We start from the raw sequence: 53,395 nt of genomic DNA, 5'->3' as shown, positions 1-53,395 counted from the left end.
GCCGCCCACGGCGACGACTACGGCAAGCGTCTCCGCGCTGGTCGTGGCGGGAGCGGCGACGGCGGCGCTGATCCTCGGCGCTCGCCGGGCGGCCCGTCGTTTCAACACCGCCGCGGCCGACGTGGCGGGGGTCGAAACCCTGCTGGCCGGCCAGCCCGGCTTGACCTTGGCGTTGAACGAGGATCTGCGCGCCCTGGCCGCCTATGGCGCGGCGCCCGCCGCCCTCCCGGTCGAGCCTCTGTTCAAGGACGGCCTGCTGTCCGCCGTCGACGCCGCCGACCGTCCCGCCGTCCTCGTCGCCCTGGCCCGCGCGCGCAGCGTTGGCGAAGCCCAGGTCCGCTTCACCCCGCGTCTGGCGCTGGACCGACGCATCCTTCTGGCTGCACGGCGAATGGGCGAAGGACCACGCCTGATCGTTCAAGCGCTGGACGCCACCCTGCAGTACGCCCGCGAGGTCGAACTGGACGCCGCCCGCGTCGAGGCCGAGGCTCAGAGCGCAGGCAAGTCGCGGTTCCTTGCCCACATGAGCCACGAGTTGCGCACCCCTTTGAACGCCGTCATCGGCTTCTCCGACGCCATGCGGCAGGAATTGTTCGGCCCGGTCCCGCCACGATACGCCGACTACGCCCGCTCCATCCATGAGGCGGGCGGCCACCTGCTGGACCTGATCAACGACGTTCTGGACGTCAGCCGGATCGAGGCCGACCGCTACGAACTGTCGCTGGAGCGGTTCGACGTGCGTGAGACGGTCGCCGCCGCCCTCGCCCTGGTCCGCCTCCAGGCCGAGGACAAGGGGGTCGAGCTGACCTCCGTCCTTCCGTCCGAACCGTTGATGATCCAGGCCGACCGTCGGGCGCTGAAGCAGATGACGCTGAACCTGCTGTCGAACGCAGTGAAGTTCACCCCCGCCGGAGGAACGGTCACTGCCACAGCCCAGACGGCAGGGACCATGCTGGAACTAACCATCGCCGACACCGGCGTCGGCATCGCCAAGGCTGATCTGGCGCGACTGGGGCGCCCCTACGAACAGGCGGGCGAGGCAGCGCAAAAGGCGAAGGGCACGGGACTGGGCCTCGCCCTGGTCCACGCCCTGGCTCAATTGCATGACGGGACGATGAGCCTCGACAGCACCCTGGGCGAAGGCACGGCGGCCGCCCTGCGCCTGCCGGTCCTGGCCGACGTCTGATCCGTCAGATCCGCGACGCGGCCAGCTTCAGGCCGAAGCCGATGAAGACGACGCCGACTACCCGGTCCATGCCCCGCACTACGGCCGGTCGGCGCAGGAACCGGCCCAGCGGCGCCGTCGCCAAAATCAGCCCGGCGAACCAGACGATGGTCAGCGCAACATGCACCCCGACCAGGAAGAAGGTGAAGGCCGCCACATTGGCCCCCTGCGGCACAAACTGGGGCAGGAAGGTCACGTAGAAGACGCCGATCTTGGGGTTCAGTAGATTGGTCAGCAGACCGCGTCGAAAGGCGACCGGACCGCTGGGCGGCGGGGCGGCGCCCGGCTCGCCCAGACTCCTGCGCGGCTTGAACAGCATCTGCGCGCCCAGCCAGACCAGATAGGCCGCGCCCGCCCACTTCACCACCGTATAGGCCAGTTCCGACACCCGCAGCAGCGCCCCGAACCCCAACGACACCGCCGCGCCCCAGATCAGACAGCCCAGCAGGATGCCCGCCCCGGCGAAAACGGCCGAACGCCCGCCCTCGGCCGCCGCCGAGCGCAGCACCATGGCCGTATCGACCCCCGGCGTGATTGTCAGAATGGTGATGGCGACCAGGAAGGCGGCGAACAGGGCGGGATCGAACATGGACGCACTAGATCATGCGCTAAGCGAGAGTGACAACGTAGAACCTCAGCCCTTCATGTGATCGCGATAGCTGCGTGCGCCCGGCATGCTCAACGCCGTGGCAGGCGCAGCAGCAGAGTTCCAAGACTTGACGAACGTTCGGCCATGGCTCCATGAATATATAAGGACTGTTATAAATTAATTCATGCGAGGCTGCATGTTTTCCGCCCTTGTCCATCCTTTCCTAGCCGTCGCCCTTGCCGCCTGTCCGCAGCAGACCGAGGTTCTGAACGCCGCCGCCGACCGCATAGAGGCCGGCTACATAACCCAGGCCGAAGGCCGGACTATCGCACAGCGCGTGCGCAGTTGGGCGGCGGAGGGTCGATACGTCGAGCAATGCGGCGATCCGGCCGCCTTCGCCGAAGCGGCGACGCGCGACCTGCGCGCGCTGGACGGCCACTTCCGCCTTGTCCCGCCGCCCTCAGAACAATCATCCGGCCCAGCCCCTTTCTCCATGCAGGCCTGGCGAGACGAAGCCCGCGCCTCCGCCGGCGGCGTGCGCGAAGTGCGAGTGCTGGAAGGCAACATCGGCTATCTGCGGCTCAGCGCCTTCTATCCTTGGGATTTGACCGAAACACGCCTCACCGCCGCCCTGACCCTGCTAGGCGATGTCGAGGGCCTCATCATTGATCTGCGCCGCAACGGCGGCGGCGATGGTCGCACGGCCGATCAACTGACCGCCAGCCTGCTGCCGGAGGGGACCGTGTTCGGCTGGATCGAGCGCCGCGACGGCCGGTCGCCCCACGCAGCGCCGCCTCGCGCCCTGCCTGCAGTCAAAGCCGAGATTCCGATCGTCGTGCTGATCGACCGTCGCTCAGGTTCGGCGGCCGAGTTCACGGCCTATACGCTTCAGGCGGCCGGGCGGGCCGAGGTGATCGGCGATCGATCCGGCGGCGCCGCTCACATGCTGGGACCGCCACAACTCCTGCCCCACGGCTACGCCGTCGGCGTGCCGGACGCTCGCCCCGTCAATACGATCACCGGAAAGAACTGGGAGGGCGGCGGAGTCCGGCCGGACGCGCCCGGCGGCGACGATCCCCTGCTGACCGCCCGCGACCGCATCCTGTCCAAGCTGGGCCGCGCGCCAAAGAGCTGAGCAACCGCCTAGACCGGCCCCATGGCCAGAAAGGCGCGGGCGGCGGCGAAGTCGCCCGCCTCGAACCGGGCCGTCGCCACGCTGTCGTCGCGGAACAGGAACTCGATCAGGAAGGGCTCGCGCGGGTCCAGCGCCGCCAGAGCCTCGGCCGCGCTGTCGGGAAAGCGCCAGACCTCGCCAGCCCCCGCCCCGGACGCCAGCAGGTCGCGCGGCGCCAGATCGGACCCGGAGGCGAAGACGGCGCGGCGCGCGGCCTCGGGCGGCAGACCATCCCCCGCCAGCCACGGCCGGGGCGAGCGCGCCGCATCGCGCATGACGATGCGCGCGGCATAGGGTCGGGGCTTGCCGACGAAGGAGACGACCGCCGCCGGGCGCGCGTCCTGCGGCGCCTTGCCGGTCAGGCCGAACCGCACGGGCGATGCGCCGGTCGCCCCGTCCTGAAACAGGCGCCAGCCGTCGCGGGCGCTTTCGAAACGGTCGGCGCTCCAGTCGGCCTTGTCGCCGGGGAAGTTGATCCGCGCCGCGCGCGACCATCCGGCGAAGGCGTGGCGCACCCGCGTCTTGACCTGGTTCAGCTCGACGTCGTTACAGGGGGTGGCCTCGGCCCGCGCCCTGGCCCGCCCGGCCGTGGCGGCCAGTTCGGTCGCCGGACGCCCGGCGCGCAGGGCCGCCCCTCGCGCCTGCAGGGTCGCCGCCTCCAGCGCCTGGGTCAGGCGCGGTTCGAACAGGCGGCACTTGTCCTGCGCCGCCCGCACGAAGGCGCGCTCATAGTAGACGTCGCCCCCAAGGTTCTGGCCAGCCGTCGCCGTCCCCGCCGCTAGGGTCAGGGCGATGATCGCGGCCAGCGTTCTGCTGACTATGCGGGGCGACGGCGCTATCTTCATGCAGCCACCCTAGCCGCCGCCGGTTCCGGGTCCGTGTCCAAACAGGGTGAACCAATTGCTTCTTTCCACTGACGTCTGGGTCGGCGCCCTGATCCGCCGCGCCGAGCTGGAGGGCGCCCACGCCGTGGTGGTGAAGAAGGGCGACGCCCGCGCCGGGGCCGTCATCGTCAAGGCCTATGACACCGCCACCCGCACCGCCCGCCTGTGGACCGAGGCGAGCGGCCAGGACGGCGAGCCCCTGTGGATCCAACCCGTCGCCAGCGAGTTCGAAAGCGAACTGGACGCCTATCTGGACCGCCAGCGCCGCTATGACCCCGACCTCTGGATCGTCGAGATCGAGGACCGTCAGGGGCGGCATTTTCTGACCGAAAAGACGCAGGGCTAAACGTCTGATCCCTCTCCCGATGGGAGAGGGCTTGAGTGCACGAGAGCGTCAGCGATCGTTCTGGCGCGAAAGGGTGAGGGTTCGCGGATGAAGTCGGCCGCAGGCCGCGGCGCGGCGGCTTACGCCGACTGACAGGACAAGCCCCTCACCCTTTCGCCTATTCCAATCGCCTGCGGCTCTTGGAGGCTCAAGCCCTCTCCCGCCGGGAGAGGGTTTTACCGCCAAGCCGCCCTCAAGCAGCACAAAGCGCGTTGGGGCCCTAAAAATAGTAACCGGCCTGTTCACCGCGTTCGTGAACCGGACCGCAAGCGCGGTCGCCCTACAACCCGTCGCATGGGGGCCAGAACGGTCCTGCGAGCGGACGCGGTCCATGCTGTTTCTCTTGAACGATGTCGTCTTCGATCTGTACGAGGCCTGCCCGGCCCCGAGCCATGACGTGCGCCGGTTCGAGAGCCTGTCCTTCGACTATGTGCTGGAGATGGGCTGCGAACTGTTCGCCGAAGACCCGCTGCTGCACCGCAACGATCCGGCGAGGGCGCGTCGCCTCGCGTGGCTGATCGCCCACCGGACCGAAGGGGTCAACGCCGCCCTGTTTGCGGCGCCCGAAGCCGATTGCGCGCCCGAACTGGTCGAACCGCGCTTCTGCGCCCTTCCTGAGGCCGTCATGCGTCAGCTCCAGTCGCGCGCCTCCCACGGCCGCCTGTCCGCCGTCGCCGCCGACAAGGCGGTTTGGGGGCGTTTGGCGGCCTGACCACTTCCCTAAAACACCGCCGTTCTTTATGCCTTGAACGGTGACATGGGGCAGAGCATGACCAAGAGAAGCGAACGCACGCAGGCCAAGCCTTTGCGCATCCTGACAACTGGGATCATGTTGAGCGCATTCATCGCGCTTCCTGCCCAAGCTGAATGGCTAAAAGCGGAAACCCAGCATTTCGTCGTTTACGGCGACACATCGGAAGCGAGCCTGAGACGCTACGCACGCAAGGTCGAGCGCTTCGACGCCCTGTTGCGAACCTACTACCCGATTCAGACTGATCATGAGATTCCCAAGTTGGAGATCTTCATGGCCGAAGGACGACGGGACATGAATCGCATTTCTCCCGGCATAAGCGAAGGCGTGGCGGGTTATTATTCGCCTAACAGCGGCCGAATCTATACAGTCGTCGACACACGCAGTTCCATGGGCGATGTCGTCGTCTTCCATGAATACGCTCACCACTTCATGTTCCAGATGAAGGCTAATGCCTATCCGTCATGGTTTGTTGAAGGCTTCGCAGAATACTATTCCACCGCCAATCTTACAGACGAGCGCATCCAATTCGGGCGACACAACCCAGGCCGGGTAAATTCGCTGAACATGGGTTTCAACACCTGGGCCAGGATGGAAGACGTTCTGAAGTGGCGCATTTCAGATTCCGGGCGCTTCCCCGCGCATCTCTACTACGCCCAATCCTGGGCGATGACTCACTACTTCATGAGCACGCCTGAACGCACCCAGATGCTGAGACGTTATCTGACGGCTGTGGCCAGCGGAGAGGACTCCGTCGTCGCCATGCAGGCGGCGACAGGCCGGACTGCGGCTCAGCTTCAGGATGACGTTTGGCGCTATACTTCCGGCTCCATCAATGTGACCTCGCCACAGATCCCGGTCACACATCCCGAGGTGACGGTCAGCCAAATGTCCAAGGCCGAAGCTGACGCCATCTGGCTGGATGTTCGCCTTGATAATGCACCGATCAAGCTTCCCGCAGAGGAAGAGGCGGAGGGCGACACGCAATCCGACGCTCAAAAGGCGCGCCGGGCTCGGGATCGACGACAGGCCAATGAGAACCGGGCCGAACTCATCCGCTCAGCCTTCGCCCTGGGTGAACGCTATGCGGACTCCGATGTCGGTCGACTGCTCACGGCTCGAGCACACCGGCTGTCACAGCGCCCAGACTTGGCGCTGGCAGTGCTGGAACCCAGTCTTGGCGACCACGCAACCAACGCCAAGGTTTTGCGGGTCGCCGCCCTGGCCCTGCTGGATCAGACCGAGTCAGCGTCCTCGATCGACGACGCCAACGAGCTTCGCCGTCAGGCCGCCGCCTATCTTGCGCGCGCCATGGACGCCGAACCGCTGGATTTCCGCATCTATCTGGGTCTGAACGACGTGCGGCGCGGGCAGCCCCGCTACCCCACGGACAACGACATCTCCACGCTGGAGGTCGCCTGCACCTTGGCTCCGCAATCGTTCGACTGCCGCACCCGTCTGGGGCATGCCTATATGGCGCGCGACATGAATGCTGAAGCGATCACGATTCTCACGCCTGTTTCCAACAGCCCTCACCAAAGCGCTTACAAACGTCGAGCGCGACAGATGATCGACCAGGCGCGACAAGCATTGGGTCAGGCCCCGCTGGAAGAGGCCTCCGAGCCCGAAGAACCGCAGGATGACATAGGCGCGCCAGACACGACGTCCGATGCGAGGCCGCTCCCTGCCTCCTAGAGCAGCAACCCGAACACTGTGTGCACCACGATCGCCGCCAGGACGATCAGGGCGAACCCCGCCAGAAAGCAGACCAACGGGTGAATCTTGCGCTCGTTCTGTACGGGCGCGGCCTTGCCTGGGTGAACCAGAGCCATGACGTTTCCCTTCCCTTGTACGACGGACTCATGGTCCGCCGTCTCCCGAAAACGAGCATGCCTCGAATAACCATCATACGCGAAGGGTTTTTCACGACATCGTGAACGTCGACAATTGAGCCCCGGCGCGGTAGGTCGCGCGTCCTAAAGGAAGCTCTATGTCCAAACTGACCCTCGCCCAGGAGGCTGACCGCCGTCGGACCTTCGCCATCATCGCCCACCCGGACGCCGGTAAGACGACTCTGACCGAGCATATCCTGCTGGCGGGCGGCGCCGTGCGCGCGGCCGGGGCGGTCAAGGCGCGCGGCGAGAACCGCCGCGCCCGCTCGGACTGGATGAAGATCGAGAAGGAACGGGGCATCTCGGTCACCGCCTCGGTCATGACGTTCGAGCACGACGGCAAGATGTTCAACCTGCTGGACACGCCGGGCCACGAAGACTTTTCCGAAGACACCTATCGCACCCTGACCGCCGCCGACTGCGCCATCATGGTGCTGGACGCCGCCAAGGGCATCGAGCCGCAGACGCTGAAGCTGTTCGAGGTCTGCCGCCTGCGCGACATTCCGATCATCACCTTCATCAACAAGCTGGACCGTGAGGCGCAGGATCCGATGGCCCTGCTGGACGAGATCGCGTCCCGCCTGCAACTGGACCCCGCCCCCATCTGGTGGCCGGCCGAGAGCGGCAACCGCCTGCGCGGCCTGGCCGAGGTCGGCGGCCAGGGCCGGTTCCAGCCCTATACCCGCAAGACCTCCGACAACGACGGCGAACACCCCGCCCCCCTGCCCTTTGAAGACGCCGCCGCCTTCTTCGAAGGCGCGGAGCAGGCCGACATGGTCGATGCGCTGGAACTGGTCGAGGCCGGCTACAAGCCCTTCGATCATCAGGCGTTTCTGGAAGGGCATATGACGCCCGTGCTGTGGGGCTCGGCCCTGCGCCACTTCGGCATCGAGGAATTGCTGAAAGCCATCGGCGAATGGGCCCCGCCGCCCAAGACCATGAAGGCCCGCAAGGAGGCCCCGCCCGAAACCCGCAACGCCCCGGCGCCCGAGGACATCGCGGTCGAACCGAGCAAGGATGAAGTCACCGGCTTCGTCTTCAAGGTCCAGGCCAATATGGACCCCAACCACCGCGACCGCATCGCCATGTTCCGCATGGCCTCGGGCAGCTTCAAGCGCGGCATGAAGCTGAAGGTCCAGAACACCGGCAAGCAGTTGTCGGTCAACGCCCCCATCATGTTCTTCGCCTCGGACCGCGAACTGGCCGAGGACGCCTTCGCCGGCGACGTCATCGGCATTCCCAACCACGGCGTGTTGCGCGTCGGCGACAGCCTGTCGGAGAGCGGCCTGGTGCGTTTCGCCGGCCTGCCCAACTTCGCCCCGGAAATCCTGCAGCGCGTCCGCGTCAAGGATCCGCTGAAGGCCAAGCACCTGAAGAAGGCGCTGGAGGGCCTGGCCGAGGAAGGCGTGACCCAGCTGTTCCGCCCCGAACTGGGCGCGGACTTCATCGTCGGCGCCGTCGGCCAGCTGCAGTTCGAGGTCATGGCCGACCGCCTGGGCGAGGAATACGGCCTGGACGTCGTCTTCGAACCGTCGCCTTACGCCGAGGCGCGTTGGGTGGCGGGCGAGAAGGCCAACCTGGAAGACTTCTCCGGCAAATACCGCCCCCAGATGGCGGTCGACATCGACCAGAACCCGGTCTTCCTGGCCAAGTCGAGCTGGGAGACGGGCTACGTCTCCGAACGCTTCCCCAAGATCGCCTTCACCAAGACCAAGGAACGGGGCTGACCCCTCAGGTCTTGCTGATCGACACCCCGCCGTCGACCAGCATGGCCGTTCCGGTCATGAAGCTGGAGGCGTCCGACGCCAGGAACAGGGCGGCGCGGGCGATCTCCTCCGGGTTCGCCATCCGCTTCAGCGCGTGCATTCCCTCGACGAAGGCGATGATCTCGGGCGTGTGGGCGAACTCGCGTCCCGCCTCGGTGTCGGTGCCGCCGGGCAGCAGGCAGTTGCTGCGCACGCCCTTGGCCCCGAACTCGGCGGCGATGACGCGCGACAAGCCGATCAGCCCCGCCTTGGCCGCGCCGTAGGCCGCCATGCCGGGCATGCCGATGGCGTGGCCCACAAAGGTCGAGGTGAAGATCAGCGAGCCGCCGCCGCGCGCCAACAGGGCCGGGATCTGGTGCTTGGCCCCCAGGAAGGCGGCGGTCAGGTTGATGTCCAGCGCGTCCCGCCAACGCTCCAGCGCGATCTCCGGCGTCGGTTCATTGGCGCCGATGGCTCCGGCGTTGTTCAGAGCGATATCCAGACCGCCGAAGCGCTCGACCGCCGTGCGCACCAGCCGCTCGGCCAGGGCCTCGTCGCGGATGTCGCCCGGCACGGCGACGGCGCGGCCGCCCTCGGCCTCGATCGCCGCAACCAGGGCCAGAAGCTCGGCTTCGCGCCGGGCGGTGACGACCACCGCCGCGCCTTCGCGGGCGAACAGACGGGCGGCGGCGGCGCCGATGCCGGAGCTGGCTCCGGTGATGACGGCGACCTTGTCGATGAGTGCAGGCATGACGACCTCGTGCGTGAAAGAGGCCGTCTTCCTTTCATGCCTTCACGGCGTGGTCTGGCGGGGTTCGGACGCGGCGTTCAGGTCGAAGGCGCCACGCGGGGCTCCCGCCCCAGCGCCTGAAACCACGGCAGGAAGATCTGGATCAGCGGGCCGATGCCCACGGCGAAGACCACCGTGCCCAGGCCGACCGAGCCGCCCAGCAGCCAGCCTCCGGCCAGGACGCTGACCTCGATCAGCATCCGCGACACCCGGATCGACCAGCCCAGCCGCTGGTTCAGGCCGATCATCAGACCGTCGCGCGGCCCCGTGCCCATGCCGGCGCCGATGTAGGCGGCCCCGCCCATGGCGGTCAGCAGCACGCCCATCGTCATGAAGGCCAGCCGCAGCGGCAGGCCCGTGATCTCGGGCAGGACGGCCAGGGCCGCATCCATCGACAGGCCGATGACGAAGATGTTGAACAGCGTGCCCAGGCCCGGCTTCTGACGCAGCGGAATCCAGGTCAGCATCACCAGGACGCCCATGATGATCGAGGCGGTCCCCAGGCTGATGCCCGTCCGCAGGGACAGGCCCTGGTGAAAGACGTTCCACGGGTCCAGCCCGAGGTTGGAGCGCACCATCAGGGCGGCGGCCACGCCGTACAGGCACAGGCCCAGTTGAAGCTGGATGAAACGACGCATGAACATACGCCATAAGCCCCCAGATCGGCCTTGCTTTACAGGGCCAATTTCGAGACGGTGGCCTTATGCGCGACACCCTGGTCAACGCCGCCTCCCTGTCGCGTCAGTTGAACGGCTGGCGCGGGCCGGACGGCGAGCCCGCCTATCGCCGCCTGGCCGAGGCGCTGAAGCTCATCATCCTGGACGGGCGGCTGTCGCTGAACGCGCGCCTGCCCGGCGAGCGCCGCCTGGCCGAAACCCTGGGCGTCAGCCGCATCACCGTCAGCGCCGCCCTGGACCGGCTGAGGGCCGACGGCTTCATCGTCAGTCGGACCGGGTCGGGCAGCTTCACCGCCCTGCCCGCCAGCCCGGCGTCGCCGCCCGTGACCTATCTGGACGGGCCGATGCAGAGGGTCGATGCGCCGGGCGTCATCGACATGGCCTCGGCCGCCATGGCCGCCGACGAACAGGTGCACGCCGCCTACGCCCGCGCGCTGGAGGCCCTGCCCGCCCACCTGCCGGGACCGGGCTATGAGCCGATCGGCGTCGAGGCCCTGCGCCGCGTCGTCGCCGACCGCTACAGCGACGAGGGCATGGCCACCACGGCGCAGCAGGTGGTGGTCACGGCGGGCGCGCTGGGCGGGCTGGCGCTGCTGCTGCGGGCCGCGACGCGGCCCGGCGACCGGGCGGTGGTCGAACACCCCGGCTATCCCCACGCGCTGGACGCCCTGACCCAGGCCGGGCTGGCGCTCAGCCCCGTCGCCATGACGCCCCAGGGCTGGGACATGGACGGGATGCTGGCCGCCATCGCCCGCGTCCGCCCGCGACTGATCTATCTGATCGGCGCGCACCACAATCCGACCGGCCATGTCCTGTCGGCCCAGGACGAGGCCGACATCGCCGCCGCCGCCGCCCGCGTCGGCGCGATGCTGGTGCTGGACGACAGCCTGCGCGAGCTGTGGTTCGACCGCCCGCCGCCGCCGCCCGTCGATCACGGCCCCCATGTCGCGCGGCTGGGCTCGACCAGCAAACCCTATTGGGGCGGATTGCGCGTGGGCTGGCTGCGCGCCCATGTCGAGGTCATCGATGCGGTCGTGCGCCATCGGCCGTCTCTGGATCTGGGCGTGCCCGTGATGGAGCAGCTGGCGGCCGCCATGCTGCTGACAGGCGACCCGACGCCGCTGCATGCACGGCGGCGACTGCTGGCGCGCCGCGAGGCCCATCTGCGGACGCGGCTAGCCGAGCATCTGCCGCAATGGCGGACGCGCCGGCCCGACGGCGGCCTGTCTTTATGGGTCGAGCTGCCCCGGCCGGACGGCGTGCGCCTGGCCATCGCCGCGCCCGATCATGGGGTGCGGATCGCGCCCGGCATGCGGTTCGGGATCAACGGCGCCTTCGACCGTTTCATCCGCCTGCCCTTCAGCCGCGAAGAGGCGGAGTTGGACCTGGCGGTGGTCGGGCTGGCGGCGGCCTGGGGCGGACTGGACCGCAAGACGCCGCGGCGGACGGCGCTCGATCCGCTCCTGCCCGCCGTGTTCTAGGACGCGCCATGCCGCCTTTCGCGGATGCAACCTGAAGCTTTTCTGAACACCGCTTTCATCCGTCACCCGGACGTGGTTCTTTAGTAGAGCCTGATCGGCGCTCCCCGCGCCCGTGGAGTTCTGATGTTCATCGTCGCCGTCACCGCCGCCATGGCGCTGGCCCAGGCCTCGGCGCCCGCCCAGGCCCCGGCTCAAGCACCTAGAGCCCGGCTCGTCTCCTATGACGAGGCGGTCAGATGCGCCGGTTTGACACAGGCGGCGTCCGAACTTGAGGGCGGAGAAAGCCGATACGGCCGCGCGCTCTATGACGCCGCCCTCTACTGGTCGCTCGCGGCCATGCAGGCCGCGACCGTCGCCGGCCGCAACCCGGCGGTGGCGGAAGCCGAACAGACACGCGCCCGCCTGGACGCCGTGCGTCGCCTTTCCGCCGGAGAATCCGAGGCTCGCGCCGCTCTGCAGCGCTGCCGTCAGAAGGCGCCGCAACTGGGCTGACCTCTCCAGCAGTTTTCCTCCGCGAGGCTGTCAGTCGACTTCGAGTTCACAATTTGTCGGTATGGTTAAGGCGAACCCTTCCTACGGCGCTGCGTTTGCTTGGTCGGCAGCGGGATCCCCCCCGTAATCCCGAAGCGGGACGACACAGGCGAATGTTCGAATTCGGCAGAGACCTTAGACGGCTGTTCGAGAAGGCGCGCGACAGCGACGACCTCGGCTGGCTCGAGCTGATCGGCGTCGGCCTGGTCGAGATCGAAGCGCGTCAGCAATCAACCGACGCGGGTCGCGTCTCCTGCCCCCGCCCCTTCGACGCCTCCCTGCGCGCCGCCGCCCTGTGGCGTGAACACGCCCGCCGCTGTGGCGTCGCCTCCAGCCTGGAACGCGCCGAGAGCGCCGGGCGCGACGCCGCTAAGCACGCCGCCAACGGCGATCAGGCTGTTCGAGCCGCCCTGGACCTGGCTCAGACCGCCATGCTGGCCTTTGACTTGCGCGGCGGTCCCGATCGGCTGACGGCCGCCCTGGACCTTCTCAGCGAGCTGCCGCCGGCGCGCCGACTGGATACGGTCGCCGCAGCAGCAGCCCTGCATGCCCGCCTGCGCGCGCGACTGGCCCTGCTGTCCGGCCGGCTGTCGGAACTGAGCGAGGCGGCGAAGCTCCTGGACGCCGCCCTGGCGAACCTGAAGGGCGCGCGCACGCTGGAGGACGAACTGCGCCTCGATCGCGCCGCCCTGGCGCTGGAAACCGGGCTCAATACGCGCGACGCTAGGATGCTGGACAAGGCCGGGCGCGACCTGCGCGCCTTGGTCGAGGCCGCCGCTCCCGAACAGAGACCGCTGAGCCGCGCCCGCGCCCTGGCGCTTTGTGCGGCTGGCATGGCCGCCCTGGCCGCCATAGCCGAAGCTCCAGCGGCCCGGGATCAGGCCAAGGCCATGTTCGACGCCGCCGCCCAGATGTTCACCCCCGACCACAGCCCGCTGGACTGGTCCGCCATCCAGGTCTTGCGCGCCGAGCGCGAGGCCTTGTCGCCGGTCGTACTGATTCAGGCGGAAACCCTGACCGAAGGCGGCGGCCTGATCCTAGGCGCGCTGGCCCATGAACAGCGCGTGGCCCAGGACACGGCCCGCGCCGGGGCGGCAGGCGACCTGACGGCCCTGATGAACATTGAAACCAGCCTGCGGCGACGTCTGGTGCGCCCTTCAGTCACGGCCACGCCGCTGGACTGGGCGGCCGAACAGATCGGCCTGGCGCGCGTGGCGCTGGCGCGTGCGCGCTGGACGGGCGAAATACCGCGCGGCGTGGGTCTGATGCTGACTGAAGCGGCGCAAACCGCGCGCGAACATGGCGCCCAGGTGCTGGCGGAACGGGCCGAGCGTCTGACCTTGCGGACGCAATCGGCCTGAGACTGAACGTCCGCCCGGCCTTGACCCCGCCCCAAAGGGCGCCTAGCTCACGGGCTCCTCAAGAAGGGTTTCGACACAGTGACCGAACAAACCGCCGCCGATCCCGTCCACGCCTTCATCGCCCAGACGGTGGCCGAGCATGACGTGGTGCTCTTCATGAAGGGCACGCCGGATTCGCCGCGCTGCGGCTTCTCCTCGGTCACGGTCCAGATCCTCGACCACGTGGGCGCGGCCTTCGTCGGCGTCGACGTGCTGCAGGACGAAGCCCTGCGCGAAGGCATCAAGGCCTTCACCGACTGGCCGACCATCCCCCAGCTCTATGTGAAGGGCGAGTTCGTCGGCGGCTCGGACATCGTGCGCGAGATGTTCCAGTCGGGCGAACTGGCCGCCCTGATGTCCGAAAAGGGCGTCGCCCTCGGCGAAGCCTGAGCCAGATGGCCCGGCCGCAGCTGCAACCGCGTGAGGACCGCGAGGTCTTCGTCGTCCCGCTGGACGTGCGGCCGGAACACATCGACGAGAACAACCACGTCAACAACGTCGTCTACGTCGGCTGGCTGCAGGACGTCGGCACGGCCCACTGGAACGCGCGCTTCGACGACGAGACGCGCGCCCGCTGGTCGTGGATCGCCCTGAGACACGAGATCGACTACCTGCGCGCCATCGCGCCCGACGCGACCGGCGTCGTCGCCCGCACCTGGGTCGGCGATCCGCAAGGGCCGCGCTTCAACCGCTATGTCCGCATCGAGGACGCCGAAGGCCGCCTGTGCGCGCAAGGCCTGTCCGAATGGTGCCTGGTCGACGCCCAAACCCTGCGCCCCGCCCGCATTCCGGCAGAGATGCTGGGGCCGTTCAAGGCATAGGCGACCCTTCTCCCCTTGCGGGAGAAGTTCCTCTTACAGGCTGATGGGGTTCAGCACGCGTACAGGCTGGCCGCGCTCCAGGCCCAGTTCCTCATAAGCCCAGCTAACCGTCTTGCCTTCGGGGACCAGGGCCTTGCACATATCAGGCGAGCGGCGCACCAGCGTCAGCTCCGCCGGATCGGCGTCCTTGATACGCACCTCAAAGCTGGACGCCTCGGTGCAACCGTTGGAGCCGACCACGACGTTCAGGCGCTGGCCGTCGAAGTCGACCTTGCGGACAGCTTCGAGCGCCTCGGTGCGGGCTGCATTCTGGTCAGTGACGACCGAAACCTTTTCACCGCCCTCGTTGGAATAGATGACGCAACCGCCCAGCAGCGGCAGCAGGGCGGCGACGGCGGCAGCAGCGAGGCGCATCAGTTCGCCTCGGCGGGGGACGAGTGGATGACGCGCGTCGTCGGCTTTTCGGTGGCGATGATGATGCAGCCCGACAGCACGGGCGCGGCGAGCGCGGCGACGGCGAGAGCGATAACGAGACGACGCATGAGGTGTTCCCCTTGTTGGTTGGCGGCAAACTGCCAGCGTCGCGGTTCGGGATCACGTGAATAATCGGAAAGGGTGGGCTTGAACCCAACCGTCACAGTCATAGCTACTGTGACCCGCCCCCCCGGGGACCATCGAAAGAGTCATGCATGAGCCTGCTGTTCACCCCGCGCGCCATTGGGCCGTTGACGCTTAAGAACCGCATCGTCATCGCCCCCATGTGCCAGTATTCGGCCGTGGACGGCGTGCCTCAGCCCTGGCACGCCCAGCACATCGCCCGACTGGCCCTGTCGGGCGCCGGCCTGGTGATCGTCGAGGCCACGGGCGTCGAGGCGGCGGGCCGCATCTCCTGGGCCGACACCGGCCTGTGGAACGACGAACAGGAAGCCGCCTTCGCCCGGATCATCCGCGACATCCGCACCTATTCGGACACGCCGATCGGGGTGCAGTTGGGTCACGCCGGCCGCAAAGCCTCGACCAATCCGCCGTGGGTCAATCATGGCGGCCCCGCCCCGTCAGATAAGGCGTGGGAGACGTTTTCAGCTTCTCCCCAACCCTATCGCGACGACTGGCATATGCCGACGGCGCTGGATCCGGCGGGCATGGATCGCGTGGTCGCGGCCTTCGTCGATGCAGCCGCGCGCGCCGACCGCGCCGGCTTCGACCTGGTCGAGTTACACGCCGCCCACGGCTATCTGCTGACACAGTTCCTCTCGCCGCTATCGAACGAACGAACCGACGAATTCGGCGGCTCATTGGAGAACCGGATGCGCTTCCCGTTGCGCGTCGCCCAGGCTCTGCGCGACGCCTGGCCACGGACCAAGGCCCTAGGCGCCCGTTTCAACGGCTCGGACTGGGCCGACGACGGCATCACGCCGGTCGAGGCGGCCGTCTTCGGCCGCGCCCTGCACGACATGGGCTATGAGTACCTGCACCTGACCAGCGGCGGCAACGTCGCGACCGCCCGCATCCCTGGAGACCAGCCAGGCTATCAGCTTCCCTTCGCTGAGGCGGTGAAGGCGGCGATTCCCGAAGCGAACGTCATGGCCGTGGGACTCATCGTCACCCCGCAACAGGCGGAGGCGCTATTGGTCCAGGGCAAGGCTGATCTGGTCGCGGTCGCGCGCGCCGTGCTAGACGACCCCAACTGGGGCCATCACGCCGCCGTCGCCCTCGGAGCCGCCGAAGCCCTGCCCGTTCAGTATGAACGAGCAGCCGCCGAACACTGGCCCGGCTACGCGGCTGCGCGCTCGGCCTGATCCTCGACGGACGGAATCGTCGCGATCACGGCGGCGCCGTTCGACAGGGCGTCGGCTTCCGGCTGAGGACGACCCAGAAGATAGCCCTGAACCTCATTGCAGCCCTGGGCGCGCAGGAAGGCCAGCTGTTCGGCCGTCTCCACGCCCTCGGCCAGCACCGGGATCGACAGGCTTTCGCCGATGGTCAGAACAGCGCGGATGATGGCTCGCGACTGCGGCGCCTCGCCTTCCAGCTCCAGCATGAAGGAGCGGTCCAGCTTGATCTTGTCGAACGGGAAGGCCTTTAGCGTCGAAAGCGAGGAATAGCCGGTGCCGAAGTCGTCCATGGCGATGGTCACGCCCAGAGCCTTCAGTTGACGCAGGACGTGGGTCGTCCGCTCCATATCGGTGATCATCGCCGTCTCGGTGATCTCCAGCTCCAGACGCGACGGCGCAAGGCCCGTCTCCATCAGAATCTGATGCACCAGGCGCGGCAGGTCGACATGGCTCAGCTGGACCGGCGACAGATTGACCGCGATGCGACGCGGTTCGGCCCAGGCGGCGGCCTGGCGGCAGGCCTGGCGCAGCACCCACTCGCCGATCGGCAGGATCAGCCCCGTCTCCTCGGCGACAGGAATGAAGTCTGCTGGCGAAATGTAGCGGCCTTCGTCGTTCTTCCAGCGCAACAGCACTTCATAGCCGGTCGCCTTGCCCGTCTCGACCGACGCCTGGACCTGATAGTGCAGTTCGAACTGTTCGCGCTCCAGCGCTTCGCGCAGCGCTTGGGTGACGCGGCGACGGGCGCGGACGGCCTGATCCATGTCCGCCTCATAGAAGCAGACATCCTGCGTCAGCGACGCCTTGGCCCGGTACATGGCCAGGTCGGCGTTGTTGATCAGGGTCGACACGTCCTGGGCGTCTTCCGGCCACAGCGACACGCCGATACTGGCGCCGCACGACACGTCGGCATGGTCCAGGGTCACGGTCTGGATCACGGCCTGGCGCAGACGCTCGGCCACCGCGCGGGCTTCGTCGCGGGTGGAGACCGAGGCCAGGGCCAGGAATTCGTCCCCGCCCTGACGCGCAATGAATTCGCCCTCGCGCAGAACGCCCTTCATGCGCTCGGCGATGATGCACAGCAGCTGGTCGCCGACCGCGTGGCCGTACAGGTCGTTGACCTCCTTGAAGCGGTCCAGGTCCACGGCGAACAGGGCCAGCGCCTCGCCTTCGGCGGCTGTCTGCTTCTGGCGGGTCAGGCGCTCCAAAAAGGAGGCGCGGTTCGGCAGGCCGGTCAGGCTGTCGTTGCGGGCCAGTTGGGCGATGCGGCGCTCCTGGGCCATGCGGGCACGCAGGTCGCGCACCGCATAGATCATGGTGCGGCTGCCCGTGGTCTGATCGCGACGCGCCGACAATTCGACCGGGATTTCCTCGTCGCCGGACCGCAGGACGGTCTGCGCCACCGAGCCGTCGCCCAGACGGTGCGCGTCCTCGACCCACTGCTCCAGGCTGGCGCCGATCAGGGCTTCGCGCGAGACGCCCAGCAGGGCGGCCAGAACCTCATTGGCGGCGATGACGACGCCGTCGCGCTCGATGGCCATGCCGTCGACGCCGCTCTCGATCAGATACTGCTGCCGTTCACTGTGCAGGGCGCGCGACTGACGATCCAGCACGTGGCTGGCCGCGCCCGCGCCCAGCACCAGCAGGCCAACGCCCGCGACGCCCAGCACCAGCACGTTCTGCGCGTCCTGGCCAGTCAGCACGCCGTCGGCCGCCGCAAAGGGAATGATGGTCATGGCGCCCATGGCCGTGAAGTGCAGGCAGACGATGCCCAGGACCATGGCGGCCGCGCCCTTCAGGCGGGCGAAGCGATCCTGCACGTCGGAGGCCATCTGGAACGCGATCGCGCCGAACGCCACCGAACCGAACACGGAGGCGGCGACATAGCCGTTCGACCAGTGGACCACGCCCTCCACCGCCATGGCGGCCATGCCGACAAAGTGCATGGCGGCGACGGCCAGGCCGAACAAGGCGCCGCCGGCAGCGGGCGCGAAGCGACCCCCCGTCGTCGCCCCGCCCAGCGCCAGCCCCACGCCCAGGATGGCGATAGCCAGGGAGACGCCTGTCAGCAGCGGCTCGTAAGCCACGCCGACGCCCGGCCGGTAAGCGATCATAGCGACGAAATGGGTGCACCAGATGGTAGCCCCGCCAGCCAGGGCGCCCAGGAACATCCAGGACGCCTGGGCGACGCCCCGCTCCTCTCGCACCCTGCGCAACAGGCCTGTGGTGATCCAGCTGCCCAAGAGGCAGATAAGGGCGGCTAAGGCGACAAGACCGAAATGATGGTCTTCAGTCAGACACGAAAGAACGCGCATAGTGACGATGCCCAGCAGACATGAACGGGTGTACCGTTCTATCGTCCAGGTCTTAAACGCCGCTGTTTGAGCATGGCTAACGAAGCCTGAAGACAGTCCCCTTACTGCGCTACGCCCTGATCGCCGTTCATCAGATAAGGGTTATTGACCACGACATTGGCGCCGGCCGGCAGGCCCAACTCTTCAAAGGTCCACTGGATCTGGACCCCGTCCTTGACCGGGCGGGTGCAGACGTCCTCGCCCATGCGGCGCAAGGTGATCACCGCCGTGTCCTTCAACTGGGTGATGAAGGGCTTCACGTCGCTCTTGTCGGTGCAGCCGTTGGAGCTGACTCGGAATACGGCGAGGTCGCGGGTGAAGGCGGCGGCGTGGATCGGTTCCAACTGGCCCGGCATGCCTTCGGTTCGCACCAATTCGCCCGGCGCATGAGCGCAGGCGGCGAGCCCCGCCGCAAGAACGAAGCCGAAGAAGACGCCTCTCATGTTCGGCCTCCCTCGGCGCGATGCTGGCAACAATTCATATTGCGCCCGTTCGGTCCGAAAGTGAACCGGAAAGGCCTCAATCCAGACAAAGAAAGGCCCCGACGATGTCGAGGCCTTTCCATGAACCAGAAAGGTCCGTCGAATTTACGAGGCGTAGTATTCGACGACCAGGTTCGGCTCCATCTTCACCGGATAGGGCACGTCGGACAGTTCCGGCACGCGGCCGTAACGGACCGAGAAACCACGATCGCCCAGTTCCAGATAGTCAGGCAGGTCGCGCTCGCTCGACTGCTGGGCTTCGAGCACCAGCGCCATGTTGCGCGACTTTTCCTTGACCTCGATGACCTGGCCCGGCTTGACGCGGTACGAACCGATGTCGACCTTCTTGCCATCGACGGTCACGTGGCCGTGCGAGACGAACTGGCGAGCAGCCCAGACGGTCGGCACGAACTTGGCGCGGTAGACGATGGCGTCCAGGCGCGATTCCAGCAGGCCGATCAGGTTTTCCGAGGTGTTGCCCTTACGACGAGCGGCTTCGGCGTAGGTGGCAGCGAATTGCTTCTCGGTGATGTTGCCGTAGTAGCCCTTCAGCTTCTGCTTGGCCTTCAGCTGCAGACCAAAGTCAGAGACCTTGGACTTGCGGCGTTGGCCGTGCTGACCGGGGCCGTAGGAACGCTTGTTGACGGGAGACTTGGCGCGACCCCACAGGTTTTCACCCATGGCCCGGTCGAGTTTGTACTTGGCGCTATGGCGCTTGGACATGTGTCACTCTTCATCATGATGCGGCCCGGCTGCTCCCCGATTGGAGCGGCGATCTCAACGGCGGTTCACGCATCGTCCGTAGTCAGTTCGCGCCTCGGGCGGAACCCGATGCGAGAAGGCCGGGCTTATGAAGGCGACGCGGCCGGGAGTCAATGTCGGCGGCCCTTCCGGTCTTGGCGGATTCCGGTTCTGGATCATTCTTCGCCGAACGGACGCCAAACGGTGATGAAAGCCCCATCGGACTGAAACCGTTTCGTCGCCGCTAAAGCCTAGCTCGCCCCCCGACATCAGTATCGCTTTCGGGGATTCCCAACATGACCTCTGTTCGCCGCGCCGCCGCCTGGCTGCTCGCCACCTCGGCCCTGTGCGCGCCCGCCCTCGCCCAGGCCCAGACTTCGGCCCCAATTTCGGCCCAGGCCGAAGGCCAGGACGCCGCCGTCGAGGTCAGCGAGATCGTCGTCACCGGCCAGCGCGAGGCCCAGCGCGCCGCCATCGCCGTCAAGCGCCGCCAGTTCGAGGTTATGGACGCCGTGTCGTCGGACGACATCGGCAAGCTGCCCGACCACAACACCGCCGCCGCCCTGCGCCGCATTCCCGGCGTGTCGATCATGGAGGACCAGGGCGAGCCGCGCTGGCCGATCCTGCGCGGCCTGGCCTCGACCTATAACCGCACCACCATCGACGGCGCCTTCGTCGGCTCGGTCGACGAGAGCGCCCGCACCGTGCCGATGGACATCGTCCCCTCGGTCATGGCCGGCCGCCTGGAGGTCATCAAGACGGTGACGCCCGAGAACGACGGCAACGCCATCGGCGGCGTCATCAATGTGCGCACCCGCAGCGCCTTTGACCGCAACGGCCCCTTCTTCGACGGCATGGCCTCCTACGGCGTCTATGAGCGCAGCGGCGACGTGCGCAACGACGATCCGTCCTATCGCCTGAGCTTCGCCACCGGCCGTCGCTTCGGCGCCAATGACGAATGGGGCGTGGTGGTCGGCGCCTCGCACGAACAGCTCGACTACGACATCCCGCAGGTCGAGGTCGCCGCGCCTTCGGTGCGCGAGTACGACGCCGACGGCAAGCCGGTGGATTCCGGCTCGGCGAGCGGCAACGGCATCCAGGTGCCGACCCAGAACCGCCTGTTCTGGTACAACAACACCAAGCAGCGCTCGGGCCTGAACGGCAAGCTGGAATGGCGTCCGTCCAACACCTTCCGCTGGGAGGCCTCGGCCCTGTGGGCCAGCATGGAGGACGACGAGGAGCGCATCGAGTTCCGCACCGAGCCGAACGGCAACGTCTCGAACCAGACGCAGACTTCGGGCGTCTTCGCGACCGGACGCAACATCGTCGGCCTGAACCAGCCGATCACCCAGCGTGAGATCGGCCTGGTCCGCAGCGGATTCCAGTGGGACGCCACGAGCCAGTGGACGCTGGACGGCGACCTCTCCTACTCCAAGGCCTCGCTGGAGACGCCGAACACCTCGTATGAGTTCCGCACGGCGGCCCATTCCGACTTCGGCTTCAGCTACGATACTTCGGACTTCTTCCCGGTCTTCACGCCGACCGATCCGGCCGCCTTCCGCGACGCCTCGCTCTACAACCTGCAACAGCGCCGCGTGTCCCTGACCACCAGCGATGAAGACACGGTGCAGGCCCGCTTCAACGCCGCCTTCGACGACGGCGGCCATGAGCGGAACCTGAAGATGAAGTTCGGCGGCCTGATCCGCTCCAGCGACCGCTCCTACGCCAGCAGCCGCACCGACTATAAGACCGCGCCCGGCTTCGCCTTCACCTTCGACGAGGTGGACGTGGCCGGCCCCAGCGAGCTGATCCAGGGCCGCTATGACCTGGGCGCCCGCATCGACGCCGGTCTGGCCGAGCGCTTCTTCGAGGCCAACCGCGACCGCTTCGTCGCCACAACCGCCCTGCCGACCGGCGACTATGACGTGACCGAAGACGTCTATGCCGCCTATGGCCAGGCCAGCTATCGCATCGGCGACGTCACCGTCCTGGGCGGGGTGCGCTATGAGAAGACCGAGGTGGAATCGCAGGCCGCCCGCAACACCGGCGGCGTCCTGACGCCCGCGCACAACCAGGGCGGCTATGAGAACTGGCTGCCCAGCGTCCACCTGCGCTGGGACGTGCGCGAGGACATGGTGGTGCGCGCCGCCTGGACCAACACCATCGGCCGCCCGGACTTCGGCTCCCTGGCCGCCAGCGAGAGCCTGAGCTTCGACGGCTCCCAGCCGACCCTGTCGCGGGGCAACCCCAATCTGGAGCCGCGCGAGAGCGAGGGCTTCGACCTGTCGTTCGAATATTATCCGACGGACGGCCTGATCTCGGTCGCGGTCTTCGCCAAGTCGATCGACAATGAGATCTTCACCCTCAGCTCCGTCCAGCGCATGGACGTGGGCCGGGGCATGGAGGACGTCCAGGTCTCCACCCCGACGAACGCCCAGTCGGCCGAAATCCGCGGGATCGAACTGGGCTTCCAGCAGGCCCTGACCATGCTGCCCGCGCCCTTCGACGGCTTCGGCGTCAGCGCCAACGCCACCTTCCTGGACACGGAGTTCACCTTCCTGACCTCGAAGGGCGAGCGCCACACCGGCCTGTTCCAGCAGCCGGACACCACCACCAACGCCTCGATCTACTATCAGCGCGGGCCGCTGGAGGCGCGGATCTCGCACAACTACGTCGGCGGCTTCCTAGAGACGATCAACGACACCATCCCCAACGCCGATCAGTACTGGAAGGGCCGTCACCTGTATGACGCCTCGATCAGCTGGCGCTTCGACAACGGGGTGACGATCTTCGCCGAAGGTCAGAACCTGAACGATGCGGGCCGCCGCGAAGTGACCGGCCCGAACCAGGGCTATCTGCAGGAGTCCGCCGAATACGGCCGCACCTTCTGGTTCGGCGTCTCCGCCAGCTTCTGATCCCTTCAGGCCGCCTTCCAGACCGGAGGGCGGCCTTCCTGCTTCCAAAGGCCCCGCCATGCTGATTTCCACTCTCGCCCTTCTGGCCCTGAGCGCGCCCGACGCCGCGCCTCAAGCCGCCGCCCCGATCACCAGCCGTCTGGAGACCGTCCGGCGCTACGCCTCGGACGCGCGTCAGGGCGTGGCTGTCGGCCCGAACGACGTCTACGCCGTCTCCAACTGGTCCCTGACCCGGTACGACAAGGCCACCGGCGAAAAGCGCGCCGCATGGGCCGGAGAGCCCGCGCGCTTTCCCCACATCAACTCCTGCACCCTGATCGAGGCCGAGCTGGTCTGCGCCGCCTCCAACTTTCCCGCCACGCCCCACGTCAGCACGGTCGAGGTGTTCGACCCCGTCGACCTGCATCACAAGCGCACCGTCGCCCTGGGCCTGGGAACCGGTTCCCTGACCTGGATCGAGCGACGCGACGGCGCCTGGTGGGGCATGTTCGCCAACTATGACGGCCGCGGCGGCGAGGCCCCGCGCGATCACCGCCACACTACCCTGGTCCGCTTCGACGACCAGTGGCGGCGCACCGAAAGCTGGGCCGTCCCGGCCTCCATCTTGGAGCGAGTGGCGCCCATGAGCATCTCCGGCGGCGGCTGGGGACCGGACGGGCGGCTCTACCTCAGCGGCCACGACCATCCCGAGCTCTATGTCGTCGCCTTCCCCCAGGGCGGCGGAACGCTGGATCACGTCGAGACCCTGGGCATGGAGGCCGAGGGCCAGGCCGTCGACTGGGACGAAAGCACGCCCGGCGTCCTCTACGGCATCACGCGCCGCACGCGCGAAATCCTGGCCATGCGTCTGCCGACCGCGCCCTGAGGCGCCGCCGACGGCCAAAGAAAAACGGCCCCGGAAGCGATTCCGGGGCCGTCTTCATTTCAGTCGAGAACCGGCTCAGCCCTTGGCGGCTTCGTACAGTTCGTTGACCTTGTTCCAGTTCACCACCGACCAGAAGGCCTTGAGGTAGTCCACGCGACGGTTCTGGTACTTGAGGTAATAGGCGTGCTCCCACACGTCGGCGGCCAGCAGGACGGCGCCCTTCTCGGCCGCGTCGTCCATCAGCGGGTTGTCCTGGTTCGGGGTCGAGGTGACCTTCAGCTTGCCGTCCTGAAGGATCAGCCAGGCCCAGCCCGAACCGAACTGACCGGCGCCGGCGGCGTCGAAGTCAGCCTTAAACTTGTCCATACCGCCCAGTTCGGCGTCGATCTTGGCGGCCAGCTCGGCCGAGGGCTCGCCGCCCGTACCGATCGGGGCCAGCAGCTCCCAGAACAGGCTGTGGTTCCACACGCCGCCGCCGTTGTTGCGGATCGGCTTCGGCAGCTTGGACATGATCGCGAAGATGTCTTCCAGCGACTTGCCCTGCGCCTCGGGCGTGGCGTCGACGAACTTGTTCAGGTTGTCGACATAGGTCTGATGGTGCTTGTCGTGGTGGAAGGTCATCGTCTCCTTGTCGATGGCCGGCTCCAGCGCGTCATAGGCGTAGGGCAGCGGGGGCAGGGTGAAGGCCATGGGAGACTCCTCTTTACGGCGTTTGATTCCTCTGGACCCTATCTAGGGCCGCGCGCGCCATACCCAAGCCTTCACCACGACCTTTGTTCAGTTTTCCCGTTTTTCTCGCATATCGGAACCGGAACAGGCTCGAACCGTTTGATCAGATCGCGTTGAAAACGGCTGAAAGCACGTCATGCCCGAACACGCCCGCCCGCTGCTGATGACGGACGCTGAGGTTGAGGCTCTGCGCCTACAGCTTCTCGAAGTGATTCCGCGCCTAGAACGACGCCACTTGTTGGAATTGGCCGATACCCTGCACGACGCCGCGCGCGAACGCCGCTGGAGCGACGACCGGCTGGACCTGAGAATCTGAACCTCTCAAAGCACCAGCACGCCTCTGCAAGCCCAGCCGCTTGCGCTGCGCCCCAGGCCGAGCAAGATCGCGATCGGGATTGCAGGAGAGGATTCATGATGTTGCGATACTGCGCCGTCGCGGCGGCAGGGCTTACGCTTGCCGCCTGCTCTGCTAGCCCGGCGCAAGTGCTGAGGTCCGCTGACGCTGCGGCCGCCAATGCGCAATGCCGGACCACGCCGCAGCCGGGCGGCGGCTCGTCCACGAACTGCACCCTGTGGGAGCGGAGCGCGACGACGACCACCACCACGACCGTTGGGCCGAACGGTGAAAGCGTTACGACGGTAGAACGCACGCAGACCGGCGACGAGGCCCAGCGCTCCTAGGCGCGCCCCGCAGGCGCGCTTTCAGCCCGCGTGCAGTTCCTGCTTCACGCGCTCGGCCAGGGTCTTGATGTCCAGCGGCTTGGGCAGGAAGGACACCCCGACCTCGTCCTGCAACAGGTCCGAGAAGTCGCTCTCCGCATAGCCCGAAATGAACATCACCGGCGCATCGCCCAGGAAGGGACGCGCCTTGCGCAACAGCGACGGCCCGTCCAGCCCCGGCATGATGACGTCCGAGATCAGCATGTCGATCTGGCCCGCCCATTCTTCGGCCAGGATCAGAGCCTCCTCGCCGTCGGCGGCCTCGATCACCTCATAGCCGCGCTGGCGCAGCAGGCGGGCGGCGATGCCGCGCACGGCGGCCTCGTCTTCCACGAACAGGATGCGGCCCGCGCCCGACAGGTCGCGCGGCGCCTTGACGACCTTCTCGACCACGGGGGCCTCGACCAGTTCCTCGGCCGACGCGGCGGGCAAGAAGATGCGGAAGGCGGCCCCAAGAATACTGGAATCGGGGCCGTCCAGATTGGCGACGGTGATATGCCCCCCCGCCTGCTGGGCGATGCCATAGACAGTGGCCAGCCCCATGCCCGTTCCCTCGTTCACCGCCTTGGTGGTGAAGAAGGGCTCGAAGATCTTGTCCAGCAGGGCCGTGGGCACGCCGGGGCCGGTGTCCGAAACCTCGATCAGGGCGACCTCGTCCGTCGCCTCGCGCCAGCCCAGATCGCGCGCCTCGACGCCGGTCAGGCGGCGGGTCTTGATCGTCACCACGCCCGCGCCCGGCTCGACAACGCCGCGCATGGCGTCGCGTGCGTTGACGGCCAGGTTCATCACCGCCGTCTCCAGCTGACTCTTGTCGGCCAGCACCAGGGGCAGGTCGCGGCCATAGTCCGTTTCCAGCCGCACGTCCTCGCGCAGCAAGCGACGCAACAGAACAGAGAACTCGCCGACCAGCTCGCCCAGATCCAGCCGCTCACGCCGCACCGTCGACTTGCGCGAAAAGGCCAGCAGCTTGCGCACCAGGTCAGCGGCGCGGATGGCCGTCTGGCGGATTTCGTTCAACCCCTCATAGGAGGGATCGCCAACCGGGTGACGTTCCAGCAGGCCGGACAACTGAAGCTGGATCGCCGTCAACAGGTTGTTGAAGTCGTGAGCTACGCCGCCCGCCAACTGGCCGACAGCCTGCATCTTCTGGGCTTGAGAGAGTTGCAGCTCCATCGACTTCTGCGCCGCCACGTCAAACAACCAGATGCGGCGCTTGTCGCCCTCGAGCGCGACATAGAGATGCAGTTGCCGATCCGGGTGGGCGCGGGCGATCAGCTCGATCGGGCCAAACGATCCGGCCTCCAGCTTGGTTCTGGCCTCGGCCACGCCCGCCGGATCGAACAGATGGCCGAAGGCGGCGTCGCCAGAGACGGCCGGGCCGGTCAGCAGGGCGAGCGCCGCGTTGGGCTCCTCCACCCGGCCCGCGAACAGATCCTCGCCGCCAATGACGGCTGAGCCGAAAGGCGCCCCCGCAGCCATGGCGCGGGCCTCGCCGGTGGGAGCCGCGGGCTGGGGAGCCGCAGCCTGTGGCAGCGCCATCGGCAGGACAGCGTCCGGCGCCGCGCGCACCAGGAAACGGCCCTGTCCCGCCAGGCCGATCAGCACCTCCTTCTCGCGCGCGCCGATCTGGACGATGGCGCGGCCCTGATCGCCTTCGCGCGCCTGGGCGAAGGCCATGTAGAGGGCCTGGGCCGACTTGCCGCGCGGCAGGGTGGTGACCGTCCCGTTCTCCTCGGCCCAGGCGGCGTTGTAGGCCAGCACCTGGCCCGACGGCCATACCAGGGCGGCAGGCTCGGCCAGGGCGTCCAGCATCTCGACCGCCGTGTCGCCGGTGGCGCGCCGCACCTCGGCCCGGCCGAAGGCGAACAGCCAGATCAGCGCCGTGGCCCCCGCCGCGAAGATCAAGATCAGGCCCGGCGCGCTGAAGGCGTTGGTGCGAAACGCCGGGTAGGCGATAGCGGCGACCGCCAGGGCGAACCCCACAGCCATGACCACCAGCAAGGGATCGAACGTCGGTCGTCGTGTCGAGCGCGCCTTCAGCCGGTCTTGGGGGCGGGAAATGGTCATGGCGTCTCGCCCTCGCGAATCAGGGTTCGTCAGCATACGCCGTTCCTCCGCCGTAGCCCTCATCGCCGCTTCCTCTGCTGCATGACGAAGCCGATGACCTTGGCGGCCGCTTCAAAGTGTTCACGCGGAATGACGCCGTCCACCTCGACCGCCGCATAGAGGGCGCGGGCCAGGGGCACGTTCTCGACGATGGGCACATTATGCTCCTTGGCCACCTCGCGGATACGCAGGGCCAGGGCGTCGACGCCCTTGGCGACGCAGACCGGGGCGCCGTCGCCCTGATCCGGCTCATAGCGCAGGGCGACCGAATAGTGGGTCGGGTTGGTGATGATGACGGTGGCGTCCGGCACGGCCTGCATCATCCGCTGGCGGCCGCGCTGCATGCGGATTTGACGCAACTTGGCCTTCACATGCGGGTCGCCGTCGGACTGTTTGAAGTCTTCCTTCAGCTCTTCCTTCGTCATCCGCATCCGCTTGGCGAAGCGCATCCGCTGCCACAGATAGTCAGCCCCCGCCGTCAGCGACAGGAAGACCAGGGCCGACAGCATCAACGCCAACGCCAGGTCGCGTGCAAACGGCAGGATCATCGCCGGGCTCATGGCGGCCAGGTTCTCGAACTCGCGCGCGTGAGGCTTCAGCACCCACCAGCAGACGGCGCCGATGGCGACCAGCTTGATGAAGGTCTTGAGGAACTGCATCAGGCCGTCCGGGCCGAAGATGCGCTTGAAGCCCTCCAGCGGATTCACCTTGGACCACTTCGGCTTGACCTTGTCGGCGGTGAAGATGAGGCCTGACTGAGCCAGATTGCCGCCGACCCCGCCCAGGATGACCGCGAACATCAGGGCCGCCAGGAACGGCGCCGCCGCCCAGACGGCGTGCATGCCGATCTCGACGCCTCCGCCCGCCTCCAGCCCGCCGATCATGGCGTGCGGCTGGGCCAGGAAGGGGGTCAGGGCCTCAGCGATCCGGGTCGAAAACCAGCCGCCGCCCGCCAGCAGCACGCCGGCCGCCCCGGCCAGAGACAGCGCCGCCGCCACGTCCGGCGACTTGGCGACGTCGCCCTTTTTCCGCGCCTCTTCGAGTTTTCGCGGGGTGGCGTCTTCTGTTTTCGACTCGGGATCGGGGCCGTCAGCCAACGGCGCCTCCCGTGAAGAAGGCCGCCACCGAGCGGTAGCGGTCGATGAAGACGGTCCCCACCACGCCCAGGCTGAGCGCGAACACCGACAGACCCAGGATGACGCTCAAAGGCGCGGCGGCGAAATAGACCTGGAAGCTGGGCATGACCCGCGCCACCAGGCCCGAGGCCAGGTTGAAGATCAGGGCGAAGACCAGAACCGGCGCCGCCAGTTGCACCCCCAGCATGAAGCTCTGGCTCAGGGTCTTCACCGCCATCTGGGTGAAGTCCGACACGATCAGCGGCTTGGCCGGGGCGATGGCCTCATACGATCCGACCATGCCGCCGATGAACAGGTGATGGGTGTTGGTGGCGAACACCAGCGTCACCCCCAGCAGCATCAGAAAGGCCGACAGGGTCGTGCCCGGCTGGGCCTGCAGCGGGTTGGCGGTCTGGGAGAAGCCCAGCGTCGTCTGCAGGGAGACGATCTCGCCCGCCGTGGTCAGGGCGGTCATGAAGCTGCGCAGGATGGCGCCGATGGCCAGGCCGGTCAGCACCTCGCGCATCACCCAGCCGACCGTGGCCCCCAGCGTGGCGGGCAGGGCCGGCAGGCTGGCGCCCACGATGGGCCACAACGCCAGCGACAGCACCAGGGCCAGCGACAGACGGACCCTCGGCGGCACATAGGATTCGCCGAAGCCGGGCAGCATCATCAGGATCGCGCCGACGCGCGCGAAGATCAGCCCTCCGGCCCAGACCTGTTCCGCCGTGGCGTAAGGCTCCATGTCCCTGCCCTACAGCCCCGCCCTACATGCCCGCGATGCGCGCGGCGATCTCACGCATGAAGCCGCCCAGCAGGGCGCCCATCAGCGGCAGGAACAGCAGCAACGACACGAAAATGGCGATGATCTTGGGCGCATAGACCAGGGTCTGCTCCTGGATCTGGGTCAGGGCCTGGAACAGGCCGATGGCCACACCGACCACCAGGGCCACGATCAGGGCCGGCAGGCACAGCTGGATCGTCAGCCACAGGGCGTCGCGACCCACATCCAGAACTTCCGCGCCGCTCATCGCCGATCCCCGAGGCGCCCCGAACACACGCACGGGACAGTGGGCAGAAAATGCCGACAGGATGGTTAACGCGACGTTAGGACGATGAAATGAGACCGATGTTCCGGTCGATGCCGCTTCATGCGATTGACAACGGCGGCGACTAGACGAACGGTTTCACCCTCCCCCCGATCAACGCCTGAAGGATGCCTCATGAAACCGTTCCTGCGCCTCGCCTCCGTCCTGACGATCGCGACCTCGGCGTTGCTGGTCGCCGCGTGCGACAACAAGGCGCCGGAACATGCTGAAACGGCGACGGCTCCGGCCGAGGGCGCCCCGGCCGCCGCCACCGGTCCCTTCGACGTGAACAGCGTGGCCCTGTCGACCGCCAGCCTGGGCGACTTCCCCTATCTGCGCCTGCCCGAGGGCTACAAGCCGCAGAACAGCGAGGCGCACGACTTCGCCGACTTCCCCTTCTGGACCGGCGCCCGGTTCGAAATGATCGAAGGCCGCGTTCATCAGACCCAGATCACCAACGATACCGGCAAGAGCTTCTCTCGGCTGGAGCTGCTGCGGAACATGGAGCACGCTCTGAAAGAGGCGGGCGCCGTTCGCATCTTTGACGGCCAAATTCCCAGCGACGCCGCCCACGCCCTGCCCGAGGCGGTGCAGATGGCGTCGCTGAACGGCATCGGCGACATCTATAACGGCCCGTCGCAGACCTGGGTGATCCGCCAGGCCGACCGCACGGTCTGGGTCCACCTGTATGTCGGCAGCGCGCAAGGCTCGATGGCGGTGGTCGAGGCCAAGGCCCTGGCGCCCACCGCCGGCCTGTTGCCGGCCAGCGAACTGGCGCGCAAGATCGCCGCCGACGGCCGCGTCGCTGTGCCGGTGGAGTTCGCGCTGGACAAGGCCGACATCCTGGACGCCTCGCGCCCCCAGATCGACGCCATGGCCCAGATGCTGAAGGACGAAGCTGGCCTGCGCCTGTCCGTCGAGGGCCACACCGACAACACCGGCGCGCCCGCCCGCAATCGTCCGCTGTCCGAAGAACGCGCCCGCGCCGTGGTCGCCGCCCTGATGCAGCAAGGGATCGACGCCAAGCGGCTGGAGGCCAAGGGCTTCGGCGCCGACAAGCCGGCAGCCGACAACACCAGCGACGAGGGCCGCGCCCGCAATCGCCGCGTCGAACTGGTCCGCCTGCCCTGATCGGGGCAGAAGCGGTTTTAAACAGCGGCGCCGTTTCCAAAACCTTTGCAGGGGGGGTATGCAGCCTTTCATGAGCGACCAGACCCCCTCCTCCCCCGCCGTTTCCCAGGAAGAAGCCGAAGCCGCCGTCCGCATCCTGATCCGCTGGGCCGGCGACAATCCTGAGCGCGAAGGCCTGATCGAAACGCCCAAGCGCGTGGCCAAGTCCTATCGCGAACTGTTCCAGGGCTATGAGGTCGAACCGCGCGACTATCTGGAAAAGACCTTCGAAGAGGTCGGCGGCTACGACGAACTGGTCGTCCTGAAGGACATCCGCTTCGTCAGCTTCTGCGAGCATCACATGCTGCCGGTGGTGGGCAAGGCGCACGTCGCCTATCTGCCGACCGACCGGGTCGTGGGCATCTCCAAGCTGGCCCGCGTGGTGCGCGGCTTCGCCCGCCGCCTGCAGATCCAGGAGAAGATGACGTCCGAGATCGCCAACGCCATCCAGGACGTGCTGCGCCCCCACGGCGTCGGCGTGGTCATCGAGGCCGAACACAGCTGCATGACCATGCGCGGCGTGGACGTCCCCGGCGCCAGCCTGATCACCAGCTGCCTGCTGGGCGTCGTCCGCGAAGACCCCCGCACGCGCGAGGAATTCATGCGGCTGGCGCGAGGCTAAAAGCCCCTTTCCCTCCTTTTCTGACTGTGAAGGAGGGCACGGCCCCGTTCTTGCGTAACAGCATTCGAACAAGGGGGTCGTGATGCTGCAGGCTGTGTTTTCGTCCCGGAATGAACCGCCGCCGATCATGCGCGGCGGTTGGCTGGACGCGCTGCGCTTCATCGTGGCCGCCCTGATCATCCTGCATCACTTCCAGATGTCGGCGCCCGTCCCCCTGGCCGAGGGACTGCATCCCGTGTTCGAGCGCGGCGGCTTCCTGCTGACCAACTTCTTCCTGATCGACAGCGGATACGTGCTGATGCGGGTCTATGGCCGCGCGGTCGGCTCGGGCCGCATGTCCAAGACCGACTTCTTCCTGAAGCGGGCGTTGAGGGTTTATCCGGCGCACCTGATCGTGCTGGGCCTGCTGGTGGCGCTGGTGCTGGCGGCGACCGCCGCGGGCATGCCGCCCAGCCATCCCGAGTGGTTCGCCTGGGATCAGCTTCCCGCCCAGGCGGCCCTGGTACAGTCGTTCGGCGTGCACGGCGGCCTGGGCTGGAACGCCCCGACCTGGTCGATCTCGGCCCTGCTGGGCTGCTACGTCGCCTTCCCCTTCGTGCTGCGGGGCCTCAGCCGCATCGGGCCGTGGACGGCGCTGATCCTGGTCGTCGTCGGCTATCTGGCCGCCAATGAGCTGAGCTGGGCGATCCTGAAATATCCCGTCTATCAGATGCCGCTGAACCTGGGCATCTGGCGCGCCCTGCCCCTGTTCATCCTCGGCATGGGGCTGGCCTGGTTCGCGCAAGGGGTGTGGATCAACGCCCGCGTCGCCGGTTGGGCCGGGGTGCTGGCCGCCGTCGGCCTGGCCGTCGCCCAGTATTTCGACAAGAACGCCCTGCTGTCGCTGGTCTTCATCTCCATCATCATCCTGGCGGCGGGCGCCGTGCCGACCAAGCGGCCGTCGAAGCTGGTCGAGGCGGCGGCCATGGTCTCCTTCTCCATGTTCATCTCGAACGAAGTGGTGCGCATCGCCTGGTTCGGCCTGGCCGAAGCCTTCGCCAACAAGCTGTCGCTGGGCGAGGCCTGGCGCTGGGGCTTGTGGGTTCTAGGCGTGCTGGCGGCCTTCGTCTTCGCCTTCGGCCTGCACTATCTGATCGACCAGCCGATCCAGAACCGCATCCGCGCCTGGCTGCAGGCGCGCGGCAAGGGCGCCGCCGTCAGCCAGCCGGTCGTCTCGCTGGAGGGCTAGGCCCCGCCCGCCCCGCCGACCAGATGCAGGATGTTGCCGTCCGGATCCTTGAACCAGGCCAGACGCAGCGGCCCGGCGACATGGACGTCGTCGTCATGCGCCATGCCGTCATAGCGTTCAAAGACGACGCCCTTGGTCTTCAGGTCGGCGACGATGTCGTCCACCTCGACGCCCACGTCCCAGGTCACGGCGTTGGCCTGGTTCGTCCCGGCGAAGTCCGAGCGATAGACCGTCAGCCAGGTGTTCCCGGTGCGATAGCCCAGCACCCCGTCCATGCCGGTGTCCGCCAGATTCAGACCCAGCACGTCGGAATAGAAGGCCCTGGCGCGCTCCAGATCCTTCACCGCCACGATGGCCGAGGAGTTCTTGTCCTTGAGCATGATGGTTCTCCCTTGTCAGGAGACAACCAACCGCAGGCGAGGACGATCCCTGTCGCGTGACTCCGCCCCGAGATTACCGGCGTTTCATTTGACACAGCAGGCGTAGCGGTTCTCCTTTTCCGATCCATTGAGAACAGGAAAACCCATGCGCCGCCTGGCTTTGACGATCACCCTGGGCCTCAGCCTGCTGGCGACCGGCGCCGCCGCTCAATCGAGCTCCTTCCCGATCCGGTTGGAGGACAGCGACGTCGCCCGCTTCTGGACAGCCTATGACGCCGTTCGCGCGGAGACGTCGCCGGAAGCCCAGAAGGCCGTGTTCCAAAGACTCTACATCGACGCCGGAACGCCGGGTCTGGCCGCCTTCATGGAGGCCAAGGGCTATACGACGGACACCTATCTTCAGGCGATCCGCGCCTATCCGACCTATTGGGATTCGGTGCGGCCCCGCACGGCGCTGGCCGCCGGCGCCCTGACGCGGCTTGAGGGGCATCTGGAACGGTTCCGCGCCCTCTATCCCGAGTTGCGCCCGGCCGGGATCTATTTCGAGGTCGGCGCCTTGCGCTCCGCCGGGACGACGCAGGGCGATAAGGTTCTGCTGGGCGTCGAAATGGCCACCGGCGACGAAAGCGTCGACACCTCTGAAATGCCGGCCGGGCTTCAGCGCTTCTTCGCCTCCTACTTCGCCAGCAAGCCGCTGGAGAACCTGGACCTGCTGGCGGTGCACGAGGTGGTCCACACCCAGCAAGAAGGCGAGCGCCCCAACCTGCTGGCCCAGGCCGTCTATGAGGGCGTCGCCGACTTCGTCGCCGAACAGGTGACGGGCCGGATGCCCGACCTGGCCTATGTGACCTACGGCCCGGCGCATGACGCGGCGATCAAGGCCGCCTTCCGCCAGGATATGGCGGGCGAGGACTTCAGCGGCTGGCTCTACAACAGCGCCGACAACCCCTTCGGCGTACGCGATCTCGGCTATTACGTCGGCTATGCGATCACGCGCGGCTATCATGATCGCGCGTCGGACAAGGCGGCGGCGCTGAAGACCATGCTCGAACTGGACTATTCGGACCAGGCGGCCGTCCAGGCCTTCGTCGACGCCTCAGGCTATTTCGCCGACTAACCGCCGATCATCGTGAGCCCTCAGATCGGCATCCGCATGATTTCCTGATAGGCCGAAATCACCTGATCGCGGACGGCCATGACCGTCTCCAGCGAAGCCTCGGCCGAGGAAATCGCCGTGACGACGTCGATCAGATTGCCCTGCCCCTGCACCGACTGGGCCATCTGCGTCTCGGCGGCGCGGGTCTGCTGCGTCGTCTGGGTCATGACGTTCTGCAGCAGGTCGGCGAAGCCCCCGGCCGCGTTCGGGCCGGTCGAGGCCGCCGCATTGGCCGAGGTGGCGACATTGACGCCGCCCCCGCCCTGAACGGCGGCGTAGGCGCGGGCGGCCATGATGGGGTTCATGCCCTAGACCCTCTTACTTCTTGATGATGTCGAGGGTGCGGGAGTCCATGTTCCGCGCCGTCTCGATGACGTTCAGGTTGGCCTCATAGGCGCGCTGCGCCTCGCGCATGTCCATCGCCTCGACCAGGGTGTCGACGTTGGGCCGCTGGACATAGCCTTCCGCGTTGGCCGCCGGGTGCGAGGGGTCGTAGTCCATGCGGAAGTCGCTCTGGTCCGGCCGCACCTCGGCCAGGACCACGCCGGTGGCGCCGTCGACGTTGCGGGCCTGGAACACCGGGGTCTGGCGGCGATAGGGCTGGCCGCCCGCGACGTTGGCCGTGGATTCCGCGTTGGCGATGTTCTCGGCGATGATGCGCATCCGCGACTGCTGCGCCTTCAGCGCGCTGGAGGCGACGGCCATGGCGGTGTTGCGCGGGGTGACGGGACGGCCGTTGATCGGATCAGGCATGGCTCACTCTCCCTCAGGCTGCGGGCTTCTTGGCCGCCAGGCGGATCATCTGCATCGACTTCTGGTAGAAGCCGATGGCGGCGTCATAGGCCATGCGGCTCTCGGCCATCTTGAGCATCTGTTCCTCGACCACGACCGAGTTGCCGTCCAGCGTGGTCTCGGAATCCGGGGCGCGGGTCGCCTCGAACCGCGCCGCCTGGCCGGGCGGCGAGATGTGCCGGGCGTTGGTCGCCGTCATGCGCAGGCCGCCGCCCGTCCGCATCGCCTCGGCGAAATCGGTCGGCGTCTTCAGGTCGCGGGCGACATAGCCGGGGGTGTCGGAGTTGGCGACGTTCTGGGCGATCACCCGCTGGCGGTCGTCCAGCCAGCCCAGGCGGCCCTTGATCTGGTTCAGCAGCGGCAGGTCGGTGACGGACACGCGAATCCCTCGGACGGTGATCGGCAGAATTTGCCGCCTGCATGGTTAATATCCCGTATCCCTAAACGCGCCGTTAACCACGTCCGTTGAAACATGCTCCCGAAGCGCCGCGTCCGCGCGCCGCCGCCGTATGCGTCTGGGGCTGCATCCGCATGAACTTCCTCGATCTGTTCCGGGCGATCTTCGGCCTGGCCATCACCCTGGGCATCATCGGCCTGGCCGCCTGGGCGGCGCGGCGCTATGCGCCCGAAATCCTAGCCCGCTTCCAGGGACCGCAGGGCCAGGCGCGGCGCATGAAGGTGGTCGAGACCCTGGTGCTGGACCCCTCGCGTCGCCTGGTGCTGATCCGCGTCGACGACGAAGAACGGCTGATCCTGCTGGGCGAAGGCCGCGAACTGATCGAGCCCCGCCAGCCGGGAGGCGTGAAATGAAACGCCCCGCCCTGTTCGGCATGCCGACCCGCGACGAGCTGAAGCGCGCGGCCCTGCTGTCGCTGATCACCACCGCCCTGTGCCTGATCTGGCCGCTGGGCGCCCTGGCGCAGGAGGCGGTGCAGGGCGGATCGGCCATCAACATCGACCTCGGCAGCGGCGCCGGCCTGACGCAGCGCGTGGTGCAGTTGGTCGGGCTGATGACGGTGCTGTCGCTGGCGCCGTCCATCGTCATCATGACCACCAGCTTCGTGCGAATCGTCGTGGTGCTGTCCCTGCTGCGCACCGCGCTGGGGATGCAGCAGTCGCCGCCGAACGCCGTCCTGGTGTCCCTGGCCCTGTTTCTGAGCGCCATCGTCATGGGTCCGACGTGGCAGGACGCCTATGATTCGGGCATCCGCCCCCTGATGGATCAGCAGATGGAGCTGCCTCAGGCCTTCGATGCGGCGTCCGAACCGGTAAAAACCTTCATGCTGGCCCAGGTGAAGCCGGACGACCTGGCGTTGTTCACTCGCCTGTCGCGGGTGGAGGCTCCGGCGGACGTGCAGGATCTGCCCCTGCGGGTGGTCACGCCGGCCTTCATGATCAGTGAGTTGAAGACCGCCTTCACCATCGGATTTCTTCTTTTTGTTCCGTTCCTTGTGATCGATCTAGTGGTCGCCAGCGTGCTCATGTCCATGGGTATGATGATGCTGCCGCCGGTGGTGGTCAGCCTGCCCTTCAAGCTGATCTTCTTCGTGCTGGTGGACGGGTGGCGACTGGTCGCCGGAAGCCTGGTCGAGAGCTTCCAGAGAGCCTCCGGAACCGGATAAATCCCCAGCCTGCAAGGCCTGCGCGCCGATGCGGGCTTGCCAAGTTCCCCAAAACCGTCGTTGATCCCCCGGTCCTCGTCCGGCGCTTCTTTCCGGGCGACCACCATTGGGAAAATACCCTCATGACCACTCAAGCTGAACTGATCGCCGCCGTCGCTAAGGACGCGGGCGTTTCGCAAGCTGACGCCGGCAAGGTGCTGACCGCCATTGTCGAAAACATCCACAAGTCGCTGAAGTCGGGCGGCGACGTCCGCATCTCGAACCTGGGCGTGTTCGACACCGCCGAGCGCGCCGAGCGCGAAGGCCGCAACCCGGCCACCGGCGCCACGATCAAGATCCCGGCCTCGAAGGCCGTGCGCTTCCGCGTGTCGAAGCCGCTGAAGGACGCCGTCAACGGCTAAGCCTTTCAGGCGCGTTCGATCCTCCTTGCGGGGATAGACGCATAAAGACCCCTCTCCCGTCGGGAGGGGGGTTTTTTTATTGGGCGGCGCCGCTCTTGGCCCGGAACTCAGCCTTGGTCTGAGCGATCCAGCCGGCATAGGCGTCGGCCCCGGCGCTGAGGGCGGCGAAGTCCTGCGGGCGGCCCGAACCGTCGGCGCCGTCCAGCCCCGCCAGCGCCACCCGGATCGCGCCGGGCGAGCGCGCCCCTTCGGCGAAACGGGCGTAGTTCTTCGACAGGCGGCTCAGGGCGCCGGCGTCGCGCGCCAGGGAATAGCCCGCGCCTGCACGGATCAGGCGCGTCTCCTCGACCTCGCTGAGCGGCACGGCCGTCTCCTTCCAGCGATCGCCGAGGCGCTGTTCATAGAGGGCGGCGGCCGCCCCCCACTGCTGCTGCTTCCACAGGATGTCGGCGCGCACGTCGCGCGCGGCGGGCGAGGCGTCCTTGCCCAGAACCTCCAGCGCGTGGTCGTAGCGCCCCAGCTCCATCAGGGCGCGGGCCTCCAGCGCGCGGCGCTCCAGGTTCATCGCCGTGGGCAGCAGGGTCGTGCGCGACGACCACAGGGCCTTCAGCGCCTCTTCCGGCTGGCGGTTCATCAGATAGACGGCGGCCAGATTGGTCGACACCTGCGCCTTGGCTACCCCGTCCAGCCGGTTCTCGGCCTGGTATTTCAGCAGTTCCGCCGCCTGATCCAGCAGGTCCACGTCGATCAGGCGCCGCGCCAGCCGCCGCACCATCTCGTCGCCGTCGGCGCCGACGGGCGTCAGCTCGCGGAAATCGAAGAACAGGGCCAGGGCCTGCACCGGCTGCAGACCGTCCGCCGCGCCTTCGAGGAACAAGGATCGGAAGGCGTTGTCGAGATCAGCCTGAAGCCGGTCGCCGCCCGGCAGAGTGACGATCTTCGGCCCCGCCGTCTTCAGCGTGGTCAGCGCCTCGCGATAGCGGCCCTGCGACAGATAGAGTTCGCCCAGGGTGCGGATCACGGCCAGCTCGGTCGCATCCCCGCGCCAGCGCCATTTCAGCGCCTCCAGCTGGGCGGCGGCTGCGTCGGCCTTCAGCGTCCCCTTGGCCATCTCCAGCTTGATGACGCCCAGACGCGCGGGCGTGGCGATGCCGTCCAGCGGCGCACGCGCCACCGCCTTGTAGATCGCCAGGGCGCGGTCGGGGTTCTGATCCAGTTCGAACAGCCGGGCCTGCACCAGTCGGGCGGTCAGCTGATCTGGTGCCGAGACGTTCGGCTGGCTGAAGACATAGGCCAGCAGTTCGCGCGCGGCGTCGGCGTCGCCGGTCTCGACCGCCGCCATGGCGTGGGCGGCGCCGAAGCGGGCCCGCCATTCGGGGGCGAAGCCGTCGACCACGCCCGCGCCGGCCGCAAACAACCGCCGGGCGTTGGCCCAGTCGCCCTGCTGGGCGGCCACATAGCCCTGCCACACCTTGGTGGAGGGATCGCCCGCCAGCGCGCCGGACGAGAAGTCGGCCTCCGCCTCGGCGAAACGGCCGATGGAGGCGCGGGCGGCGCCGCGCAGGCCGCGCACCTCGGCCACGCCCTGCATGGCGGGCGTCTGCTTGATCAGGGCGTTCAACACCCCGACCGCCTCGAACCCCAGACCGTGCCCGACCAGGAAGCGGGCGTAGGCCAGCCGCGCCTCGATCGGCGCGCGCGGATCTTCGGCGGCGCGGCCGCTCTCACGCTCGGCCGCGTCCTGAAGGGCGCGATGGCGGGCGGTGAAGCCGCCCTCGCCCGCATCGGCGGACCAGTCGGCCAGGATCAGGGCGGGGCGCGACGCGGCGCGCGGGGCGTCGGCGCCCTCTTCGGCCGCCTCCAGCCCTGCCGTGGGCGAGGACAGGGTCAGGCCGCGCGGGCGCGTGACGGTCACCAGGTCGCCGTCGGCCGTGACGCTCAGATCGTCGGTCGGCGTCTCGATCGCCAGGCCGTGGGCGGTGGGCAGGAAGCCCGCATCCACCGTGCGGCGCCCGGTCTTCAGCCCCTTGCCGGGGGCCAGGGCGGTGACGGCGGCGAAGCGGTCGCCGATCATCGGATCGGTCAGCCAGACGGTGCGGGTCGCCCCGGCCATGCGGGCGGTCAGCGACGCCTTGACCGCGTCGTCGCGTGCGATGTCCACCCCGCTGGGCGAGGGCGCGGTTCCGCCGATGGTCACGACCCAGGTCGAGCCTTCGGCGCGGGCGGCCACGGCCTGGCCCGGCTCGACCGGAATGCGCACGGCGGTGAAGTCGGGTCCGGCGGCCCAGCGGGCGCCGTTCAGCCCCTCGCCCTTCATCTCCATGCGGGCGGCGTGGTCGAAGACGGCCCAGACCGCCTCGCCGCGTCGGAAGACGGCGGCGCCGACCGGACCGTTCCAGGCGAAGCGCATCACCGTCTGCTGGCCCTTGACCTCGGCCGCCACCGGCACCGCCCCGCCGATCGGCACGGGCGAGGGTCGCGAGCCGTCCGCCCGCGCGCCCGGCGCATACAGGTTCAGCCAGACGGCGCCGTCGGCGGTCCCGCTGGTCGCGCCCGCGCCTTCGGCCAGGGTCAGGATCAGTTCGGTCGCCCCCTGGGCGGCGCGGGTCTCGATCTTCTCCAGCCCCTTGGGCGGATCGACGCGCAGGCGGCTGACGTCGGGGGCGGCGGTCGTGCCGATGCGGACGACGACGGTGCGGCCGTCCTGGCGCACCCGCGCGCGCGATCCCACGACCCCGGCGAACTCGATCTTGGTGAAGCCGGCGTTGGCGCCTATACGGATCTCGACCGGCGCGCCCGCCTGAGACTGTCCCTGGGCCAGCGACGGCGCCGGCGCCAGGGGCGCGAAGACGACGACGCCCGCCGCGGCGGCCGCCACGGTCGTCTGCAGAACGCGCTTCTTGGCGGTGGCCCCGGACATATCGCGCGCATGCTCGCGCGAAGGGCTTTAATCGCGGTTAACGGGGCTTAAATCGCGGAAAACAAAGCCCTGCCCGCCAACCTTCCCACGTGGATAGGACAAAACACCCGCTTGCGTCCGGGCGCCCGAAGGCCGAAACCATCAGCCATCGTTCTTTTCAGGAACAGCCCGTGTCCGACCCTGCCTATCCCCCGTTGAGCCCGCTCAAGACCGGCCTGCGCGCCCGCTGCCCCCGCTGCGGCGAAGGCCCCGTGTTCAAGGGCTATCTCAGCCTGCGCGAGTCCTGCCCGAAGTGCGGCCTGGATTACAGCTTCGCCGATCCGGCGGACGGCCCGGCCTTCTTTGTCATGTGCGCGGTCGGCGTTGTCGGCATGATCGCCTTCATGATCTTCGAGTTCACCGTGCACCCGCCGATCTGGGTCCACTTCGTCGTGACCTTCCCGATCCTGGCGGCCATGTGCCTGTGGGTGCTGCGGCCCTTCAAGGGCTGGATGGTGGCCGAGCAGTATTTCCACAAGGCCGAGGAAGCCGTCTTCGTCAGCGTCGGCAAGCACGGCGAAGGCTACGGCTGGCGCGGTCAGGCTGAACGCGCCGCCAAGGCCGCCGCCCGCGACAAGGACTGACGTTCTCGTCGCTCTTTTTTCCCCTTCATCCTTCTCCCCCTCCGGGAGAAGGAGGGATCGCCAGCCTGCTCTCTCCCTGAAATAAAGACGTCTATCGCACCACCCGGAGGGTCACGCCCACCGTGCGCGGCGCCCCCAGGAAGGCGCCCAGCGTCCCCGTCTGGAACGGCGCGCCGAAGGCCACCTGGCGATAGTCCTGATCGAACAGGTTGCGGCCCCACAGCTCGACGCTCCAGGCGTCGTCGCGAGCTAGCGCGACGCGGCCGTCGACCAGCCAGAAGCCCGGCTGGCTCTTGGCCGGGTCTAGGTCCGAGCCGGTGTTGTATTCCGACGAATATTTGGCCGCCAGGGTGACGCGGCCCGTCAGCCCCGCCGCCACCGGCCGCTCATAGGTTCCGGCCAGAGATCCGCTCCACAGGGGCGCGAAATTCATCCGCTTGCCCGCCAGCAGCGGCAGGCCCGGCACGGCGTCGTCGCCGTATTCCGTCTGGGCGTAGGTCAGGCCGCCCTGTAGCGACAGGCCCTCGAACGGCAGGAACATGAAGTCCGCCTCGACGCCCTTGGCCCGCACCTCGGGGATTGAGCGGACCAGGAAGGTCGTGCCCAGGAAGGTGTTCAGCTGGAAGTCGTCATAGGTCTGGCGGAAGGCGGCGGCCGAGACCAGCAGGCGCCGGTCCAGCAGCACGCTCTTCACCCCCGCCTCGAAGGCGTCGGCGCTCTCGGCCGGGAAGGCGCGCGAGGCGTCAGGGACCAGATTGGTCTGCCCGCGATCCAGGTTGAAGCCGCCGTTCTTGCGCCCTCGCGACCAGGAGGCGTAGAGGCGCACGCCCTCGGTCGCCTTGAACTCGGCGCGGGCCATGCCGGTCCAGGCCTCGTCCTTGACCGTCTCGGACTGGCTCAGGCCGTTGAAGGCCGGATTCGACCACGGCAGGCACAGCATGACATTGCTGACGCCGTTGGCCAGCGCCGCCGCGCAGGCCCGGCCGCCGTCGGTGTTGTGATAGGCGGCCGTCATCTCCTTGGTCTCATGGGTGCGGCGCAGGCCCCCGGTCAGGGTCAGGCGGTCGGTCACGGCGTAGGAGACCTGGCCGAACAGGGCGGCGCTGCGGGCCGTCTGCCAATAGCGGTCCAGCTGCCCCTCGCCCTCGACGAAGCTCGCGCCGACGGGAAGCCCCGTGATGCTCGACACGAAGGCCGGGTCGCCCAGCGGGTTCGACGCCGAGCGCGACAGCAGGCGGCTGACATAGCCTTCGTAATCGGCGCCGTAGAACAGGCTGTCGCGACGGGTCAGATTCTCATCGGCGAAGAAGGCGCCCGCCGACCAGTCCAGCTTTCCGCGCCGGCCCGACAGGCGGAACTCCTGCGTCAGGGTGCGGAAGCGGTTCGACCAGCTGTCGTCGTCCGGGCGATAGGCCAGGTCGGCCGAGGTGAAGTCCCAGTCCTGGCTGATGACGCCGCGCCAGTCGCGCACCGCCGAGGTGCTCTCCAGCCTCGCCCAGCCCAGATCGGCGTTCAGGTGCAGGGCCAGCCCCTTGTCGCGGATGCGGGTGTTGGTGTCGCGGTTGGAATAGGCCACGCGATCCCACGGCTTCGGCGTCGCCGCCACGCCGCCGTCGGGCGCGAAGGTCGCCAGCAGCGGCGCCGTCGCGCCGGTCACCAGTTGCACGCCGACGCAGCAGCGTTCGTCCCGCTCGGTCCAGTCGGCGGTCAGGCGGGCGGTCAGGTTCGGCGTGGCGCGCCACAGCAACTGACCGCGCACGGTTTCGTAATTCTCGGTCTGATCGTCGGTCGAGGTGCGCGGGCCCTCCCCCGTTTTCTTGGCGCCCGTCTTCACGTCATAGAGGCCGTCGCGGCGACGCGCGGCGACATACAACCGCCCGGCCAGAACCTCGTCCACGATCGGGCCGGTCAGGGAGACCGAACCGCCGTGCGTTCCATAGTCGCCGAAGGTCGTCTCGCCCGCCATGCCCGCGTCGAACGAGGGGGCGGCGGTGACGACGTTGATGACGCCGGCCGAGGTGTTCTTGCCGAACAGGGTCGCCTGCGGGCCCTTCAGCACCTCGATGCGCTCGACCTCGCCCAGATCGCCCAGGGCCGCGCCGTTGCGGGGGCGATAGACGCCGTCGATCATGACGCCGACCGAGCTTTCCACGCCCGGATTGTCGCCCACCGTGCCGACGCCGCGGATGCGGGCGGTGGTGAAGGTCTGGTTCGAGGTCGAGGCCACGATCAGCCCCGGCGCCAGGATCTGCAGATCCTTGATGTCGCGCACGCCGACGCCGTCCAGCAAGGGCTGGGCGGCCACCGTCAGCGACAGGGGAGTCGACGCCAGGGGCGCCTCGCGCCGTTCGGCCGTCACCACGATCTCGGACACCTGGGTCGGTCCGGCGTCGACGGGCGCCTCGGCGATGACAGGCGCGGCGAAAGCGAGCACGGACAAGGAGGCGGACGCGAGAGACGCGGCGCGAACAGCAGAAATCATGGGAGGAAAAACCGCTTGGCGGAGCGACGGCGCAAGGCTTCGTCGCGGACTGTCAGCGGATGTAACAGCCCCGTCGGCGGGGCGGAACCCCGACCGACGATCATCAAACGATGACTTTCAGGCCCGCCCGGCCAGCGGTCCCGAAGCGCGCGGCGCGAAGCTATGCTCCACCCGGCTGCGATGCGGGGCCACGTCGTTTCGCACGCCGCCGCCGATGCGACACAGTTGCTCCAACCCGCGCCCGCCGCCGCTTTGATGCGATGTGATCAAATCCAGCAGGCGCTCGGCCTCAGCCAAGGTCTCCGGCCGCTGTTCCAGCAACCAGACCTCCAGCGCCCCCAGTTCGGCTGTCAGCCCCCCCTCGCGGACCGAGACCTCCAGCCGATTGTCATTCCATTGACGGAGCAGCGCGCGCGCGGCCTCCATCGTCCATTGTTGAGCCATCTCGCCCCCCCAGGGCGAAGCGCCGGTCGGCCTCGACCTCCCAGACGCCAAAGAAGAATGTGAGCACGATCAGGAACCACAGGCCCCAAATCAGCGTGAAAAGCGCCCATGCCAGAGGCTCCGACGACAGGAGCGGAGCGCAGTAGGCCAGGACGCCGACAAGCTGGAACGCAGACGCCAGGACAATCCACCAGCGACCCGCGCGCTCGGCAATCAGCCACAGCGCCACGAAAGCCAGGCCATCGACGATCATCAGGCCGAGATAGAGCCCGTTCCACGTCAAATCCTCGACGACATAGGAAGCGGCCAGGGTCATCAGCATGACGGCGGCAGCCGCGCGATCGCCAGGACCGCCACGCCACAACAAAAGGCCCAGCCCCACGAAACCGAGGAACAGCAAAGCCAATTGAACCAAGTCCATCAAAGCCTCCGGCTGACCAGCCTATCCAAGCGCCAAGCCGTTATTTCCCGTCAGTCATGCGCTTCTCCACCAGCAAAGAGCGTCAGCGCAGAGCGTGGATCATCTCCAGGACGGGACGCATCAGAGTGGCCGCAACCACGGCGATCAGGATCCAGGCGAAAGCCCAGCCCACGATCAGCCACAAGACGGAGCCGCCGATCTTACGCGGCCGGCGCCAGGTTCTGAGGCTCGCATAGGACCGATAGAAAGGCGTCGGCCACGGCGTTCTCCCGCCCTCGACATCTTCCGAAGACCCTGCGAGGACGCTCCTTTCTGCCGATACGACGGGGGACGGCGACAGGGGGAATGATCCCCCTGAGTAGGAATTACTCAACACGCGCGCGGCCTGGAGACGGTCGGAAACGCCCAGCTTTTCATAGGCGCGATGCAGATGGTTCTGAACGGTGCGTGGCGACAGACCGAGTTGCTGCGCGATCTCCTTGTCACCAAGGCGATGCGACACGAGCAGGAGGATTTCTCGTTCGCGCGGCGTCAGCTTGTCGATCTTCGCGTTCATGGGCACAGAATCCGACTATCCGTTCAGAACGGCGTCCGTCCAGTTTGGCCGCTCTCTTCTCTCGATAGAGAGTCACAACCAAGGCGAGCAAGGCAAATGATGGCGCCATTCTGCGTTCCCCGCGCCACACTCCTTCCGAAAACAGACCATGGGACGGAAACATGATGCTGGCGCTACTGATGGGCGGGCTGGGGCTGATCGTCGGCAGTTTCCTGGGCCTGGTCAGCCTGCGCCTGCCGCGCGGCGAGGACATCGTGGTCGGCCGCTCGCGGTGCGGCGGTTGCGGGCGCCCGCTCAAGCCTTGGCGGATGATCCCGGTGGTCAGTTGGGCGTTGTCGCGCGGCAAGTGCAGCGACTGCGGCGCCGTCATTCCCCTGCGTTATCCCCTGATCGAGCTGGCCTCCGGCGCCGTCGGCGTCTGGGCGGCCCTGTGCTTTCCCGATCCGGCCTGGGCCCTGGCCGGGGCCGTTCTGGGCTGGCAGCTTCTGCTGATCGCCGTGATCGACGCCGAGCATTTCTGGCTGCCTGACGCCCTGACCCTGCCCCTGTTCCTCAGCGGCCTGTTCGCCGCCGTGGCCCTGGACCCGGCGAACATCCAGAGCGGAATGAAGTGGTCGCTGATCGGGCCGCTGAAGACGCCCCTGATCGGGGCGGCGGCCGGTTTCGGCGGGCTGTGGCTGCTGGCCTTCCTCTACAAGCGCCTGCGCGGACGCGACGGTCTGGGCGGCGGCGACCCCTTCCTGCTGGGCGCGATCGGCGCCTGGGTCGGGTGGATGGGCCTGCCCAGCGTGCTGCTGTGGGCGTCGCTGACCGGCCTCAGCCTGGTGGCGGCCAAGCTCGTGCTGCGCCGTCCCGTGGCCTCCACCGACCGCCTGCCGTTCGGCGTCTTCCTGGCCGTCGGCGCCTGGCTGACCTGGCTCTACGGTCCCTTGGGCCTGGCCTTCGGCGCCTAGAGCGACAGCAGGTCCGACCAGCGCCAGCGCCCGCCGCCCAGCGCCACGCGCGGCGCGCCCGGCTGGTCGCTGAGCGTCAGCAGCACATAGCCGTTGACCGTCTCGGCCTTGCAAGCGCGCGACGAGAAGCCGACCGTCACGGCGATGGCCTGACGCACCCCGGCCAGGCCCTTGCCCTCTTCGCCGGGGCTTTGCAGCCAGTCGCCGTTCCACATCAGGATGGCGCGGCCCGAAGCGCCCGAGGTGCGATAGGCCTGGCCGATGGCGGCGTTGATGCGCGCGTCGTTGCGCAGGGCGTCCTGGATGCGCTTGACCATGTCGCAGCCCTGGCCCGAGCCGCCGCCCACGCCCGAACCGGACCCGCCGCCGCTGCCGCCGCCGACGCCCGCCCCCGCGCCGCCGCCCCCGCCTGAGCCTTGTCCTGCGGTCAGGGCGCCGCTCAGAGCCCCCTCGCCCAGAAGGACGAAGGAGACGCTGGGCTCCGGCGCGGAAATGGGCAGAGGCTCGACCGTCGCCGGGCGCGGCGTCGGACGGCTGGGCCGCGGGGTCGGCGGCGTCGGCGCGGTGCGCCGCGCCTTCTCGGGCGTCTGCGCAGCGACCGGAGCGGGCGCGGCGGGCGCCGGTTCCGGCTTGGGCGCCGGCGCAGGTTCCGAACCGCCCGCAGGCGCGTCGCCCGGCGCAGGTTCAGAAGGCGGCGGCGGCGGTGGAGGCGGCGGTTCGACCAGCATCACCTCGATCACCGGCGGAACCGGAGCCTCCGGCGGTCGTTCAACCGGCGCAGTAATGATCAGCGCCAGGATCAAACCGTGCGCGATCAGGCTGCCCAGGATCGGGCCGGCCTTGTTCCGATGGCGACGAGGCCCCGGCTTCACCCCGAAACTCCCCAAGCCTTGCCGTCATGGGACTTGTAGTTTTGGCCGGCCCCAGACACCAAAGCTATCAATAGATTCTCCTCGCCCTTTTATATTCGACAGTGACCATCCCATCACGTCAGGAAAATGGCGCCAACAAGCCAGACCATAAATCGACTCAAAACAGCAAAAACGTCGATTGTTGAAATTTTTTTACAGTCAAGCTGAACCTTTTCACTTCTTCGCGCGTCTTTGCTCCGCCGTTTTGCAACCGACACCGGTGCGGCGCGTAACATCCCCCGGAGTTGGGCCGGGCACGAAGGAGACTGAATTTGATCAAATTGGCATCTAGGACCGCTGTCATCGGCGCCGTCGCCGTTCTCGGCGTCGCCGTCAGCGGCTGCGCCAGCCACCGGTTCGTCCGCGACAACGTGCAGGTCGTGAATGAGCGCGTCGACGGCGTTGACGCTCACGTCACCCAGGTTGAAGGCACGGCGGGCGAAGCCCTGGCCCGCGCCAACGCCGCGCACAAACTGGCCCAGGGCAAGTTCCTGTACGAAGTCGTGCTGTCAGACGACTCGGTGAAGTTCCCGGTCAACCACACCGAACTGTCGCCGGAAGCCGAGCAGCGTCTGGCCGAACTGGTTCAGCGCCTGCGCGCCGAGAACGCCAACGTCTATCTGGAAATCCAGGGCCACACCGACTCGACCGGCAATGACCAGATCAACGAGCGTCTGGGCCAGGAGCGCGCAGAAGCGGTGCGTCGGTTCCTGAGCGATCAGGGCATCGCCCTGAACCGCATGGCGACCATCTCCTACGGCGCCGCCAAGCCGGTCGCGCCCAACAACACCCGCGAAGGCCGCGCGCAAAACCGCCGCGTCGCCATCATGGTTCTGGCCTAACGGCTGAAGGCTTTCGCTCCGGCCTCCTGCCCCGGGCCGGAACGAGAAACGGCGGCGTCCCGCAAGGGGCGCCGCCGTCGTCTTTTCAGCCTGTCCGGGGCCGGATCAGGCCGGATCAGCGCCCACGAAAGTCATGAAGCGCGCCGGCGCGCCGGCACCGAAGCTCATGACGTCATAGCGTTCGGGCGCATAGCCGGGCGCCTCCATGCCGGGCGAGCCGGTCGGCATGCCGCCCACGCCGATGCCGCGCGCCTGGCCAGGGCTCTTCAGAAAGGCCTTCACGCCCGCCGCCGGAACGTGACCCTCGATCACCTTGCCGTCGATCACCGCCGTATGGCAGCCCCACAGCGATTGCGGCACGTCCAGACGCTGCTTCACCGGGACCAGCTCGTCGGTTGCGATCACATTGACCTCGAAACCCGAACGCCGGATGTGATCGACCCAGCCGCCGCAGCAACCGCAGGAATCGCTCTTGTAGACGGTCATGACGGCGGCCTCGGCGGGCTTGGCGAAGCCCTCGGCCAGGAACACGCCGCCGCCGACAGCCAGCGCCCCGACAGCGATCGCCGCCATCTTAACAGGCATCTTCATCTTCAGTTCTCCTGAACGGGATAGCCGGCCGCCGCCAGGGCGTCGGCCAGGGATTGAGGGGACGCCGTCGTCTCGACCTCGACCCGGCGCGCCGGGACGTCAGCCGTGAGCTTGGCCGCCGGATCGACGGACAGGACGGCCTTCTCGACCGAAGCGACGCAACCGTCGCAGCGGATTTTCGGGATGTTGAGCGAGATCATGACGATGCTCCTTTTCTTGATACGCGACGGTTCATTGGACCCCTTGCCATCATAGGAAGGTCAAGCGGACGCATCGGCCGCGCCCTGCGACGGATCGCCCGCCAGGTCGGACAGGATCGGGCAGTCCGGCCGCTCGTCCCCGGCGCAGCAATTGGCCAGATGACGCAGGGTGTCGGCCATTTCGCGCATCTCGAGGATGCGCGCGTCCAGGTCGACCAGATGCTTCTGCGCCATCGCCTTGACCTCGCGGCTGGGCCGGGCGCCGTCGCGCCATAGCGACAGCAGGCGGCTGATCTCCTCGATCGAAAAACCCAGCCCCCGCGCCCGGCGGATGAAGCGCAGGTCGTTCAGATCGCGCTCGGAAAAGTCGCGATAGTTGCCGTCGGTCCGATCCGCCGGGCGGATCAGCCCTTGCGCCTCATAGTAGCGGATCATCTTGGCCGTGACCCCGGTCGCCTGTGCAGCCTTGCCGATGTTCATCACGCGGCTCCCTTCACGCTGTTCGAACCGATATGGGGTTTGAAGGCCCGCAGGCGCAAAGCGTTCAGGACCACGCTGACGCTGGACAGGGCCATGGCCCCCGCCGCCAGCATGGGCGACAGCATCAGGCCGAAGACCGGATAGAGCACCCCCGCCGCCACCGGGATCAACAGGACGTTGTAGCCGAAGGCCCAGGCCAGGTTCTGGCGGATGTTGCCCATCGTCGCCCGCGACAGGCCGATGGCGCTGACCGCGCCGCGCAGGTCGCCGCCGGTCAGCACAACGTCCGCGCTCTCGATCGCCACGTCCGAGCCGCCGCCGACCGCCAGGCCGACATCCGCCGCCGCCAGGGCCGGGGCGTCGTTCACCCCGTCGCCGACGAAGGCGACCCTGCGCCCGCCCTTCTTCAGTTCTTCAATTACCGCCACCTTGCCGTCCGGCATGACCTCGGCGTGGACTTCATCGATGCCCAGACGACGCGCCACGGCGGCGGCGGTGCGGCGGTTGTCGCCGCTGATGACCGCCACCTTCAGCCCCAGTTCGTGCAGGGCGGCGATGGCCTCGGCCGTCGTCGCCTTGACCGGATCGGCCACGGCGATGATGGCGGCCAGCCGGCCGTCCACGGCGGCGTAGAGCGGCGTCTTGCCCTCGTCGCCCAGACGGGCCGCCGCCTCGGCGAACACGGCCACGTCGCAGCCCAGCTCGGCCATGTAGCGGTCGGCGCCGACGGCGACGCGCGCCCCGTCGACCAGGCCCGTCACCCCCTTGCCGGGGATGGAGGCGAAGTCCTGCGGCTCGACCACCGTCACGCCGCGCGCCTCGGCGGCGGCGACCAGGGCGCGGGCCACCGGATGCTCGGAGCGGATCTCCAGCGCCGCCACCTGGGCCAGCACCGTCGTCTCGTCAAAGCCCTCGGCCGTGACCAGATCGGTCAGGGTCGGCTTGCCCTCGGTCAGGGTGCCGGTCTTGTCGAAGGCGACGACGTCAACGCCCTGCAGGGCCTGAAGCGCCTCGCCCTTGCGGAACAGCACGCCCAGCTCCGCCGCGCGACCCACGCCCACCATGATGGAGGTCGGCGTCGCCAGACCCATGGCGCACGGACAGGCGATGATCAGCACGGCCACGGTCGCGACCAGGGCCATGCCCAACGCCGGATCCGGCCCGAACAGGAACCACACGGCGAAGGTCAGGGCGGCGATGCCCATGACCACCGGCACGAACCAGCCCGTCACCTTGTCCACCAGCGCCTGGATCGGCAGTTTGGCTCCTTGCGCCGCCTCGACCATCTTGACGATCTGGGCCAGCACGGTCTGCGAGCCGACCTGACGCGCCTCGAAGCGGAAGGCGCCCGTGGTGTTCAGCGTGCCGCCCGTGACGTCGGCGCCGGCGGTCTTCTCGACCGGGATCGGCTCGCCCGTCAGCATGGATTCATCGACGAAGGACGCGCCGTCCGTGACCACGCCGTCGACGGGCACCCGCTCGCCGGGGCGCACCACGACCACGTCGCCGACCTTGACCGCATCAACGGCCACGTCCTGCTCGACGCCGTCGCGCACCACGCGCGCGGTCTTGGCCTGAAGCGACATCAGGCGGCGAATGGCTTGGCCGGTGCGGCCCTTGGCCCGCGCCTCGATCCAGCGCCCGACCAGGATCAGGGTGACAATCACCGCCGCCGCCTCGAAATAGATGTTGGCCGTGCCCGCAGGCAGCCACTGCGGCGCAAAGGTCGCCACGGTCGAGAAGGCCCACGCCGCCGTCGCGCCCAGCACGACGAGAGAGTTCATGTCCGGCGCCCAGCGCAGCAGGGCGGGCACGCCCTTGCGATAGAAGATGATCCCCGGCGCGAACAGCACGAAGGTCGCCAGCACGAAGCTGATGACCTTCCAGTTGAAGGCGCCGATCGTCTCACTGACCCAGTGATGCATCCCCGGCACGAAGTGCGAGCCCATCTCCAGCACGAACAGCGGCAGGGTCGCCGCGCCCGCGATAAGCACCGCGCGGCCCAGCTTCTTGATCTCGGCGTCGCGGGCGGCCTGTTCGCGGTCGCCGGCGTCCGGCCCGGCGTCCTCGGGCGCCTCCAGCACATAGCCGGCCTGTTCGACGGCGGCGGCCAGATCCTGGAACGTCGTCGCCCCCGACAGGAAGCGCACCGTCGCCCGCTCGGTCGCCAGGTTGACGCTGGCCGACAGCACGCCCGGCACGGCGGCCAGCGCCTTTTCGACACGACCGACACAGGAGGCGCAGGTCATCTCCCGCACGGGATAGACGACCTCCTCCTCCATCGGCTCATAGCCGGCGCTCTTGATGGCGGCCGCGACGGCGGCGGCGGAACCCTCCGACGACAGCGACACCTGCGCCCGTTCGGCGGCCAGATTGACCTGGGCCTGCGTCACGCCCGGCACGGCGCGGATGGCCTTTTCGACGCGCCCCACGCAGCTGGCGCAGGTCATGCCCAGGACAGGCAGATCCAGTGTTCTCAAGCCTTCGGCGGCCATGACGTCGTCCTCGTAAACCTTTGACGACGACACCTGTAAACCTTCCCATCAAGGGAAGGTCAACACCTCTGCTCCATGCTCTTTGCGGCACTGGAAACGAAGGCCGCCAAGATCTTTACGACGCTCAATTAATTAACAAGGGGCGGTCTGATTGATCCTCAAGGACGAAATTAATGAGAAAACTCGGCCTGCTTCTCGCGTTACTGGCAATCACGCCCACGATCGCAGAAGCCCAATCACGCTAAAGACCCCGCGCCGATCTTCATGAGCGCGCCACCGAATGGACGCCCGTACCCCAGTCGATGACCGAACTCCTGGGCGCCGGATGGAGGATCGTCGCCTAAAGCAACGACCAGACCGAGATGTTTCAGAACAACGAGAACTCGTTTTCGTTCATCCTCACCGACGGCAGAAAATACATCACCTGCATGATCGACAGCCCATCGGTAAACGACGCCAACTCCAAATGCCGCGCCCTGAACTAAAACCGGCGCCGACTCGCATGAAAGATGACGACCCGATTCCGTGAGCACCCGAAGCATCCGCCAGGAAGTTGGCCGCCTCTGGTCGCGAACCCTAAGGTGTTTGCGACTCAAAGGTGTCGGGACAACTTAAGACTGTCCTAGAAAACCACCTCAAAAGCTGGCCTTAGGGCACTATCGAAGCCGCCGACCAAGCTAAAAACGCCACTCAAAGGTTTTTGCTAAGCAAACCTAGTGGGATGGGTACGGCGCGCTGGCGCAGCTTTCGCTCGCGGAGAACCTCAAGGCCTGCTCGAGCAGGACGACGATGCGGCGCTGCGCGCGCCCCTGCGGCGTCCCCTCCGGTTCGCCTGCGCCGAACCGGCCCTGCCGGAGCTCGAGGTTCTGCTGGAGGATTCGCTCGCCCATCTCTGCTCCACGGCCGGCGCGCGCGGCGCGGATGTCCGAAGCCTGCGCAACGGGCTGCTGATCGAGGTGCTGCGCACCGCGGTCTTGCCGGACGCCGAGATGCGGCGGCTCGCCCGCGATCAGTTGATCGCGCGGACATGGCGGTGCGCCTGGGCGAGGCAACCCCCGCGATCGTGGAACCCGGAGCGGCGCTCGATCTTCTGACGGGCCCCTGGCTGGAGCCCGCGGCCGACGGCAGGCTGCGAATATCGCCGGTGCTCTCGGGCGCGGGGCTCAAGGTGCTGTCCGAAAGCGAGCAGACGCGGTTCCATGAGGCGATCGCCGAGTTCCTGGCCGCGCGCCGACCCGTCAGGACCGGAGACCTGCCTCAGCTCGTCCTCTCCGGCCTGCGGACGGGGTCGCAGAAGGCGCTCGGTCTGGTGGCGCGGCTCGCCCTGGGGGGGCAGCTGCCGGATTCGGTCCTCGGCCGCGGCCTTTATCCGCTCGCCTTCATGAAGACTGACGCGCCCCTGTCCGACCAATTGATGATCAATGCGCCCCTGCGGGCCGCCCAGGTCAAGGTCGCGGCGCTCAACGGCATGGCCCGGCCCGCGATCGAGGCGTTCAGGGCGCTCGAGCGCGAGACGCCCGACGATGAGGTCGGAGGCGTCTTTCGGTTGGTTACGGTGTTCAGCCTGCTGACGGGACCGCTCGAGCTGTGGGCGTCCGATTGGCTCCCGCTGGTTCTGAACATTCCCGTCGATGCGGTCGACCGCACCACGGCCTGCTGGCGAAGGCGGAGGCTGAACTCACGCAACAAGCCGCATGACCGCCAGATTGTCCTCCTGCCACCTGGAGCCGGCGTCCACTGGCTAGACCTGAGCGCAGCCGAAGACCTCATGCTACAGCCCGCCCCCGCCGGATCGCTGACCGTACAGAAAATCTGGCCGGAAACGCCATAACAGCCTAGACAACTGCGAGCCTGCTTCGGGAGCGCCAGCGTTAGCTTGCGCCAAGACTCGTCGATCGACGCGCAGGTAAATTGTTAACGATCCACACCCTTTTTTATCAGCGCGTTACAATTTCTGGACGGACACCGCCCCCCCGATAGACCCTCGTGGAACTACGAGGGTCTAGTGGATCAGGGGTTGTCCATGATCGGCAGCGAACTTACGCCACGTCAAAGAGAATGCCTGATCTTGTCCGCCACCATGACGGACAAGGAGATCGCGCGAGAACTGGGTTTGTCGCCTCACACAGTCAGCCTGCACATCCGCCAGGCCATGGCGCGACTTGACGCCCCCTCTCGGAAATCAGCCTACCGGAAGCTAGCGGGAAAACCGCTATATGGTGCTCTCAGTATCCCCTCGGAGCCCGAGTCGTCCCCTCATCCCCCTATCAGCAGCCCAACGGATTGCGTCGGTCAGCTGAGTGAGAGGGAAAGAGCCAGCGGCTTTTCAGCATTGGCTTTGGCGCCAGCCTACATGCCGGCGCCGCCACGAATATGGGGTTCAAGGATTTGGCTTATCCTGCTGGCCGGCATCCTTGTCCTCATATTCGGCGCCGTCTTTCTCGGCCTCCTAGGCTTCGTTTCCGAAGTCGCAAACCGATGGGCTGTTGACCCAAGTCAACACTGACCAACCTAGGAGCGCACACATGTCGGATCAAAAACTGAACCAGTTTGCGGGCGTAATCGCGGCTGAGCTTCGCGAGACGGAACTGCGGACTGATATGTCACTGGCTCAAGCTGGCGTGCTGCTCACCAGTCTGACCACAGGGCGCAATGAAGTAGGCCTTCCAGCGCCGTTCGGCCAAGCCGCTCTCGCCAAGCTTGGAGAGGCCATAGCGAACGGCATCTGACGTGCCTGATCTGCTCCCCGAAAACTGGATCACCGGACGTTAGAGTTTTCCGCTGAGATTTCCCTGGCTGGGAAGGAGCGGA

General features: G+C 67.6%; 59 protein-coding genes (1 of these 59 cut by a window edge). 30 read left to right on the top strand and 29 right to left on the bottom strand.

From position 1 onward, the window contains the following. On the top strand, positions 1 to 1,186 hold the 3' portion of the coding sequence (locus EGK63_RS15030) for a HAMP domain-containing sensor histidine kinase (RefSeq protein ID WP_125902145.1). Its footprint begins 383 nt before the window's first position; only the last 1,186 of its 1,569 coding nucleotides appear in the window; its start codon lies off the left edge, out of view; its stop codon occupies positions 1,184 to 1,186. Positions 1,187 to 1,190: 4 nt separating this feature from the next. Here the strand turns inward: EGK63_RS15030 and EGK63_RS15025 are convergent, their stop codons facing one another. Beyond that, complete coding sequence (locus tag EGK63_RS15025) at positions 1,191 to 1,814, bottom strand: LysE family translocator (RefSeq protein WP_125902144.1); 624 nt, start codon at positions 1,812 to 1,814, stop codon at positions 1,191 to 1,193. 196 nt (positions 1,815 to 2,010) lie between these two features. Between EGK63_RS15025 and EGK63_RS15020 the strand changes: the two genes are divergently transcribed. After that, a complete protein-coding gene (locus tag EGK63_RS15020) occupies positions 2,011 to 2,949 on the top strand; it encodes a S41 family peptidase (protein WP_125902143.1) in 939 nt (312 codons plus the stop codon). Between the two features lie 8 nt (positions 2,950 to 2,957). On the opposite strand, the gene EGK63_RS15015 is transcribed toward EGK63_RS15020, so the two are convergent. Beyond that, a complete protein-coding gene (locus EGK63_RS15015) occupies positions 2,958 to 3,833 on the bottom strand; it encodes a hypothetical protein (RefSeq protein WP_125902142.1) in 876 nt (291 codons plus the stop codon). Positions 3,834 to 3,888: 55 nt separating this feature from the next. Here EGK63_RS15015 and EGK63_RS15010 point away from each other — a divergent pair, with 55 nt between their 5' ends. The 3 genes from EGK63_RS15010 to EGK63_RS15000 all read left to right on the top strand — a co-directional run bounded on the left by EGK63_RS15010 (position 3,889) and on the right by EGK63_RS15000 (position 6,703). Then, positions 3,889 to 4,218 carry a DUF1491 family protein gene (locus EGK63_RS15010; RefSeq protein ID WP_125902141.1) on the top strand — a complete coding sequence of 110 codons (330 nt, stop codon included), beginning with the start codon at positions 3,889 to 3,891 and terminating at the stop codon, positions 4,216 to 4,218. Between the two features lie 370 nt (positions 4,219 to 4,588). After that, positions 4,589 to 4,969 (top strand): hypothetical protein, encoded by a 381-nt coding sequence (locus tag EGK63_RS15005; protein WP_125902140.1) that lies wholly within the window; start codon positions 4,589 to 4,591, stop codon positions 4,967 to 4,969. A 57-nt stretch (positions 4,970 to 5,026) separates the two neighbouring features. Next, entirely contained in the window at positions 5,027 to 6,703 is a 1,677-nt protein-coding gene (locus EGK63_RS15000) for a DUF1570 domain-containing protein (protein WP_243637715.1), read from the top strand. On the opposite strand, the gene EGK63_RS16560 is transcribed toward EGK63_RS15000, so the two are convergent. After that, positions 6,700 to 6,840 carry a hypothetical protein gene (locus EGK63_RS16560; protein ID WP_165906629.1) on the bottom strand — a complete coding sequence of 47 codons (141 nt, stop codon included), beginning with the start codon at positions 6,838 to 6,840 and terminating at the stop codon, positions 6,700 to 6,702. The genes EGK63_RS15000 and EGK63_RS16560 overlap by 4 nt on opposite strands. Positions 6,841 to 6,998: 158 nt before the next feature. Here EGK63_RS16560 and EGK63_RS14995 point away from each other — a divergent pair, with 158 nt between their 5' ends. Then, positions 6,999 to 8,627 carry a peptide chain release factor 3 gene (locus tag EGK63_RS14995; protein ID WP_125902138.1) on the top strand — a complete coding sequence of 543 codons (1,629 nt, stop codon included), beginning with the start codon at positions 6,999 to 7,001 and terminating at the stop codon, positions 8,625 to 8,627. 4 nt (positions 8,628 to 8,631) lie between these two features. On the opposite strand, the gene EGK63_RS14990 is transcribed toward EGK63_RS14995, so the two are convergent. Then, a complete protein-coding gene (locus tag EGK63_RS14990; protein WP_125902137.1) occupies positions 8,632 to 9,396 on the bottom strand; it encodes an SDR family oxidoreductase in 765 nt (254 codons plus the stop codon). A 77-nt stretch (positions 9,397 to 9,473) separates the two neighbouring features. Next, entirely contained in the window at positions 9,474 to 10,073 is a 600-nt protein-coding gene (locus EGK63_RS14985; RefSeq protein ID WP_243637714.1) for a YitT family protein, read from the bottom strand. A gap of 65 nt (positions 10,074 to 10,138) precedes the next feature. On the opposite strand from EGK63_RS14985, the gene EGK63_RS14980 reads away from it, so the two are divergent. The 5 genes from EGK63_RS14980 to EGK63_RS14960 all read left to right on the top strand — a co-directional run bounded on the left by EGK63_RS14980 (position 10,139) and on the right by EGK63_RS14960 (position 14,345). Continuing rightward, entirely contained in the window at positions 10,139 to 11,593 is a 1,455-nt protein-coding gene (locus EGK63_RS14980) for a PLP-dependent aminotransferase family protein (protein ID WP_125902135.1), read from the top strand. Between the two features lie 123 nt (positions 11,594 to 11,716). Further along, positions 11,717 to 12,085, top strand: a complete 369-nt coding sequence (locus EGK63_RS14975) for a hypothetical protein (protein WP_125902134.1) — start codon at positions 11,717 to 11,719, stop codon at positions 12,083 to 12,085. A 152-nt stretch (positions 12,086 to 12,237) separates the two neighbouring features. Then, positions 12,238 to 13,485, top strand: a complete 1,248-nt coding sequence (locus EGK63_RS14970) for a hypothetical protein (RefSeq protein ID WP_125902133.1) — start codon at positions 12,238 to 12,240, stop codon at positions 13,483 to 13,485. A gap of 78 nt (positions 13,486 to 13,563) precedes the next feature. After that, entirely contained in the window at positions 13,564 to 13,914 is a 351-nt protein-coding gene (gene grxD / locus EGK63_RS14965) for a Grx4 family monothiol glutaredoxin (protein WP_125902132.1), read from the top strand. Between the two features lie 5 nt (positions 13,915 to 13,919). Continuing rightward, complete coding sequence (locus EGK63_RS14960) at positions 13,920 to 14,345, top strand: thioesterase family protein (RefSeq protein WP_125902131.1); 426 nt, start codon at positions 13,920 to 13,922, stop codon at positions 14,343 to 14,345. Between the two features lie 33 nt (positions 14,346 to 14,378). On the opposite strand, the gene EGK63_RS14955 is transcribed toward EGK63_RS14960, so the two are convergent. Together EGK63_RS14955 and EGK63_RS16935 are read right to left on the bottom strand one after the other, a co-directional pair. Continuing rightward, positions 14,379 to 14,759 (bottom strand): hypothetical protein, encoded by a 381-nt coding sequence (locus EGK63_RS14955; protein ID WP_125902130.1) that lies wholly within the window; start codon positions 14,757 to 14,759, stop codon positions 14,379 to 14,381. Beyond that, positions 14,759 to 14,887 carry a hypothetical protein gene (locus EGK63_RS16935; RefSeq protein WP_256375798.1) on the bottom strand — a complete coding sequence of 43 codons (129 nt, stop codon included), beginning with the start codon at positions 14,885 to 14,887 and terminating at the stop codon, positions 14,759 to 14,761. The genes EGK63_RS14955 and EGK63_RS16935 overlap by 1 nt, the downstream gene beginning before the upstream one ends. Before the next feature lie 147 nt (positions 14,888 to 15,034). On the opposite strand from EGK63_RS16935, the gene EGK63_RS14950 reads away from it, so the two are divergent. Next, positions 15,035 to 16,144 carry an oxidoreductase gene (locus EGK63_RS14950; RefSeq protein ID WP_125902129.1) on the top strand — a complete coding sequence of 370 codons (1,110 nt, stop codon included), beginning with the start codon at positions 15,035 to 15,037 and terminating at the stop codon, positions 16,142 to 16,144. Here the strand turns inward: EGK63_RS14950 and EGK63_RS14945 are convergent. From EGK63_RS14945 to rpsD, 3 genes are all read right to left on the bottom strand, one after another. Continuing rightward, entirely contained in the window at positions 16,120 to 18,351 is a 2,232-nt protein-coding gene (locus tag EGK63_RS14945; RefSeq protein ID WP_243637713.1) for an EAL domain-containing protein, read from the bottom strand. The two genes, EGK63_RS14950 and EGK63_RS14945, sit on opposite strands and share 25 nt — an antisense overlap. A 245-nt stretch (positions 18,352 to 18,596) precedes the next feature. After that, positions 18,597 to 18,977 (bottom strand): hypothetical protein, encoded by a 381-nt coding sequence (locus EGK63_RS14940; RefSeq protein WP_125902127.1) that lies wholly within the window; start codon positions 18,975 to 18,977, stop codon positions 18,597 to 18,599. A 144-nt stretch (positions 18,978 to 19,121) separates the two neighbouring features. Next, positions 19,122 to 19,739, bottom strand: a complete 618-nt coding sequence (gene rpsD, locus EGK63_RS14935; protein WP_125902126.1) for a 30S ribosomal protein S4 — start codon at positions 19,737 to 19,739, stop codon at positions 19,122 to 19,124. Positions 19,740 to 20,053: 314 nt separating this feature from the next. On the opposite strand from rpsD, the gene EGK63_RS14930 reads away from it, so the two are divergent. After that, positions 20,054 to 22,672, top strand: coding sequence for a TonB-dependent receptor (locus tag EGK63_RS14930; protein WP_125902125.1), 2,619 nt, complete (start codon positions 20,054 to 20,056; stop codon positions 22,670 to 22,672). Between the two features lie 58 nt (positions 22,673 to 22,730). Then, positions 22,731 to 23,537, top strand: coding sequence for a hypothetical protein (locus EGK63_RS14925; RefSeq protein WP_125902124.1), 807 nt, complete (start codon positions 22,731 to 22,733; stop codon positions 23,535 to 23,537). Between the two features lie 75 nt (positions 23,538 to 23,612). Here EGK63_RS14925 and EGK63_RS14920 read toward each other — a convergent pair whose 3' ends face one another. Then, the gene (locus EGK63_RS14920) at positions 23,613 to 24,227 is read right to left on the bottom strand and encodes a superoxide dismutase (protein WP_125902123.1); all 615 of its coding nucleotides are present in this window, start codon (positions 24,225 to 24,227) and stop codon (positions 23,613 to 23,615) included. Between the two features lie 175 nt (positions 24,228 to 24,402). Here EGK63_RS14920 and EGK63_RS14915 point away from each other — a divergent pair, with 175 nt between their 5' ends. Next, positions 24,403 to 24,582 carry a hypothetical protein gene (locus EGK63_RS14915; protein ID WP_125902122.1) on the top strand — a complete coding sequence of 60 codons (180 nt, stop codon included), beginning with the start codon at positions 24,403 to 24,405 and terminating at the stop codon, positions 24,580 to 24,582. Between the two features lie 95 nt (positions 24,583 to 24,677). Further along, on the top strand, positions 24,678 to 24,947 hold the full coding sequence (locus tag EGK63_RS14910) for a hypothetical protein (protein WP_165906628.1): 270 nt from the start codon (positions 24,678 to 24,680) through the stop codon (positions 24,945 to 24,947). A gap of 21 nt (positions 24,948 to 24,968) precedes the next feature. Here EGK63_RS14910 and cckA read toward each other — a convergent pair whose 3' ends face one another. The 4 genes from cckA to fliQ are packed head-to-tail and all read right to left on the bottom strand — an operon-like array spanning position 24,969 to position 29,238. Then, on the bottom strand, positions 24,969 to 27,053 hold the full coding sequence (cckA, locus tag EGK63_RS14905) for a cell cycle histidine kinase CckA (protein ID WP_243637712.1): 2,085 nt from the start codon (positions 27,051 to 27,053) through the stop codon (positions 24,969 to 24,971). Positions 27,054 to 27,112: 59 nt separating this feature from the next. Then, positions 27,113 to 28,189: a flagellar biosynthesis protein FlhB gene (flhB, locus tag EGK63_RS14900; protein ID WP_125902120.1), complete on the bottom strand. Its 1,077-nt coding sequence runs from the start codon at positions 28,187 to 28,189 to the stop codon at positions 27,113 to 27,115. Then, complete coding sequence (fliR, locus tag EGK63_RS14895; RefSeq protein ID WP_125902119.1) at positions 28,182 to 28,952, bottom strand: flagellar biosynthetic protein FliR; 771 nt, start codon at positions 28,950 to 28,952, stop codon at positions 28,182 to 28,184. Before fliR ends, flhB begins: the two co-directional genes overlap by 8 nt. 22 nt (positions 28,953 to 28,974) lie before the next feature. Then, positions 28,975 to 29,238, bottom strand: a complete 264-nt coding sequence (gene fliQ, locus EGK63_RS14890) for a flagellar biosynthesis protein FliQ (protein WP_003163604.1) — start codon at positions 29,236 to 29,238, stop codon at positions 28,975 to 28,977. A 192-nt stretch (positions 29,239 to 29,430) separates the two neighbouring features. On the opposite strand from fliQ, the gene EGK63_RS14885 reads away from it, so the two are divergent. From EGK63_RS14885 to EGK63_RS14875, 3 genes are all read left to right on the top strand, one after another. After that, positions 29,431 to 30,426, top strand: coding sequence for an OmpA family protein (locus tag EGK63_RS14885; protein WP_125902118.1), 996 nt, complete (start codon positions 29,431 to 29,433; stop codon positions 30,424 to 30,426). Positions 30,427 to 30,496: 70 nt separating this feature from the next. Then, positions 30,497 to 31,087 carry a GTP cyclohydrolase I FolE gene (gene folE, locus EGK63_RS14880; RefSeq protein WP_125902117.1) on the top strand — a complete coding sequence of 197 codons (591 nt, stop codon included), beginning with the start codon at positions 30,497 to 30,499 and terminating at the stop codon, positions 31,085 to 31,087. Between the two features lie 82 nt (positions 31,088 to 31,169). Continuing rightward, positions 31,170 to 32,315 (top strand): acyltransferase, encoded by a 1,146-nt coding sequence (locus EGK63_RS14875; protein WP_125902116.1) that lies wholly within the window; start codon positions 31,170 to 31,172, stop codon positions 32,313 to 32,315. On the opposite strand, the gene EGK63_RS14870 is transcribed toward EGK63_RS14875, so the two are convergent. Next, a complete protein-coding gene (locus tag EGK63_RS14870) occupies positions 32,312 to 32,695 on the bottom strand; it encodes a VOC family protein (protein ID WP_125902115.1) in 384 nt (127 codons plus the stop codon). The two genes, EGK63_RS14875 and EGK63_RS14870, sit on opposite strands and share 4 nt — an antisense overlap. A 145-nt stretch (positions 32,696 to 32,840) precedes the next feature. Here EGK63_RS14870 and EGK63_RS14865 point away from each other — a divergent pair, with 145 nt between their 5' ends. Beyond that, on the top strand, positions 32,841 to 33,812 hold the full coding sequence (locus EGK63_RS14865; protein ID WP_125902114.1) for a hypothetical protein: 972 nt from the start codon (positions 32,841 to 32,843) through the stop codon (positions 33,810 to 33,812). A gap of 20 nt (positions 33,813 to 33,832) precedes the next feature. On the opposite strand, the gene fliE is transcribed toward EGK63_RS14865, so the two are convergent. From fliE to flgB, 3 genes are read right to left on the bottom strand one after another with little or no spacing between them, the layout of a single operon-like run. Then, entirely contained in the window at positions 33,833 to 34,156 is a 324-nt protein-coding gene (fliE, locus tag EGK63_RS14860) for a flagellar hook-basal body complex protein FliE (RefSeq protein WP_003165922.1), read from the bottom strand. Positions 34,157 to 34,169: 13 nt separating this feature from the next. Further along, positions 34,170 to 34,604, bottom strand: a complete 435-nt coding sequence (gene flgC / locus EGK63_RS14855) for a flagellar basal body rod protein FlgC (RefSeq protein WP_003165923.1) — start codon at positions 34,602 to 34,604, stop codon at positions 34,170 to 34,172. 13 nt (positions 34,605 to 34,617) lie between these two features. Next, complete coding sequence (flgB, locus tag EGK63_RS14850) at positions 34,618 to 35,022, bottom strand: flagellar basal body rod protein FlgB (RefSeq protein ID WP_046652102.1); 405 nt, start codon at positions 35,020 to 35,022, stop codon at positions 34,618 to 34,620. Between the two features lie 152 nt (positions 35,023 to 35,174). On the opposite strand from flgB, the gene EGK63_RS14845 reads away from it, so the two are divergent. The 3 genes from EGK63_RS14845 to EGK63_RS14835 all read left to right on the top strand — a co-directional run bounded on the left by EGK63_RS14845 (position 35,175) and on the right by EGK63_RS14835 (position 36,666). Further along, a complete protein-coding gene (locus tag EGK63_RS14845) occupies positions 35,175 to 35,453 on the top strand; it encodes a flagellar biosynthetic protein FliO (RefSeq protein WP_125902152.1) in 279 nt (92 codons plus the stop codon). After that, positions 35,450 to 36,265 carry a flagellar type III secretion system pore protein FliP gene (gene fliP / locus EGK63_RS14840; RefSeq protein ID WP_125902113.1) on the top strand — a complete coding sequence of 272 codons (816 nt, stop codon included), beginning with the start codon at positions 35,450 to 35,452 and terminating at the stop codon, positions 36,263 to 36,265. The genes EGK63_RS14845 and fliP overlap by 4 nt, the downstream gene beginning before the upstream one ends. Positions 36,266 to 36,387: 122 nt before the next feature. Further along, positions 36,388 to 36,666, top strand: a complete 279-nt coding sequence (locus EGK63_RS14835; RefSeq protein ID WP_003165927.1) for an HU family DNA-binding protein — start codon at positions 36,388 to 36,390, stop codon at positions 36,664 to 36,666. A gap of 76 nt (positions 36,667 to 36,742) precedes the next feature. On the opposite strand, the gene EGK63_RS14830 is transcribed toward EGK63_RS14835, so the two are convergent. After that, positions 36,743 to 39,586, bottom strand: coding sequence for a lipopolysaccharide assembly protein LapB (locus tag EGK63_RS14830; RefSeq protein ID WP_125902112.1), 2,844 nt, complete (start codon positions 39,584 to 39,586; stop codon positions 36,743 to 36,745). Positions 39,587 to 39,756: 170 nt separating this feature from the next. On the opposite strand from EGK63_RS14830, the gene EGK63_RS14825 reads away from it, so the two are divergent. Continuing rightward, positions 39,757 to 40,209 (top strand): DUF983 domain-containing protein, encoded by a 453-nt coding sequence (locus tag EGK63_RS14825; protein WP_243637711.1) that lies wholly within the window; start codon positions 39,757 to 39,759, stop codon positions 40,207 to 40,209. A gap of 91 nt (positions 40,210 to 40,300) precedes the next feature. Here EGK63_RS14825 and EGK63_RS14820 read toward each other — a convergent pair whose 3' ends face one another. The 4 genes from EGK63_RS14820 to EGK63_RS14805 all read right to left on the bottom strand — a co-directional run bounded on the left by EGK63_RS14820 (position 40,301) and on the right by EGK63_RS14805 (position 44,112). After that, positions 40,301 to 42,691, bottom strand: a complete 2,391-nt coding sequence (locus EGK63_RS14820) for a TonB-dependent receptor (protein ID WP_125902111.1) — start codon at positions 42,689 to 42,691, stop codon at positions 40,301 to 40,303. 117 nt (positions 42,692 to 42,808) lie between these two features. After that, the gene (locus tag EGK63_RS14815; RefSeq protein ID WP_234288793.1) at positions 42,809 to 43,135 is read right to left on the bottom strand and encodes a hypothetical protein; all 327 of its coding nucleotides are present in this window, start codon (positions 43,133 to 43,135) and stop codon (positions 42,809 to 42,811) included. Next, complete coding sequence (locus EGK63_RS14810) at positions 43,080 to 43,556, bottom strand: hypothetical protein (protein ID WP_234287633.1); 477 nt, start codon at positions 43,554 to 43,556, stop codon at positions 43,080 to 43,082. Before EGK63_RS14810 ends, EGK63_RS14815 begins: the two co-directional genes overlap by 56 nt. Positions 43,557 to 43,638: 82 nt before the next feature. Continuing rightward, positions 43,639 to 44,112: a helix-turn-helix transcriptional regulator gene (locus EGK63_RS14805; protein WP_125902110.1), complete on the bottom strand. Its 474-nt coding sequence runs from the start codon at positions 44,110 to 44,112 to the stop codon at positions 43,639 to 43,641. 161 nt (positions 44,113 to 44,273) lie between these two features. Between EGK63_RS14805 and EGK63_RS14800 the strand changes: the two genes are divergently transcribed. Then, complete coding sequence (locus EGK63_RS14800; protein ID WP_371413033.1) at positions 44,274 to 45,065, top strand: A24 family peptidase; 792 nt, start codon at positions 44,274 to 44,276, stop codon at positions 45,063 to 45,065. On the opposite strand, the gene EGK63_RS14795 is transcribed toward EGK63_RS14800, so the two are convergent. Further along, positions 45,062 to 45,937 (bottom strand): hypothetical protein, encoded by an 876-nt coding sequence (locus EGK63_RS14795; protein ID WP_125902109.1) that lies wholly within the window; start codon positions 45,935 to 45,937, stop codon positions 45,062 to 45,064. The genes EGK63_RS14800 and EGK63_RS14795 overlap by 4 nt on opposite strands. Before the next feature lie 320 nt (positions 45,938 to 46,257). Between EGK63_RS14795 and EGK63_RS14790 the strand changes: the two genes are divergently transcribed. Continuing rightward, positions 46,258 to 46,818: an OmpA family protein gene (locus tag EGK63_RS14790; protein ID WP_087141544.1), complete on the top strand. Its 561-nt coding sequence runs from the start codon at positions 46,258 to 46,260 to the stop codon at positions 46,816 to 46,818. Between the two features lie 105 nt (positions 46,819 to 46,923). Here the strand turns inward: EGK63_RS14790 and EGK63_RS14785 are convergent, their stop codons facing one another. Genes EGK63_RS14785 through EGK63_RS14770 form a run of 4 tightly spaced genes read right to left on the bottom strand, consistent with a single transcriptional unit; the run spans position 46,924 to position 50,584 of the window. Continuing rightward, positions 46,924 to 47,409 (bottom strand): DUF411 domain-containing protein, encoded by a 486-nt coding sequence (locus EGK63_RS14785; RefSeq protein WP_125902108.1) that lies wholly within the window; start codon positions 47,407 to 47,409, stop codon positions 46,924 to 46,926. 2 nt (positions 47,410 to 47,411) lie between these two features. Next, positions 47,412 to 47,609 (bottom strand): heavy-metal-associated domain-containing protein, encoded by a 198-nt coding sequence (locus EGK63_RS14780; RefSeq protein WP_125902107.1) that lies wholly within the window; start codon positions 47,607 to 47,609, stop codon positions 47,412 to 47,414. Between the two features lie 60 nt (positions 47,610 to 47,669). Then, positions 47,670 to 48,089 carry a Cu(I)-responsive transcriptional regulator gene (gene cueR / locus EGK63_RS14775; protein ID WP_125902106.1) on the bottom strand — a complete coding sequence of 140 codons (420 nt, stop codon included), beginning with the start codon at positions 48,087 to 48,089 and terminating at the stop codon, positions 47,670 to 47,672. Beyond that, positions 48,089 to 50,584, bottom strand: coding sequence for a heavy metal translocating P-type ATPase (locus tag EGK63_RS14770; protein ID WP_125902105.1), 2,496 nt, complete (start codon positions 50,582 to 50,584; stop codon positions 48,089 to 48,091). The genes cueR and EGK63_RS14770 overlap by 1 nt, the downstream gene beginning before the upstream one ends. Before the next feature lie 716 nt (positions 50,585 to 51,300). On the opposite strand from EGK63_RS14770, the gene EGK63_RS16555 reads away from it, so the two are divergent. From EGK63_RS16555 to EGK63_RS14755, 4 genes are all read left to right on the top strand, one after another. Continuing rightward, positions 51,301 to 51,678, top strand: coding sequence for a hypothetical protein (locus EGK63_RS16555; protein WP_165906626.1), 378 nt, complete (start codon positions 51,301 to 51,303; stop codon positions 51,676 to 51,678). Then, positions 51,612 to 52,415: a hypothetical protein gene (locus EGK63_RS16635; protein WP_207896399.1), complete on the top strand. Its 804-nt coding sequence runs from the start codon at positions 51,612 to 51,614 to the stop codon at positions 52,413 to 52,415. The genes EGK63_RS16555 and EGK63_RS16635 overlap by 67 nt, the downstream gene beginning before the upstream one ends. A gap of 192 nt (positions 52,416 to 52,607) precedes the next feature. Further along, positions 52,608 to 53,090, top strand: a complete 483-nt coding sequence (locus tag EGK63_RS17040; protein ID WP_125902104.1) for a helix-turn-helix transcriptional regulator — start codon at positions 52,608 to 52,610, stop codon at positions 53,088 to 53,090. 19 nt (positions 53,091 to 53,109) lie between these two features. Beyond that, complete coding sequence (locus EGK63_RS14755) at positions 53,110 to 53,313, top strand: hypothetical protein (RefSeq protein ID WP_125902103.1); 204 nt, start codon at positions 53,110 to 53,112, stop codon at positions 53,311 to 53,313. The last annotated feature ends 82 nt before the right edge of the window (positions 53,314 to 53,395 follow it).

The organism is Brevundimonas sp. 357 (genome assembly GCF_003938605.1).
Taxonomy (GTDB): Bacteria; Pseudomonadota; Alphaproteobacteria; order Caulobacterales; family Caulobacteraceae; genus Brevundimonas.
This window is presented reverse-complemented; position numbering and strand designations above follow the sequence as displayed.

Excerpts from the sequence above, each read along its gene's own strand:
- EGK63_RS14975 (WP_125902134.1), top strand. The coding sequence starts at position 11,717 with ATGTTCATCGTCGCCGTCACCGCCGCCATGGCGCTGGCCCAGGCCTCG.
- EGK63_RS17040 (WP_125902104.1), top strand. The coding sequence starts at position 52,608 with ATGATCGGCAGCGAACTTACGCCACGTCAAAGAGAATGCCTGATCTTG.
- EGK63_RS14930 (WP_125902125.1), top strand. The coding sequence starts at position 20,054 with ATGACCTCTGTTCGCCGCGCCGCCGCCTGGCTGCTCGCCACCTCGGCC.
- EGK63_RS14910 (WP_165906628.1), top strand. The coding sequence starts at position 24,678 with ATGATGTTGCGATACTGCGCCGTCGCGGCGGCAGGGCTTACGCTTGCC.
- fliP (WP_125902113.1), top strand. The coding sequence starts at position 35,450 with ATGAAACGCCCCGCCCTGTTCGGCATGCCGACCCGCGACGAGCTGAAG.
- EGK63_RS14980 (WP_125902135.1), top strand. The coding sequence starts at position 10,139 with ATGCGCGACACCCTGGTCAACGCCGCCTCCCTGTCGCGTCAGTTGAAC.
- EGK63_RS15025 (WP_125902144.1), bottom strand. The coding sequence starts at position 1,814 with ATGTTCGATCCCGCCCTGTTCGCCGCCTTCCTGGTCGCCATCACCATT.
- EGK63_RS14780 (WP_125902107.1), bottom strand. The coding sequence starts at position 47,609 with ATGATCTCGCTCAACATCCCGAAAATCCGCTGCGACGGTTGCGTCGCT.
- EGK63_RS15020 (WP_125902143.1), top strand. The coding sequence starts at position 2,011 with ATGTTTTCCGCCCTTGTCCATCCTTTCCTAGCCGTCGCCCTTGCCGCC.
- fliQ (WP_003163604.1), bottom strand. The coding sequence starts at position 29,238 with ATGAGCGGCGCGGAAGTTCTGGATGTGGGTCGCGACGCCCTGTGGCTG.
- EGK63_RS16635 (WP_207896399.1), top strand. The coding sequence starts at position 51,612 with ATGGCGGTGCGCCTGGGCGAGGCAACCCCCGCGATCGTGGAACCCGGA.
- EGK63_RS14820 (WP_125902111.1), bottom strand. The coding sequence starts at position 42,691 with ATGATTTCTGCTGTTCGCGCCGCGTCTCTCGCGTCCGCCTCCTTGTCC.
- EGK63_RS14940 (WP_125902127.1), bottom strand. The coding sequence starts at position 18,977 with ATGAGAGGCGTCTTCTTCGGCTTCGTTCTTGCGGCGGGGCTCGCCGCC.
- EGK63_RS14920 (WP_125902123.1), bottom strand. The coding sequence starts at position 24,227 with ATGGCCTTCACCCTGCCCCCGCTGCCCTACGCCTATGACGCGCTGGAG.
- EGK63_RS15015 (WP_125902142.1), bottom strand. The coding sequence starts at position 3,833 with ATGAAGATAGCGCCGTCGCCCCGCATAGTCAGCAGAACGCTGGCCGCG.
- EGK63_RS15000 (WP_243637715.1), top strand. The coding sequence starts at position 5,027 with ATGACCAAGAGAAGCGAACGCACGCAGGCCAAGCCTTTGCGCATCCTG.
- EGK63_RS14805 (WP_125902110.1), bottom strand. The coding sequence starts at position 44,112 with ATGAACGCGAAGATCGACAAGCTGACGCCGCGCGAACGAGAAATCCTC.
- EGK63_RS14955 (WP_125902130.1), bottom strand. The coding sequence starts at position 14,759 with ATGCGCCTCGCTGCTGCCGCCGTCGCCGCCCTGCTGCCGCTGCTGGGC.
- rpsD (WP_125902126.1), bottom strand. The coding sequence starts at position 19,739 with ATGTCCAAGCGCCATAGCGCCAAGTACAAACTCGACCGGGCCATGGGT.
- EGK63_RS16935 (WP_256375798.1), bottom strand. The coding sequence starts at position 14,887 with ATGCGTCGTCTCGTTATCGCTCTCGCCGTCGCCGCGCTCGCCGCGCCC.
- EGK63_RS14865 (WP_125902114.1), top strand. The coding sequence starts at position 32,841 with ATGCGCCGCCTGGCTTTGACGATCACCCTGGGCCTCAGCCTGCTGGCG.
- EGK63_RS14800 (WP_371413033.1), top strand. The coding sequence starts at position 44,274 with ATGATGCTGGCGCTACTGATGGGCGGGCTGGGGCTGATCGTCGGCAGT.
- EGK63_RS14815 (WP_234288793.1), bottom strand. The coding sequence starts at position 43,135 with ATGGCTCAACAATGGACGATGGAGGCCGCGCGCGCGCTGCTCCGTCAA.
- EGK63_RS16560 (WP_165906629.1), bottom strand. The coding sequence starts at position 6,840 with ATGGCTCTGGTTCACCCAGGCAAGGCCGCGCCCGTACAGAACGAGCGC.
- cueR (WP_125902106.1), bottom strand. The coding sequence starts at position 48,089 with ATGAACATCGGCAAGGCTGCACAGGCGACCGGGGTCACGGCCAAGATG.
- EGK63_RS14770 (WP_125902105.1), bottom strand. The coding sequence starts at position 50,584 with ATGGCCGCCGAAGGCTTGAGAACACTGGATCTGCCTGTCCTGGGCATG.
- EGK63_RS14785 (WP_125902108.1), bottom strand. The coding sequence starts at position 47,409 with ATGAAGATGCCTGTTAAGATGGCGGCGATCGCTGTCGGGGCGCTGGCT.
- EGK63_RS14875 (WP_125902116.1), top strand. The coding sequence starts at position 31,170 with ATGCTGCAGGCTGTGTTTTCGTCCCGGAATGAACCGCCGCCGATCATG.
- fliE (WP_003165922.1), bottom strand. The coding sequence starts at position 34,156 with ATGAACCCCATCATGGCCGCCCGCGCCTACGCCGCCGTTCAGGGCGGG.
- EGK63_RS15005 (WP_125902140.1), top strand. The coding sequence starts at position 4,589 with ATGCTGTTTCTCTTGAACGATGTCGTCTTCGATCTGTACGAGGCCTGC.
- EGK63_RS14755 (WP_125902103.1), top strand. The coding sequence starts at position 53,110 with ATGTCGGATCAAAAACTGAACCAGTTTGCGGGCGTAATCGCGGCTGAG.
- EGK63_RS14960 (WP_125902131.1), top strand. The coding sequence starts at position 13,920 with ATGGCCCGGCCGCAGCTGCAACCGCGTGAGGACCGCGAGGTCTTCGTC.
- EGK63_RS14830 (WP_125902112.1), bottom strand. The coding sequence starts at position 39,586 with ATGTCCGGGGCCACCGCCAAGAAGCGCGTTCTGCAGACGACCGTGGCG.
- fliR (WP_125902119.1), bottom strand. The coding sequence starts at position 28,952 with ATGGAGCCTTACGCCACGGCGGAACAGGTCTGGGCCGGAGGGCTGATC.
- EGK63_RS14925 (WP_125902124.1), top strand. The coding sequence starts at position 22,731 with ATGCTGATTTCCACTCTCGCCCTTCTGGCCCTGAGCGCGCCCGACGCC.
- EGK63_RS14995 (WP_125902138.1), top strand. The coding sequence starts at position 6,999 with ATGTCCAAACTGACCCTCGCCCAGGAGGCTGACCGCCGTCGGACCTTC.
- EGK63_RS14835 (WP_003165927.1), top strand. The coding sequence starts at position 36,388 with ATGACCACTCAAGCTGAACTGATCGCCGCCGTCGCTAAGGACGCGGGC.
- EGK63_RS14985 (WP_243637714.1), bottom strand. The coding sequence starts at position 10,073 with ATGCGTCGTTTCATCCAGCTTCAACTGGGCCTGTGCCTGTACGGCGTG.
- EGK63_RS14990 (WP_125902137.1), bottom strand. The coding sequence starts at position 9,396 with ATGCCTGCACTCATCGACAAGGTCGCCGTCATCACCGGAGCCAGCTCC.
- folE (WP_125902117.1), top strand. The coding sequence starts at position 30,497 with ATGAGCGACCAGACCCCCTCCTCCCCCGCCGTTTCCCAGGAAGAAGCC.
- EGK63_RS14845 (WP_125902152.1), top strand. The coding sequence starts at position 35,175 with ATGAACTTCCTCGATCTGTTCCGGGCGATCTTCGGCCTGGCCATCACC.
- EGK63_RS14810 (WP_234287633.1), bottom strand. The coding sequence starts at position 43,556 with ATGGACTTGGTTCAATTGGCTTTGCTGTTCCTCGGTTTCGTGGGGCTG.
- cckA (WP_243637712.1), bottom strand. The coding sequence starts at position 27,053 with ATGACCATTTCCCGCCCCCAAGACCGGCTGAAGGCGCGCTCGACACGA.
- EGK63_RS14950 (WP_125902129.1), top strand. The coding sequence starts at position 15,035 with ATGAGCCTGCTGTTCACCCCGCGCGCCATTGGGCCGTTGACGCTTAAG.
- EGK63_RS14870 (WP_125902115.1), bottom strand. The coding sequence starts at position 32,695 with ATGCTCAAGGACAAGAACTCCTCGGCCATCGTGGCGGTGAAGGATCTG.
- flgC (WP_003165923.1), bottom strand. The coding sequence starts at position 34,604 with ATGCCTGATCCGATCAACGGCCGTCCCGTCACCCCGCGCAACACCGCC.
- EGK63_RS14970 (WP_125902133.1), top strand. The coding sequence starts at position 12,238 with ATGTTCGAATTCGGCAGAGACCTTAGACGGCTGTTCGAGAAGGCGCGC.
- EGK63_RS14885 (WP_125902118.1), top strand. The coding sequence starts at position 29,431 with ATGAAACCGTTCCTGCGCCTCGCCTCCGTCCTGACGATCGCGACCTCG.
- EGK63_RS14915 (WP_125902122.1), top strand. The coding sequence starts at position 24,403 with ATGCCCGAACACGCCCGCCCGCTGCTGATGACGGACGCTGAGGTTGAG.
- EGK63_RS14945 (WP_243637713.1), bottom strand. The coding sequence starts at position 18,351 with ATGTTCCTGGGCGCCCTGGCTGGCGGGGCTACCATCTGGTGCACCCAT.